The organism is Hoeflea sp. 108 (assembly GCF_000372965.1).
Classification (GTDB): Bacteria; Pseudomonadota; Alphaproteobacteria; order Rhizobiales; family Rhizobiaceae; genus Aminobacter.
This window is the reverse complement of sequence record NZ_KB890027.1, coordinates 1-56,986: the sequence shown is the minus strand read 5'-3', so window position 1 is coordinate 56,986 and position 56,986 is coordinate 1. Positions and strand designations below refer to the sequence as shown.

Sequence of the window (56,986 nt, the reverse complement as noted above, 5' to 3'; positions counted from 1 at the left end):
CGTCACCGCCGGCTTCTCGGGATCAAAGGGGATCGAGTTCTTGTTGCAGGTCAGCCCGGCGCGCTCCAGCGCGTGCTCGGCGTCGCGACCCCTGACGCCCTTCGGCCTGAGGTCGACCAGCACCATGTGGCAATCAGTGCCGCCCGACACGATGTCGAGCCCGCCGGCCAACAGCGTCTCGCACAGCGCCTTGGCGTTGTTGACGACATTGGCCGCATAGTCGCGGAAATCGGGCTGCAAAGCCTCGCCGAAGGCGACCGCCTTGGCGGCAACGACATGCATCAGCGGCCCGCCCTGATTGCCGGGGAATACCGCCGAATTGAACTTCTTGGCCAGCGCTTCGTCGTTGGTCAGGATCATGCCGCCGCGCGGGCCGCGCAGGGTCTTGTGCGTGGTGGTGGTGACGACATGGGCGTGCGGCAGCGGATCGGGATAGAGGCCTGCGGCGACCAGGCCGGCATAGTGGGCCATGTCGACCATCAGGTAGGCGCCAACCTCATCGGCAATCGACCGGAACGCCGCGAAATCGATGGCACGCGGATAGGCTGAGGCGCCGGCAACGATCAGCTTCGGCTTGGTCGCCAGCGCTTTGGCGCGCAGTTCGTCATAGTCGATCTGCTGGTCGGACTGGCGCACCTCGTAGCTGACGATGTCGAACCATTTGCCCGACATGGTCACCGGCGAGCCATGCGTCAGGTGTCCGCCATGAGCGAGCGACATGCCCATCACGCGGTCGCCGGGAGTAAGCAGGGCCAGGAACACCGCCTGGTTGGCCTGGGCGCCCGAATGCGGCTGGACATTGGCGAACCCCGCGCCGAACAGCTGCTTGGCGCGTTCGATGGCGATGGTCTCGACCTCGTCGACGAACTCGCAGCCGCCATAGTAGCGCTTGCCCGGATAGCCCTCTGCATATTTGTTGGTCAGCACCGAGCCTTGGGCGGCAAGCACGTCAGTGGAGACGATGTTTTCCGAGGCGATCAGTTCGATCTGGTTCTTTTGCCTGTCGAGTTCGCGCTCGATGGCAGCGGCGATTGCTGCGTCGGCAAGCGACGCTTGTGGGCTGGTGTGCTGCATGCTTGCCTCCTTGGGGGTCAGATATCGAGTGCGATTTCGCGGCTGGCCGCCTGAAGAATGCCCCAGGTATGGTCGGCAAACGAACGCCAGACCTCGATGCGAAAGCGGTCTTCTGCTTCGCGGACAAGGATGATCTGCGCCTTGTCGAAGATGGTCCTGCAGCCCGTGCCGACCGGCATCGCCTCGATGTCGAACGCAATGGCCGAGCGCAATGCCAACACGGCAGCAACGCCCTCGACCTCGATGCCGATCTCGCGATGGCTGACATCGACAAGGCTATGCGGCACCGTCGCATAGAGCTTGGCAAACGCCGTTTCGATTGCCTCCTGTTCCGTCAGCGGAACGACCAGGTGCCACTCGTCCGGCCCGAGGCACACGGCCAGCCTGCCGTTGGAAACGGTGATGTCGCCGATCTTGCCCGGCAATGGCGAACCGAATGCCTTCGCAGCTCGCGCCGCTTGTGCCGGATCTATCCTCAGGGCGAAGCGGGCTCCGTCGGCGGCGACGCGGATGTTTAGCGGCGTCACCTTGCGAACGGCAATCTCGCGGCCGATCAGCGGATGATGTTCATGCAGCATGACCGTCCTCCTATGCGCTCAGGCGCTTGTTTTCGGGGTCGAAGAAGACCGTCCCGACCACCTTTGCCGTGTGGGTCTTGCCGGGCATCGGCACGTGAATGGTCTCGCCTTCGCGCGCCTTGCCACCTTCGACCACCGCCATGGCGATCGAGCGTCCGAGAGCAACACTCCAGTAGGACGAGGTGACGTGGCCGACCATCTTCATCGGCAAGGTCTGGCTCGGATCGAGCACGATCTGTGCCCCCTCCTCCAGCACCGTGTTTGGATCGGAAGTGAGCAGGCCGACGAGCTGCTTGCGATCGGTCTTGAGCATGTCCGTACGCGTCAGCGAACGCTTTCCGACGAAGTCTGGCTTGGCCTTGCCGATCGCCCAGCCGAGACCGGCGTCGTCAGGCGTCACGGTGCCGTCGGTGTCCTGTCCGACGATGATGTAGCCCTTCTCGGCGCGCAACACGTGCATCGTTTCGGTGCCATAAGGGGTGATGCCATATTGCTGGCCGGCCCGGTAAAGCTCTTCCCAGACCGCCCGGCCGTAGCGCGCCGGCACATTGATCTCGTAGCCGAGTTCTCCAGTGAAGCTGACCCGGAACAGCCGGGTCGGCACACCGCAAATCTTGCCCTCGGCAACCGACATGTGCGGGAGCGCCTCTTCGGAAAGGTCGATGCCCTCGACCAGCGGCTCGATCAGCTTGCGCGCGTTCGGGCCGTTGAGCGCGATCACCGCCCATTGCTCCGTCGTCGAGGTCAGCCATACCTTGAGATCAGGCCACTCGGTCTGGAGATAATCCTCCATCGTGCCCAGCACGCGCGCCGCACCACCGGTGGTGGTGGTCACATGGAAACGGTCGGTGGTCAGGCGGCCGATGACGCCGTCGTCACGGATGAAGCCATCCTCACCGAGCATCAGGCCATAGCGTAGGCGTCCAGGTGCCAACTTCGTCCAGGAGTTGGTGTACATGCGGTTCATGAATTCGGCGGCGTCCGGCCCGACGATCTCGATCTTGCCGAGTGTCGAGGCATCGAACATGCCGAGGGATTCGCGAACAGACTTGCATTCGCGCGCCACGGCGGCGTGCATGGTCTCGCCCTTTTTCGGGAAGTACCAGGCGCGGCGCCACAACGACACCGGTTCGAATTCCGCGCCGTTCTGCTCGGCCCAGCCATCGATCGGCGTCTTACGCGTCACTTCGAACAGTTCGCCCCGATTGTAGCCTGCGAAGGCGCCGAAGGTGGTCGGCGTGTAGGGCGGGCGGAAGGTGGTCAGCCCTACTGCCGGCGCTGGACGCTTGACCGCGTCGGAGGCAATGGCCAGACCGTTGATGTTGGAGGTCTTGCCCTGGTCGGTCGCCATGCCTGTGGTGGTGTAGCGCTTGATGTGCTCGATAGACTTGAAGCCTTCGCGCACCGCAAGCCGGATGTCCTTGGCGGTGACGTCGTTCTGGAAATCGACGAAGGCCTTGGCCTTCGAAGTGTTCTTGTCGGTCGGCAGTTCGCGGTTGTTGGCGCCCGTCAGCATCAGTTCGCCATCGACCTTGTAGGACGCGGCTGTCACGGTGAACCCGGCGTCTGAAGCGGCGGCCGAACCGGCTGCGGCACCCTCGGCAAGTGCTGCCGCAAGGCTGAACGCGCCATTGCCGGCGCCGGCGCAGCGGCTTTCCTCGGTGGCGGCGCCAGGAAGGAACATCTGCCCTTCCTCGTTCCAGTCGAGCTTGCCCTTGGTGTGCGAAAACAGATGCACGCTCGGCGTCCAACCGCCGCTCATCAAAAGCGCGTCGCAGGAAATCGTCCGCGCCGGTCCGACCACGCCGCTGCGGCTCACCGGATTGGCGCGCACGGAGGCGACGCGCAGCCGGCCGCCGGTGCCGGTGACGGTCCAGCCGGTCAGCACCTCGACCCCGAGGGCCGCGGCGCGTTCCATCAGATGGCCCGACACATTGGGCCTGATGTCGATCATGGCTGCCACCTTGACGCCTGCCTCTGCCAGGTCGAATGCGGCGAGCCAGGCTGAATCGTGCGAGGTGACGATGACGGGACGGTTGCCGACCTTGACGCCGTAGCGGTTGAGATAGCTGCGCGCCGAGCCCGCAAGCATGACGCCCGGGCGATCGTTGCCATCGAACACCAGCGGCTTTTCGATCGAGCCCTGGGCCAGAACGACCTGGTTGGCGCGAACCTTCCACAGCCGCTCGCGCGGGGCATCCGCCGGCGGGCTGGTAAGGTGGTCCGTCAGGCGCTGGCAAAGGCCGACAAGGTTCTGGTGATAGTAGCCGATAGCCGTGGTGCGCGTCAGCACCGTGACATTGTTCATCGCGGCCAGCGCGCTGCGCGCTTCTTCGAGCCACTGCCAGCCGCTCTGGCCGTTAATGCCTGCGTCCGTTTCAGACAGCAGCGAACCGCCAAGCTCGGCCTGCTCGTCGACCAGGATCACCTTGGCGCCGCTCTTGCCGGCGTCGAGCGCTGCGGCAAGACCGGCCGGGCCGGAACCGACCACCAGCACATCGCAATGGGCGAAGCGGCTGGCATAGGTGTCGGGGTCGGGGGTGGTCGGCGACTTGCCGAGACCGGCGGCGCCCCGGATGACGGGCTCGTAGACCTTGTTCCAGAACGACTTCGGCCACATGAAGGTCTTGTAGTAGAAGCCGGCGGAAAACAGCATGTAGAGCGCGTCGTTGACAGCGCCGATATCGCGCTTCAGCGACGGCCAGTGGTTCTGGCTGGTCGTGTTCAGCCCGTCGAACACCTCGAGCACGGTTGCGCGGGTGTTGGGTTCGAAGCGACCCGGCCCCCGGTCGGTGCCGACCAGCGCATTGGGTTCTTCCGAGCCGGCTGACAGGAAGCCGCGCGGGCGATGGTACTTGAACGAACGGCCAATGAGATGGACGCCGTTGGCAAGCAGCGCCGAGGCGAGCGTGTCGCCCTCGAAACCGGCATAGCCTGCGCCGTTGAAGGTAAAGCGGACCGGCTTGCGTTGGTTGACGCGGCCTTTTGCTGGGATGCGGTAGCTGGTCATTACCGTGCTTCCTCGAGTTCGGTCTCTGTCGGGCGTGGCTGCCCGGCCTTGTAGGTCCTTGCGAACTTGTCGCTGACGGTGTCGCGAACGGCATTGAAGAAACGCCCGCAGCCATGCTGGTGTCGCCAGCGTTCGAAGTGGGTACCGCGCGGATTGCTGCGAATGAAAAGATGCGTCTTCCATTCGTCGTCACTCAGCTTCGACGGATCAGCGGGGCGAGCGATGTGAGCCTCGCCGGCATAGGAGAATTCGAGCTCAGGACGTTCGGCCTCGCAATAGGGGCAGCGGATGAGCAGCATCTTGGATCTCCTCAGTGCGCGACGGCTGCGGCAGCGGCTTCATCGATCAGCCGGCCGGTGGTGAAGCGTTCGAGCGTGAACGGCGCATTGATCGGATGCGGCTCGTCGCGGGCGATGGTGTGAGCGAAGACATGGGCCGAGCCAGGGGTTGCCTTGAACCCGCCGGTACCCCAGCCACAATTGACGTACAGCCCGGGAACCGGTGTCTTGCCGATGATCGGCGAACGGTCGGGCGTGACGTCGACGACACCAGCCCATTTGCGCAGCATGCGCATGCGGGTGAAGATCGGGAACACCTCGCAGATCGCCGCCACCGTATGCTCGATGAGCGGCAGGCCGCCGCGCTGGCTGTAAGAGACGTACTGGTCGGTGCCGGAGCCGATGACCAACTCGCCCTTATCGGACTGGCTGATGTAGGCGTGGACCGAATTCGACATGACCACGCAAGGGAAGATCGGCTTGACCGGCTCGGAAACCAGCGCCTGCAGCGGGAAGCTTTCCAGCGGCAGCCGCACCCCGGCGGTATCCATGACGACCGAGGTCCCGCCGGCGGCGGAAACCGCAACCTTCTTGGCCTTGATGAAGCCGCGCGGGGTATCGACGCCAATGACCTTGCCGGAAGCGTCGCGGCGGATCGCGGTCACCGGGCAGTTCTGGATGATGTCAACGCCACGCGCCGCTGCACCGCGGGCATAACCCCAGGCTACCGCGTCATGGCGGGCAACGCCGCCACGACGCTGCAAGGCTGCCCCAACCACTGGATAGCGGGCATCCTTTGCGATGTTGAGCGGCGGGCAGTATTCCTTTGCCTGCTCGGGCGTCAGCCACTCATTGTCGATGCCATTGAGCCGGTTCGAATAGATGTGGCGCTTGAAGCTTTGGGTGTCATGCACCGAATGCGCCAGCATCATAACGCCGCGCTGCGAGAACATGACGTTGTAGTTGAGCTCCTGGCTCAACCCTTCCCAGAGCTTCATCGCGTGCTCATAAAGCATCGCGCTTTCGTCATAGAGATAGTTGGAGCGGATGATGGTGGTGTTGCGGCCGGTGTTGCCACCGCCAAGCCAGCCCTTCTCGATGATGGCGACATTGGTGATGCCGTGTTCCTTGGCAAGATAGTAGGCGGCGCCCAGGCCGTGACCGCCAGCGCCGACAATGACGACGTCATACTCGGCCTTTGGCTGGGCATCGGGCCATTGCGGTTCCCAGTTCTTGTTGCCGGTCAAGGCATTGGACAGAAGCGACGAAAACGAAAAGCGGGTCATAACGCACCCCCGGAGTTCAACATGGCGGGAGTATCGCTAACTGGCGCGAAGTTGGACAGAACAGTTGCGTCAGCGTAATGTTACTGGTGCGACAGCATGCACGCTGGAGACCCTATGGAACGCAACGTCAGGCCCAGCCAGCCACAGAGGAAGAATGCGGCGCCTCGTCTTTCGGTGGGCTTCATCCTCGCTCGCCGCTTCACGCTCTGCGCGTTTGCCAATTTCGTCGACGTGCTGCGCCTCGCCGCCGACGAGGGCGACCGCAGCCGGCAGATTCTGTGCGAGTGGACCGTGCTTTCCGATACTATGAGCCCTATGGCCTCGAGCTGCGGCGTGATGGTGCAGCCCAACGAGCGCCTGGGCGATCCCAGGAAATACGACTACATCGTCGTGGTCGGCGGGCTGATCGACGAAATTCCCAATCTCAGCCCGGACTATACGCGCTATCTGCAGAAGGCCGCGGCATCGAAGGTGCCGCTTGTCGGCGTCTGCACCGGCGCGTTCATCCTGCACCGTGCCGGACTGATGGACGGCTACCGCTGCTGCGTCAGCTGGTTCCACCATACCGATTTCCTGGAGCAGTTCGATGGACTGAAACCGGTGTCCGACCAGATCTTCATCGTCGACCGCGACCGGCTGACCTGCTCGGGCGGGGCGAGTTCGGCGCATCTGGCGGCCCATCTGGTGGAAAAGCATGTCGGCCGCGCCCAGGCGCGCAAAAGCCTGCACATCATGATCATCGACGACGCGCTGCGCGCCGAAAAGCCCCAACCGGGCATTCCGCTGGATCTGGCGACCGACGACGGACTGGTGAAGAAGGCGCTGCTGTTGATGCAGCAAAACATCGACGCTCCGCTGTCGGCGGCAGACGTCGCGCGTCGGCTCGGCGCCAACCGGCGCCAGCTCGAACGCCACTTCCAGCGCGCGGTCGGCATGCCCCCGACGCTGGCCTACAAGATCATGCGGCTCGAATATGCGGAGTTCCTGCTTCGCCACACCGAAAACTCGGTGACCGAAGTCGCAACTTCGACCGGCTTTTGCGATTCATCGCATTTCATCCGTGCGTTCCGCGAGCGGCGGGGCGTAACGCCTGCGGCCTTTCGCGGGGCGGCATGAAGTCAGACGCAGCAACGCAGGCGACGATGGCCGCCTGCGTTGCGTCTTGTATTTTTAGTCTGCCAGCGGCTTTCCGGCAGTCTCTTTGGCTGCCAGCATTGCGATGAGGGCAACAAGCGCGGCGGCGACCAGATACCAGGCCGGCGCAAGCTTGCTGCCGGTCGCCGAAATCAGCCAGGTCGCCACAAAAGGTGCGGTGCCGCCGAACAGGGCGTTGGCCGCGTTGAAGGAGAAGGCAAAGCCGCTGTAGCGTACCTTGGTCGGGAATATCTCCGACAAGAAGCACGGCAATGTGCCGTCATTGATCGTCAGCAGCGCGCCGAAAGCGACCTGGATCGCAACAATCGTCCAGAAAGTAGCGCCATCGAGCATCGAAAACAGCGGCACCGTCAGCGCCATGAACAGCACCGAGGCGGCGATCAGAGCGGTCTTGCGGCCGAAGCGATCGGACAGGCTCCCCATCAGAAAAATGAAGAAGATGTAGGCCACAAGCGAAATGCTGACAGCGATGAAGGACTCCGTCTGGCCCATGCCCATCTCGGTGATGAGGTAAGTCGGCATATAGCTGAGGATCAGGTAGAAGCCGACTGCGTTGAGACATGTCGCGCCGAAGGCAATGGCGATCTGGCGCCGATAGGTGGTGAACAGCTCACGCACCGGGGTCGCCTCGACGTGGTGCGACTTTTCAAGCTCGCGGAACTTGGGCGTGTCTTCGAGTTTCAGGCGGATGTACAGGCCGACCACGCCCAGTGGTGCGGCGAGCAGGAATGGCAGCCGCCAACCGTATGACTGCATTTGTTCCGGGCTCAGAATGTAAAACAAACCAGCCGACATCAGGGATCCGGCGAGAAGCCCAGCAGCCGTGCTCGCCGGCACCATGCTGGTGTAGAAGCCACGCTTCGATATAGGCGAATATTCGGCGATGAAGGAGGTCGCCCCGGCATATTCGCCTGAAGCCGAAAAACCCTGGACCATGCGCACCACAAGCAGCAGCACCGGAGCCAGTATGCCGACCTGTGCGTATGACGGCAGGACGGCGATCAGCGTTGTCGCGCCCGACATGATCAGGATCGACCACGACAGTGCGGTGCGCCGACCGATCTTGTCGCCGATCGCGCCCCAGACGATGCCGCCGATGGGGCGAACAACGAAGGAAATCGCAAAGACCGCGAATGTCGCAAGCAAAGCGGCAGACGGGGCGATTTCCGGGAAGAACGCAATGGCAATCACCGTTGCGAAATAGCCGTAGGATGCATAGTCGAACCACTCGACGAAGTTGCCGATAAAGCTCGCGGTCAGCACCTTGCGAAGCACCTCGGGCGAGGCCTCCTCGTCCTGTCGTATGCTTGTCACATGGAAATTATGGGCTGATATCGACATTGTTTCAATTTCCTCCCTATAAGCGCCAGCGTCACGCCGGCAGCCGCTATTGTTTCCGTTTCGCTGCTGCGGCCGGGTTGTCTCTCCCAAACTCTACTGCTGCGCCCGCGACCGGGCGCTTGCCCTACTCGCCAGGCAAGATGTGCGTGGCGTCGGGCCGCCATGACACCCAAACCTTGGCGCCTAGCTCAAGGTTGAGATGTTCGAGTTCGTCGTGGCTCTTCTGCGCCTTGATCTCGATCCGGTCGGCGCCTTCGAGATGGATGACTGCAGTCGCGCCGACAAACTCCTCGCCGACCACCTGCGCCTGCAACCCGTTGTAGCCGTCAGCCGGGGGCTGGTTGCTCAGTTGCACCCGATCGTCGGAAACCACGAAAGTTGCGTTGTCGCCCTTGGAAAGCGTTTTGGCTGCGTTGGGCGCGACATCGAACTCGCCCACCGGCGTCGCGATCTTCACCACCTTGCCGTTCACGTTCGAGACCTTGCCGGCAAAGATGTTCGATGATCCCAGGAATTCAGCGACGAACTTCGTCCGTGGCGCGCGGTAAATCTCCTGCGGATTGCCGATCTGCTCGATCCGGCCACGGCTCATGATGACGACGCGGTCGGCCATCGAGAAGGCCTCCGACTGGCTGTGCGTGACATAGACGAAGGTGATGCCGAGCTCGCGCTGCAGGTTCGAAAGCACCGTCTGCATGCGCACCTTGAGATGAGCGTCCAGTGCCGACAGCGGCTCGTCGAGCAGAAGGATTTCCGGTTCCGTCACCAGCGAGCGGGCAAGGGCAACGCGCTGGCGCTGGCCGCCGGACAGATGGGCGACATTGCGATCGGCGAATTCGGTGATCTGCATGCGCTCCAGCCATTTGTCGACACGCTTGCGCCGCTCGGCCTTTTCCACGCCACGCATGCGCAGGGAGAACTCGACATTCTCGCGCACCGTGAGGAACGGAAACAGCGCCAGGCTCTGCCACACCATCGGCGTGTCGCGACGCCAGGTCGGCAGATCGTTGATGCGCTTGCCGGCGAGGCGGATCTCGCCTTCCGTCGGCGCTTCCAGTCCTGCCAGCATACGCAGCGTCGTGGTCTTTCCGCAGCCGCTCGAGCCCATGATGGCGAGGAATTCGCCCTTGTGGATTTCGAGACCCATCCTTTCGACGGCATTGAAGCTGCCGAAGCGTTTGACGACGCCGTCGAAGACGACGAGAGCCTTGTCGGTCATGGCACCTTTACTCCGGTGGTTACCGCGTCAGTCGCAGGCGCGACGCTGCGTTTCATCAAAAGAACCTGGGCCAGCACCACCAGCGTCATCGAAGCGAGGAATACGAAGGTGCCGATGACGTTGATGCGCGGACTGACCTGCCCCTGCAGGAAGCCGAGCACCTTGACCGGCAGCGTCTCGTTCAGGCCCGAGACGAACCAGGCGACGGCGAACTCGTCGAAGGACACGGCCATGGTGATGAACAGGGCGGCAAAGATCGCCGGCTTGCAAAAAGGGATGATGACGTGGCGCATCGCCATCCATTCCGACGCGCCAAGATTCCAGGCCGCAGCCTCCAGCGAGGGATCCATCTGCGACAGCCGCAGCCGCACGATCGCCATGGCGAACGGCGCGCACATCACCACATGGGCGATGATGACCGAATGGATCGCACCCGACAGGTTTATGTTGGACAAAAAGGCAAGCATCGCCAGGCCGAGGATGACGACCGGGATCGTCGGCGGCAGCAAAGCGAGCGCGACATAGAAGGTCTTGCCGAAGAACTTGTAGCGAAAGTCGGTGTAGGCGGCGCCAAACCCGATCGCCGTGGCGAAAACCGATACGATCACACCCGCCACCAGCGTGTTGCGCAGGCCTTGCCAGACCAGCGGGTCAGCGGCGACCGTCTCGTACCAGATCGTCGAGAAGCCGCCGAGCGGAAGCGAGGGGAAGCGGTCGACATTGAACGAAAAGACGAAGCTCGCGGCGATCGGCGCGAAGATGAAAGCGAAAGCCAGCAGGATGTAGAGCTTCAGCGCCCAGTCGATCAGCGGGTTGCGGTTGAAATCGTTCATCGTCCGCGCTCCTTGTAGGCATAGCTCACCGCAGCGAAGGCGACCGCGAGCAGCGTCCCGATCATGGTCAGCGCGATCACCGCCGCACGCGGCCATTGCTGCCCAGACTTGGTGGTGTCGGTGATCAGGATGGAAAGGGTCGGCGGGTCGCCGCCGCCAAGGTAGAGCGGGCTGACGAAGTCGCCGAAGGTCAGGATGAAGCAGAACAGCGCCGCGATCACCAGGCCGACCTTGGCCGCGGGCACGATCACCTCGAATACCGTGCGCAGCCGGCCGCAGCGCAGATTGTGCGCCGCCTCGATCAGCGTCTTGTCGACGAAGATCAGGCTGAACAGCTGCAACAGCACGACCAGCGGAAAGCTCAATGTCAGAAAACCGACCATCATGCCGAAGGTCGAGTTGAGCATGCCGAACGGCCCGAGCCCCACCTTGGCCAGCAACGCGTTGATGATGCCGTTGTCGGACAGGAATATCTGCCAGGAATAGACACGTACCAGGTAGCTGGTGAAGAACGGGATTACCATCAGGAACACCGCCCAGCGCCGTGCTGTTTCGGTGAGCTTGAAGGCGATGGCGTAGGCGCAAGGGAAAGCCAGCGCGCTGGTGATGACGGCGGCGGCGGTGGCAAGCGCGAAGGTGCGCAGGTAGGCATCCCAAAAGACGCCGCGGCCGAGCATCCTGACCCAGTTGACGGTGTCGAAGTTCGGCTCCATGCGGAAATTCTTGACCGTCCAGAAACTCAGCGCGATCAAAAACAGCAGCGGCGCGAGGAAGAACATCGCCTGCCAGATCAGCATCGGCAGGGAGAAGGTCAATCCATAGAGAGTGATCGATTTCCGCATTGCGGCGCTTCCAACCTGAAGACACGACTGCACTGCCAACCGCCGTGCAGAATTGCCGGAATGAATGGGCGGGCGCACTGGCCCGCCGCACGAATATTAGCAGAAAGTCCGAACGCGAGGTCCGCCGACCTTACGAGCCCTTGTATTCGGACCAGAAGTCGTTCCAGTCCTCAAGGCTCTGCTGCACCGGCAACTGCCGATATTTGATGCGCCCGGCCCGGATCATGTCCATGACGTTGCTTTCGGTCAGCAACATGCCCTGGCGCTTGGCTTCTTCAGGGGTTTCCTTGGCAAGCAGTTCCCAACCCTTCTGGTTGGGAATGAGCGCCGGATAGGCGGCCATATTGGCCGACTTCACCTGACCCTTGGCCGAGGTGATGTACTGGATCCACTTCTTGGCGAGGTCGGACTTGGTCGAGCCCTTGCCGATCGAGAAGGACTCGGTCCATTGCAGGCCGCCCTCTTCGGGAATGATGCTGCGCACCTTGGCGCCGTTCTTTTCCAGCGTCCCGGTGATCCAGTCGCCAATGCCGGCCATCGCCAGCATCTGGCCGTTTTGCAGCGACGAGAAGGTGCCGCCATAATCGAAGAAGCCACCGATCTGCGGGCGCAATGTCGTCATCTTCTCCCGCAGCTTGCCCCAGGCAGCCGCGTCGATGTCGTAGGGCGACGCATTACCGTCGAGCAGACTGATCTGACCGAGATTGGGCAGGTGCCAATCGAAATGGCCGACCTTGCCTTTCAGCTTTTCGTTCCAGTAGACGTTGTAGCTGGAAGCCTCCTTTTCGGTGATCGCGTCGGTGTTGTAGGCCACGCCGAGGAAACCGAAACGGGTGAAGACCGAGTACAGCTTGCCGTCTTGCCAGTGGCCCGCGAAATTCTGAAACTCCGGGAAATAGTCGTCGAAGGTGTAGTCCTTGGGGTCGAGTTCCTCGATATAGCCGGCAGCGTTGAGCTGCTGGACGTATTCGGCATCGGACAAAATGACGTCGAAGGTTCCGGCAGGCGACTGGGCGATAAGGCCCAGCATGTTGTCACCGCCGGTGTAGTATTTCGGCTTGAACTTGACGTTGTTCTCTGCCTCGAACTCAGCGACGACATCCGGCTCGGCATGGCCATACCAGGCGAGCATGGTAAGCTCGACCGGCTCGGCGAAGGCAAGCCGGCTGAGATACGGCATCGCCAGGATTCCGCCGCCCAATACGCTTGCACCCTTCAGAATCTCGCGCCGGGTACGGGGTCCCGACAGTGCGTCCTTGATGGTCATCGCATTCCCCTTTTGGTTGTTGTTGCCGCAAGGTTAGGAAGCGCCAATGCATTTGGAAAATTAATTCTTATAATTTGGCCATTTGCACAGCTTATTGACGATCGAGTTCCGCATGGCGCCGCACGGGGTCGCCGGAGACGCCCGCCTCATCCAGCCGGGCGATGATGTGGTTGACCAGCCTGATGCCGGCGTCCGACAGGCGCGGATGCTTGTAAAACAGGCCGACCCGGATTTCGGCCAGCGGCGGAAACCCGTCGTCCTCACCGAGCACACGCATCCCCGGCAACAATGTGTAGCGCGTCAGTGCGCTTACGCCCAGACCGTTGATCACGGCATTCTGCAGGCCTGAGATGCCCGGCCCGGTATAAGCGACGCGCCAGCGCATCTGCGCCGCATCGAGCGCCTGGATCATCCGCGCGCGGTAGGCGCAACCCTCCGGATGAGCAGCGAGCGGAATGCCTGCCGCCGGATCGAACGTAACCTCGTTCCCCGCCGTCCAGATCGGCCGCTCGATCCATGACCGCGACAGGTATTGCGCGCGATCGGTGTTGACCATCGCAATAGCAAGATCGAGTTCGTCCGCCCGCAGGCGATCGAGGATATCGGCGCTCCAGCCGCAATAGATCTCGAGCGAGATTTCAGCATGCTGACGCGTGTATTCAGTAATCACCCCTTGCAGGAACGCCACGGCATAATCGTTGGGCAGGCCGACGCGCAGGACGCCTGATATCTTGGCGCGATTGAAATAGGACGCCGCCTCGTCGTTGAGACGCAGGATTTCGCGCGCGTAGCTCAGCAGCATCTCACCTTCACCGGTGAGCGTCAGCGAACGGCCCGTCTGCTTGATGAGCGGTGCGCCGACCAGTTCCTCGAGCCGGCGCATCTGCAGCGAGATCGCCGGCTGGGTGCGCCCCAGCATGTCGCCGGCCTTGGTGTAGGCGCCGAGATCGATGACCGAGACGAAGGTGCGGAGCAGGTCGGTCTGAAAGTTTACGATGTTGCGCATGGATTTCGTTTCCTCATGCGAGGATGAAGATTATAAATTTCTCATATCACAAGGTTGGGCTCAAATCTTTGCCCCATGAGCCAAAATGGGAGATGACCATGCCTCAACAATCAGTCTTTGCCGCCGAGCTTTCCTGGCCGGACTATGATGCCCGTGTTCGCGATGGGTCTGTTCCGATCCTGTTGCCGATCGGCTCGATGGAGCAGCACGGCCATCACATGCCGATGAATGTCGACGTGCTCTTGCCGGTCGAGTTCGCCCGGCGCGTCGCCGGCCGCATCGACGCGCTGGTCGCGCCGCCTTTCACCTACGGCTACAAGTCGCATCAGAAGTCCGGCGGCGGCAATCACCTGCCGGGCACCACCAGCCTTGACGGCGCAACCCTGGTGGCGGCGCTTCGCGATGTCATCAGGGAATTCGCGCGCCATGGCGTTCGCCGCATCTGCCTGGTCAACGGTCATTTCGAGAACTCGTGGTTCATCATCGAGGGCATCGACCTTGCGCTGCGTGAACTCAAATGGGCTGGTATCGAGGACATGAAGATCGTCGTCCTGTCTTATTGGGACTTCGTCGACAAGGCGACGATCGGCCGGCTCTATCCCGATGGTTTCGCCGGTTGGGACCTGGAACATGGCGGGGTCTTCGAAACCTCCCTGATGCTGGCGCTCTACCCCCATCAGGTCAGCCTTGAGCGTGCGGTTGACCATGCCCCGGCGACCTTCCCGCCCTACGACGTTTATCCGCCGAAACCGGAATGGACGCCCGCCAGCGGCACGCTGTCATCGCCCAAGGATGCGACGGCGGAAAAAGGCGAACTCCTCCTGCAGGTCTGCGCCGACGGCATCGTTCAGGCGCTGGAGAAGGAATTCCCGCGCTGAACTTTCCACCTCCCGGCACAAGAAAGCCGCGGCATCGACCGCGGCTTTTTCGTCGCCAGGCACGAGATCAAAAAGGGCGGCGCGGCGGGGTCAACCGATGGCGCTCGCAAGGCGCGTCGGATATCGGCGCCTTGTCGCCGGCATCGGCAGTCGTGCCCGCGCCCAGACGCTTCACCCAGCGGGCGATATCCCTGGCCAGCAGCGCTGCCGGATGCAAGGCGGTCGCGGCAGACCGGCAATGCCGGTCCACCGCTTCCCGGGGGCAATCGTGGGGGATGTAGAACACCGTCCTCAGTTCCGGATGATGTTGTGCTCGGGACCGAAGGGGAAGCCGGTGATATTTTCGGCGCCGTCTTCGTTGACGATCAGGATGTCGTGCTCGCGGTAGCCGCCGGCACCCGGCATGCCCTCGGGAAGCATGACCATCGGCTCCATCGACACGACCATGCCAGGCTCCAGAACCGTCTCGATGTCCTCGCGCAGTTCCACGCCGGCCTCGCGGCCATAATAATGGCAGAGCACGCCGAACGAGTGGCCGTAGCCGAACGAACGGTACTTGAGCAGGTCCCATTCGCGGTACATTTCGTTGAGCTCGATGGCGATGTCCTTGCAGCGCGCGCCCGGCTTGATCAGTTCGAGGCCGCGACGGTGAACCGCGACGTTCTTCTCCCAGATGTCGAGACTTGCATTGTCGACATGGTCGCAGAACAACGTCCGCTCAAGCGCGGTGTAATAGCCGAAGATCATCGGGAAGGTGTTGAGCGACAGGATATCGCCGGACTGAACCTTGCGGTTGGTCACCGGGTTGTGGGCGCCGTCGGTGTTGATGCCCGACTGGAACCAGGTCCAGGTGTCCATCAGTTCGACAAACGGGAACGAGTTGGCGATTTCGCGAACCATCGCATTGGTGGTGGCGATCGCCACCTCATGCTCGGGAACCCCCGCCTTGATTGCCGCTGCACAGGCCGCGCCGCCGACGTCGCAGACGCGAGCGCCCTCGCGGATCAGCTTCTGCTCTTCCAGCGACTTGATCGAGCGCATCCACATCGACGGCTGCGCGATGTCGACGAACTCGACGCCCGGCAGCGCCTCTTCGAGCTGGCGGCGGAAGTCGAGCGAAACGTGATCGAATTCGATGCCGACGCGCTTGGCGCCCGGGGTCAGCTGACGGACGGCGCTGTAGAAATTGTCACGGCGCCAGTCGGTGTAGGTGATGTTGTCGCCGAAGCTGCGGCGCCATGGCTGGCCGCCATCGATGCCGGCCGAAATGGTCGTGGCGTTGTAGTGGTCAATGACCATGCCGTACTTACGGCCGAAGTAGCAGTAAAGCCATCCGGAATAATAGTTGATGCAGTGGTAGGAGGTGAAGAGCGCTGCATCGACGTTGTTCTTCGCCATCCAGCCGCGTACGTCGTTCTGGCGGCGGGCCATTTCGGCATCGGAGAACGGCGAAAAGTCCTTCTCGCCATTGTGCCACTTCATCACGTGCAACATGTCGTCGGTCATCGGGCTGCTCCTCCTTGAGAACGAGATCTGATGCAGCACAGACTACCTCCGGCGACGACATTACGAAAATTTATTCACCTAATGTTCGAATAACGGATCTTTATGCGGCGCGGGCAAACCGCGCGCTTCGTCGATGAGCCCGGTAGTCCGGGAAGCTACGCAATCGCCGCGCACCCGCATGGCGACCTGGCTGAAGCGGTCCCGGCTCATGCCGGGAGCGTCACGGTTTTGCTTTTTCAGTCCGGGCTGAAGCCGGGGGAGGTCGGTGCGCCGTCATATAGCGGGTCAGGCCCTTGTATTCGTCGAGCTCCACCGGCAGGTCGCGCAGCACGCGATGGAAGCGGCGGGCCCATTTCGGCACCGTCACCAACTCGTCCATCTTGAGCAGGTAGCAGCGGATCGGGAAGACCAGCGCATTGGAGCGCGGCAGCCGCCAGAAGCTCTGCAACTCGACGCGCAGATGCACCTTCTCGCCGACATTCTCGGGCGTCACCGTCAGCCGGTCGCCGCCCCATTTGTGGAAGTTTTCCGGACTGGTATCGAGCCGCGGATTGATCGTCATGGTCCAGTTCAGGCGCCGTGCCGGCTTGCCCTGCTGGATGTTGGTCAGGAACTTCAGGGCGCGGGTGAAGACGCCCGTGGGCCAGCGGCACCGGAGCATGCCATTCGAAGAAGTTCATGCCGGAAGTCGCCCTGGCTCTGGCGGGTGACCACCCGCTCCGGGAACCTCACCGCATGCGCGCGTATCGTGATGTTCAGGGCCTGGGCAATGCGCTCGAAGTTCTCGCGGCTACCCTCGCGCAGCCAAACCTCCCACCACACCCGTTCATCGGCGACTTGAGGAAAGAGGTCGGCGGCGTCGGTGAACAAAGACCTTGCAGTCGCAAGGCGCACGGTTTCTATACGCGAGATAAGCGGTTCGTTCCTCGGCCTGCCCCGATCAGTGTCGACGTCGCGATACGCCTCGACCTTCCTCAGATAGTAGGCTTCCGCACGTTGCGGCACGAACACCGACGCTGTGATTGGAGCGCCGGGCTGAGCCGGCTCTTGCACGGCGACGAGTTCCATGTGCTGCCGACGATCGGCCAATTGATCGAGACCCACTCGCTCCGATGCTGGCAGATCGATCTCGAGGTAGAAGCCGGGGGTGCCCACCGACAGCTGTGCGTTTCGCGCCGCAATCTGCTGCCGCGCACTTTCGACGGCCTGTTCGATCGATTGCATCAAGGCGGCGGCGTGCGCTGCGCGATCGCGCGCCGGCAGCGGCGATGGCTCGATGCGCTGGTTTGGCCGCCGATACGCTTCACGGATGCCGTTATTAAGGAGGTGGATGTGGGGACGGTCGCGCGGAAAGTCGTCTGCCATTATAACCTGTGCTGTCGCTAATCAGACAGCGAGGCCTGCCGGCGTTCCGTCAGCGCGTCTAACAGCGCCTCCGATGTGATCCGCTTCCCGCCCCGCAATATGATGGTTTTTGCTGCGTCGTCCGCCGCGCGGATAATCTCCGCCTGCGACAATCTCTCGGCCTGAGAAATCGCCTTGTTCCAGGCAAGCCCCCTGGTGTCGAAGCGATCAAGTCGAGCCCGAAGCAGCGCCTCGATGAGTGGCTGATCGGGGACGGCGTATTCTATGACGTCGTCGAAACGGCGGAACAAGGCCCTGTCGAGCAGCTCGGGATGGTTCGTTGCCGCGATGATCAGGCTTTGGCTGTCGTCTTGCTCGAGAAATTGCAAGAACGAGTTGAGCACGCGCCGGATCTCGCCTACATCCTGACGTTCCCCGCGACGCGCTCCAATGGCATCGAACTCGTCAAAGAAGTAGACGCCGCGGGTCGACTGCATTGCGTCAAATACAAGCCGCAGCTTGCCCGCCGTCTCACCCATGAACTTGGTGATCAATCCATCGAGGACAATCGTGAAGAGGGGCAGATGAAGCTCGCCGGCCAATGCCGAGGCGGTCATGGTCTTGCCGGATCCGGGCGGACCGACCAGAAGAAGTTTGCTCGCGCAAGCTGGCTTGTTGGCGCTGCTCGCCCAGCACGCGCTGCAGGCGAGCGCGCAGGCTATCCGGCAGAATCATGTCGGTCAGCCGCAGGTCAGGATAGCGCGCATGCAGGAGCCCTGCGAGTTCGCCCTTCGGCTGAACAAGGGGAACCGGGCGGGCGCTTTTCGCAATCCCGGTGTCCCTGCTCTTGGCCGCATCGATCAGGTTCTTGAGGTCCTGAGCAAGCTTGCCATGGCCCTGACGCGCCTCATGCGCAGCAAGCTGCATCGCGGTGGCGAGGAAACGATCCTCATCGCCGGCAATGTGGCTCTTAAGCAGCGTCACGATATGGCGGGCAGTAGTCATAAGCTCTTCTCGGGTCTCCATTCACACGGCAACGCGCATGCGACGTTAACTTTTCAACCGCGATTTGTATCGCGCAATCGTGTTTTTTCCCTTGTCGATGTTCGCACGATTCTTCAGCCGTCGACTTTTACTCCATTGTCTTCATGGTCGCCCTCCCCGCCAGCCAGCCCGGCCGGAATGTCGCCGGCCAACAGCCTCTCTTTCGACAGCAGCCCGGCATCCTCGAGTGCCTCGAAATCCGGCAGGTCGCGTAGCGTGTCGAAGCCGAAGTGGGAGAGGAACGCCTTGGTGGTCACATAAGTATAGGGCGCACCAGGCTGCGGCGAGCGCGGTCCCGACGCGATAAGATCCTGCGAGCGCAGAACCCCGATCAGATCGCGCGATACCTCCTTGCCAAAGAACGACGATAGCTCGCCGCGGGTGATCGGCTGGAAGTAGGCAATGCCCATCAGCACCAGCGCTTCCGATTGAGTCAGCTCTTTTTCGCCCTCGCGGCCTTGCTGGCCGACGGCGGCCTGGATGGCGTCGCCAAAAACCTTTTTGGTCCGATGCTGCCAGCCGCCAGCGACCGACACCAGCTCGTAGGGCCGCCCGGCGAGCTCGGCGCGAATGTCGTCGATGATCAGCTCGATGTTGCAGCTTTTGCCAACCACTCGCGCGAGCACACTACGTGTGACCGGCGTGCTGGCGGCAAAGATTACCGCCTCGACCCGCCCCATCCATTCACGCCAACGCAGTTCCGGCGGCAGGTGCTCGAGCTCGCGGTCGAACAGCCCGAGCTGCTCGTTTTGCCCTTTGCGCCCGGCGAATCCGACCATAGCTACAGCCCATACAGCCGGAAGGAGGAACGACCCGACAGCTCTCGCACCGCCTCGAATGTTTGTAGCCGCTCGAACAGCCGGCGCGCCCCGAACCGCGACAGGGTTTTGGTGGTCAGCGAGCCGGGCACGGCATCGTCATCGAGCAGCTTTTTGATCGCGTCACCAGCCCCTTTGGCGCGCAGTTTTGGCATCACTGCCGCAAGCCGCTCGGCGCGCCGCGACAGCTCACCAGCCAATCCACAAGCCTCGGCTGAGCCCTGGACCAGCGCCAGGCACACCGCCCCTTCAAATCCTTCCCCTCCCGGTCGGATGCGTGTTCCTGCCGCGCGCGCTCCTTGAGTACGAAAGGCGGGGCCAAAAGCCTGCGCCATCAGCAGCGGCACCGGCCGTGGCCAGCGCAGTTTTTGCGCCAGCACCAGATCGGCGCACCACCAGGCCAGCAATTCTGCGCCAGGCGACAGGGCAACAATCTGGCTGGCGATCGCCGCGGCGACAAACGGCGCCGGGCGGCCGGAGCGGACCAGGTCGTTAATCGCCCCCGGGAGATCGGCAAAGCCGTCGTCCCAGCGCAGACCGAGCAGCATGACCACTTCGGCCAGCCGCGCAGTGTCGATCACCGGCGACCGGGCCGCGAGCTGCCGCCACGCGGCCAAAATGGTGCCGGCGGGACCGGGATCACCGGCGGCAGGGCGCAGATACCAGGCGTCACGGAGCGCACTCTCATCTTCGCTCCGACCGGCGAGGCGCACGGCGGCGGCGGCGCATTTCAGCGCCAGCCGCTGGCGCCAGGCGCCGGCCCAGGGCGGTTCGGAACGCACCAGAGTGTCGAGCGACGTCAAGGCGGCACCGGCAAAGAAAGCGGCGTCGGTTTCGTGGTCGACGGTCCCGCCCGGCAACGCCCAAGACGGAACGCGCGGCGGCGGCGGCGAAGCGGCAAGCGATGAGTCGGTTCGAATCATGGTGGATATTGTAAATCGTGCGTGCGCTTTTGACTATATGAACGCCATCAAAACGCACCGCCTGTCGTGCGGCCATAATGACTGATAATCTTGCATTATCGTTCATAAAGTGATCTGCTGCCGAAATGGCCTCTAATGTCGAGCAGAATTGTCGGATGAGCAGAATTGATGAGACTCAAGGGCCTGGGCGGGACTCTCGCGCATGATTATGAGATTCCCCGAGCATGATTATGAGACTGGGTGAATCGGAATTGTGAGACTGGCCGCCTCTTTCCGGCAAAAGGGTCGCGATGCGCGTCATTCTGAGCGTCGCGAAGCCGCCTGAACCGTCCGTAGATACGCCGGCGCAACTTCAGCGGCCACGCCCGCAATGTTTCGCGCAACCGTTCCTCGCCTTCCGGGTCGCTCGCCAGCAACACCGCTGCCGCGTAACCAGCCGGATCGGCGGACAGTCGCCCCAAGCCGACGGCAAGCGCATAGTTCTGCAGGAGAGAGCCGTGCGCCAGCGCGAACAGGCCACGCGGAACCGGCTTGGCCAGGATGGGTGCAACGCGATCATACTCCGGCACGATGACCAGAAGCGCCTGGCGCGCGATCGGACGCGTCAGAAACGCGTGATTGGCCCGACGTGCCTCCAGCGAAAGAACGGGCTGTTCATCGAGCGACGGCGGCGAAGGTTTGCGATGCCGCGTCGTCAGGAAATCCAGCAGCGCCTCGATTGACGGGGCTCCCTCATCCCTCCCCCGTGTCCAGTCCGCCATCCGCAGCGCACTGGCGCGCGCGTAGCGGTCGAGAGCCATCAATTGCGGTTTTGACATCAGGGTCTGCAGACTTCCGCCTCCCTTGAAGCGAAACCGCATTTGATGCTCGCCGCACCACAAATTCCAGGGGAGCGCGGCCGTCTTTCGGTTAACGCCCGCACGACAGTGCGGGCAGACATAGCGATTGCTGGTCGCGATCATCAGCCGTGCATGCGGTCCGATCCCGGCAAAGGTCAGTGCCCGCAAGGCATCCAGACTGATGCCGGTGCGGCGGGCCAGCAAAGCCCCCTCCCCTGCCCCAAGCCGCCATTCCAGCTCGCCGATCCTGCGGCCGCTCAAGCCGCAGTGCTCCAAAAACGCGTCGATCGGCATGGCGTAGAGACGCGCCAGCCGATGCATCCACGAGGACAACCGTTCGTCCTTTTCCGGCCTCGGCACGACCGGCAACCGCGTCAATGTCGGCGCGGTGATCACACCGGTTCTCCCAGCAGTGCAAGAATGTTGCGCTTGTCGGCGACATCATGGGCGACGATCCGCTCTTCGCCGCTTTCGATCGCGGCAGCGGCGAGCATGCCCATCAGCGAGAAGATCCCGGCGGTGATGCCGCCGGTCGTCTCGACCAAGCGCTTCAGCATCGGCTCAGAAATCTCGCTCGGCCGGCGCAGCGGCAAGGTACGCTGCAGGCTGCCGATCAGGCCGCCAAAATCCGCGTCGTTCTGCCAGGGCGGCAGCGCGAAGGCTTCGAAACGGCGCACCAGCTGATCGTCGGTGCGCAGCGCGTTGCGCGCCTGCTGGGTGCCGACGCAGACGAGCGAAATCCTGAGCTCGTTGCCGAGAAAGCGCAGCATGTTCAAAAACCGCGTCTGCTCGCGCACCGAGCCGGCCTGCAGGCTGTGCACCTCGTCGATGACCAGCAGCCCGGGGCGGATTTCTGAAAGCAGGCGCAAGGTCAGGTTTTCCAGGACTGACAGCGTTGCGCGCGGCGGTTCGGGCGCGCCGATCGCCGCCAGCAACCGCTTGTAGAACCGCGCCTCGTCGGGCCCCGACACCATCTGCACGACGATCACCGGCATGTGCATGCATCCGGTCACCGCGTCGAAACTGGAGGGATGATCTCGCGAGAACTTTTCCACGATCATGGTCTTGCCCATGCCGCTGGCGCCGACAATGAGCAGATTAGGCATGCGGGCGCGCTGCGGGAAGACGATCAGCTCCTCGAGTTTTTGCAGCGCCTGTTCGGCGCGCGGATAGTTGATCCAGCGGTCGGCGCGGATCCTGCGGATGCGTTCCTCTGCGCTGAGCGCGGCGACCTGTCGGCTGGCGGGAAACAGATGCTCGAAATCCTCAGTCATCCCATTCCTCCACCGCGAAATAGGGTAGCTGCAGGGGTCTGTCGTCGCCGATCGGGGCGATCTCCGGCGTGATGTCGATCATCGTCGCGGTAAGGTGCTCGCGCCGTGCAAGATCCCTTCGCATCGCCTTGGTCGTGCGCGTCGCTTCGTCGACCAGAGCGCGCTGGGCGAGGATCGTAGAAAAAATGAGATCCTCGTCGAGGGCCTTGCGCCCTTCTGCCCGCAACGCACGACGCGCCGCCTGGTGCTCCCACAAGGCGATCGCCGGACGGGTGCGGTCGGCTGGCCGCACATCCAGATACGCCTCCCCTGTCGCCACGAACACGCAAGACAGGTCGCGTGGATCATATTTGATGGGCAATCGCCGCGGATTTGGGCCCATTAGCCAGCGCAACTCATCCGACCAGTAGCGGATATGGAACAGATGCAGCCCGTCGCGCTGCAGCGTGCGCTCCTCGAACGGCAGGAAATCGATCAGGAATTGCCGTGGATCGGACGGCATCCGCACCGTGTCCTCGACGATCCGGGTTCGCCAGGCCGTTGCCGGCGGCAGATCGAGGGTCTTGTGGATGCGTGCATGGTAGGACCCAACGATTTCCAGCGCGAGGTAGGTTTCAAGTTCGCGCAGCGTCATCACCGCCTCGGCTTCCGGGTTGAGATCGCCGCGTTCGCGAATGTTGGAGAAATGCGAGCCGGGAATGAGATGCACCGCCCCCATCATCGTGCCGATCAACCGTTCGATATGGCCGCCGAAGCGCGGCGTGCCGGGTGGGCGGTAGGTTAGGTCGATGCGGTGCTCGGCGCAGGCGCGCTCGAAGGCCCGCGCATGGAATTCGGCGCCGTTGTCGACATGAATGGTCCTGGGAATGCCATGCGCGGCCCAGTCGGCCGCGATGCCGCGCGAAGCCAGCCAGCCAGTCTTGTCCATCACCGTATGGGTCAGGCACAGCGCCACGACCGTGAGAGACGGCGCTTCCAGCGACAGATAGTACCCCATGACCATCCGAGTGTTGACGTCGATGGCCAGCGTCAGCGTCGGCCTGCCGATCGGCAACCGCGTCACCGGATCGACCACGGTGACGTCGACCTTGGTGTGGTCGATCTGCACGATGTGGAGCGGTGCTGTGGCCTCCAGTCCGCCCGGCGTCGCCAGGAAAACCGGCTCGGATCTTTTGGCACCTTCGCGGCGACGCAGGAGGTCAGCCTGATCATGCATGGCAAGCCAGCGCCCGAGCCGGCGAATGGAGGGCGGTTGCAATCCCGCCATTCGGCAATCCGCCGCCACCTCGCGCTGAAAGCGCGTCCGTGTGGGCTTTCGCCGAGTGGCATAGAGTTTCTGGAAATGCTTTTCGACAATGGCGAGCACTGTCGGCTCCAGCGGCTGCATGCCCGCATCCGGGCCGCGTCGACGCGGCAACAGCGCGCTTGTGCGGTCATCCTTGCGGAACTGCTTCAGCCAGCGAAACAGCGTTGCCCGGCTGATCCCGAGCGCAGCCATCGCATCGCCGACATCCACGTCGCCTGGTCGCGACGGCATTTTCGACAGGATCTCCGCCCGCCGCCGGGCTTCGGCCCATCTCTCGGGATCGGCGTCGTCATGATCCACGGGGCAACCTCGCGTCTGGCCGAAGCTGGTCTGACAAACGCCGACTCACCTTCGAGGTCAGTCTCAATAACCCCGAATCGATTGCAGAATTACGTCATCGACAAGGCAGCTCCGCCGAAGGCTCATGACCCGGAAGCTATCCAGCGCCTATTGCAGGATCTGCAACCCGTGCTTCCGGACAATGGCCAGCAGCTTCAGGGCCATGCCGCTCGGCCGCTTGGCGCCGGTTTCCCACTTCTGCACCGTCGATTCCGACGTGTTCAAATAGCGCGCGAACACCGGCTGGCTTACGTGGTGGCTCTCGCGCAGCGTCTTGATCTCATCGGGTTCGAGGTTCGGCGTCGTCAGACAGCTTTCGTCAAAACTGCGCATCGTCGCCTTGTCGATCGTTCCGACTTTGTACATTGCGTTGGCCGAGCTATGGATAGCCTCGAAGGCATCGCTCTTGAACCTCGGTTTAGTTGCCATAATGACCTCCAATTCTACGACGTTTACATGCCCGGTGTCGGGATCCGTGGACAGCTTCGCCGGTTGGCTGCAATCTGGTCTCACAAATTCCGACTCAGTTTTATCGCCAGTCTCAATAACCCCGATTCAGTCTCACAATGGCGTCACGGACAAACCATTGACAACAAACAATCCGGAGTCTCATGAAACCCGGCAATCCGACACGCGACCCTCCGGACCGTCCCACAGCACGGGCGCGCCGGATGATGTTTCCATGGCGCGGATGTCGGCCGCCACCGCGTCTCATAAAGGCGCGCCTGACGACCTGCCCGACATTGTCGACCTCCTCATGGAAATGGGCCGGGTTCGGGTTCCCGAGGATGCAGCGGCCGACGAGACGGGACCAGCTTCGCCCCCTCCCCTTCCGGTTGTCGCTGGCGGCGAACAACCGCATGTTCCCGGCCATCTCGAACACCTCGCCGATCGGGCGCGATCCTACATCGAGGCGGCAAGCTCGACCAATACGCGCCGGGCATACGCCTCGGACTGGAAGCATTTTGCCAGCTGGTGCCGGCGCCAGGGTGTGGAAACCTTGCCAGCGGACCCGCAAACCGTCGGCCTCTACATCACTGCCTGTGCCTCCGGGACGGTGACGGGCGACAAGAAGCCGAACTCCGTGTCGACGATCGAACGCCGGCTTTCCTCCCTCTCCTGGAACTATTCCCAACGCGGACTAACGCTGGACCGCAAGGATCGTCACGTTGCCACCGTCATGGCCGGCATTCGCAACAAGCACGCTGCCCCGCCGCGGCAGAAAGAAGCGGTGCTGCCCGAGGACCTCATCGCCATGCTGGAAACGCTCGACCGCGGCACCCTGCGCGGTCTGCGGGATCGTGCCATGCTGCTGCTCGGCTTCGCCGGCGGCCTGCGCCGCTCCGAGGTCGTTGGCCTCGACGTCGGTCGTGACCAGACCGAGGATTCTTCTGGCTGGGTGGAGATGCTGGACAAAGGCATCTTGCTGACGTTGCGGGGAAAGACCGGCTGGCGCGAGGTAGAAGTCGGCCGCGGCTCATCCGATGCAACGTGCCCCGTCGTGGCGCTTCAAACCTGGCTGAAGTTTGCGCGTATTCCCCACGGCCCCCTGTTCCGCCGTGTGACGGGTCAGGGCAAGGCTGTCGGATCGGAGCGTCTCAACGACCAGGAGGTCGCACGCCTCGTCAAGCGCACCGCGCTGGCGGCCGGCGTCCGCGGCGACCTGCCCGAGGGTCAGCGCGGCAAGCTGTTCGCCGGACACTCGCTTCGGTCTGGCCTCGCCTCCTCGGCCGAGGTCGATGAGCGCTATGTCCAGAAGCAGCTTGGCCACGCCAGCGCTGAGATGACGCGCAAATACCAACGCCGTCGTGACAGGTTCCGCGTCAACCTCACCAAGGCGTCGGGGCTCTGAAAAGCCCCTCTCCTGCCCCTGGTTCGACACGGAGTGCCGACGTGTTAGTCGGTCCGACATCGCGGACGGCGTCGAACTGGTCAGTTAGGAAAGTGCTCGACGTGGGTTTCGGCGGTCCGTCCAAAGTAGACCACCCGGCGACCGAGGAACGAGACGAGATACCCCGCGCATCCTGCTGCCTTCACCCGTTCACAGAAAGCCTTGTAGGAGTAGTCCGGCTCGTTCGCTTGGGCTCACCGCACTAGCTTCTCCACGCCAGCAGCGTCGAAGGTGGCGGCACTTGCGCCTGCTGACGACGGCATATCGAGCATCACGCTGTCACTGTCCGGCAGATAGTAGGTCTGAGTGTCTCGCCGATAGTCGACCATATAGCCCTCGAAGCCGGCGGCGATCAGTTTGCCGACGATTTCGGGGAAGCTCAGACTGCCATCATGGGCGGCGTCGAGACAGGTCTGGGCAATAGCAATCCGTCCCGCATCCATAGCGGTCTCCTTTCACGTGGATACGTCCTGGGGTCGTCGGCAGTTAGTCTACAGGCGTGCTGTCCAGCTTGCTTCTCTCGGCAAGAACCTTGAGAATCCGGTCGAGCGTTTGCTGGTCTTCTTCCGTCAAAACTCCAAAAAACTCGGTGTCGTTCTTGTCCGCGAGCGCGGCCAACATCGGAACCATCCCCCTCCCCTCCTCCGTCAAAGACAGAGTGTGCGTCCGCTTGTCCTCAGTGCTCTCCGTCCGCCCGATCAGCTTCTTCGCGAGCAGCCTGTCTGAAAGCTTGCTGATCGCGCCTCGGGTCATGCCCATATTCGCAGACAGATCCGAAGGTGCCATGGCGTCGACATCGTAGAGCGTGCGCAGAAATGCCCATTCCGCAACGGTCACGTCCTTGGTGGCGATCTTCCGGGCGAACTCGTGCGAGACGGCATTCGACACCATCCGCATCCAATAGCCGGTGTGAGCCACTAACTCCGATACCGACACGGCAACTACCCTCTAGTTGACTTGGAACTACCCGCATTTGGTTTCCTAGTCAACTGTGCGCCTAGAAGTCAAGAGTCGGAAACAACCGATCGTTTATCCGTATCTTCTATGTTTGGAAAACGGAACGACGGGCGGCTCGGAGGCGCTCCAAATGGCTTTTGAGACGCAAAAACAAGCTTCTCGTCGACCACAGGGCCGCCTGATCGGCTATGCGCGCGTGTCTACGGATGAACAAGCGACGGAAGCGCAGGAAATCGAACTGCGCGCCGCCGGCTGCGATGTGATCGTTCAGGAGCATGGCTCGGGGGTATCGCGGGTCCGGCCGGCTCTCAGCAAGCTGCTGCGCGACGTGAGCGCTGGCGACACCCTCCTTGTCGTCCGGATCGACCGGCTGGCGCGCTCCGTCAGCCATTTGCTCGAGGTAATCGAGGGCCTGACGGAAAGAGGGGTGCATTTTCGCTCCCTGCGAGATCCGATCGACACCACGACGCCGCAGGGCATGTTTTCTCTCCAAGTGCTCGGCGCCGTGGCGCAGCTGGAGCGCTCCTTGATTTCCGAACGCACGAGGGCCGGCATAAGGGCGGCGAAGGCGAGGGGAAAGCTCTCCGGCAATCCCGGAATCCGCGAACGCCGGCCGGAGACGCTCGCCATGATGACAGCCGCCCAGAAGGCAGCTTACGGCGCACGCATCCAGGCAACTGCCAACCAGTGGCTTCCGACTGTGAAGCGCATGCGACCGGACCATACTTGGGATGACATTGCACGTGTACTGAAGCAAAGAGGGCACGACTGGACCCCCGAGCGGCTTCGTCGTGCCGTGAGATGGCTGGTTACCGAGCACATGGCAGATCCCGCCCTGCTTCGGAAATCGCCGCCTCGCCTCCCGGAGGACCGGCTGATGACGCTGGTCACAGGTATCCACGCCTCGAACCCGGCTTTGACGCTCCGGGACATTGGTGCGCAGCTCGAGAAACTTCACGAGCGCACACCACGCGGCGGAGCAAAGTGGTCTCCATCGTCGGTGAAAAACCTGCTCGACCGCGCCCGGCGCTCTGGACTGCTGACGAGCGAGCTCCTTGACCTGCCTGGTCGGTGACGGCCATTGCCCTGATCGTGAGAAACACCAAACGAGCGCGTCATGGCAGCGGCTTTAACTTCTGCAGACTTTTCACGAGCGATTCCGAGACCTCAAGTCGCGGTGCTCCGCCGGCGTTGGCCTCGGCTTCTGACTGCCGCCGCTTGCTCTCATCCAGCTTGGCCCGGAGCAGCGCCATGATCATCGGCCAGGTGGAAAACTTCCCTTCCCTCGCCTTGTCTGTCAGGCTGCGCAGGTATCCGCCCGCGCTGTTGATCTGATCCGACCGCTGGTAAATCGCAGCCAATGCGATCGCGGCCTGAACCTCACCCATGACGCCTTGGGCATCCTGCCAGGCGCTCCGACTGATACCGAGCATCGTTCGCCCGAGTTCCGCGGCGGCAAGCAAGTCGCGCCAGTGGCGGATCTCGCCGGATTGAACGATTTCCAGCAGGTTAGGGCAGGCATCCAGCACAATACTCAACGGCAAATCACGCTTCGGCAAGCTCCGCACGTTGTCGGTTTCCGCAGCGTTGCCGCTCGCTTCATTCTTTTCTCGAAAGCCCTGTTCAGATTCAAATTTGGATTCGGGATTTGAATTCTGTATGTGGCGCTCAGAATGAGACTCATTGGCGTTCGAATTTTGTGTTTTTGTGAAGGATTCCAATACGTCACTGATCTCGGCGTGAAGTTCCGCGAGTTGCCCGCAGATGTCCTCGAAAAGTTGCCTTGGTGCGGTGCGCGGAAGCGTTGCGATGATCGTTTGATAGGCTTGAAGCACCCTGCCCCAATTACCTGGCACGCCCTCTTCGATCCCGGTGTCAATCATCTTGACGATATCGCGCCGCAGCAGCGTCAGACGCTCCCTGGCAACGCGAAACGCCTTTTTTTCCTTCTGCACAGTCTCAGCGAGATCACGAAACTCCTCGGCACGGGCGATGATCGGCGACAGGTCGAAGCCATAAGCCTGCTCCACTTCCCCTGCCCTGCTCCTGCGGGCGAAGCGCTTGCCGTTCGGACTGTCGCGCCGAATGATCAATCCGCATTCCACCAGCACAGCCAGATGGCGGCGAAGCGTTGCCGGCGAGATGCCATTGGCCCTGGCCATGAGCTGCTCGTTCGAGGGCCAGACGATGAGTTCCCCCTCGGCCGAGAGCTCCGTTTCCCGGTGGAATGAAAGCAGCGCGTTGAGGATCGCCAGAGAGCGATCGGTCGCTCCGAGCAGCTCGCGCGCTTCACGGATATGCTGGAAGACCAGCCACTTATTGGCGGCTGCCTCCTTGGGCATTGCCTTTGCGGTTGCCTGGCTGGCGATCTGGCCAAGCGTCAGCGCTCGCCGCCCAAAGGGCGTCGTTGAAATATGTGTCTGCATTGTCCTTTACCTATTGCTAGGCAAAAGAAATCTGCTCGCCGAAACGGCGCTATCCCAAAAGGGACTCTTGACTGCGATTCTCGGAAATGCGATTCTCTGTTTGCTTATGACTGAGAAGGGCTTCCGGACGCGGTTTCGGGGGCCTTTTTCTTTTGCGGCCTATACGTTTTACGTTCTGCTTAGTCGGTCTTCTCCTTTTCGCTTTCGAATTGTTGGTAAAGGTCGAGCAGGCGGGCTGCCACGAACTCCCCGAATTCCATTGAGCCCTCGATACCGACCACAACGGCAACCGATTTAGGCGTCCGTTCAACGGTCGCAATCTTTTGGCCGCTCGCCGCAGTCACAACCGATCTCTTGGAGGGGCCAGCTGTCTTCTTCGGGGCGAGAGCGTTGAAAACCCGTACAAAGCGCTGATCCGTGTCCGCCTCCAGAAACTTCGGATCGTTCACCGCAGCATCTATACGGCTTTGATTTTTCTGAGCGGCAAGCCGCTCGGCGAGAGCGTTCCACCGCGGCCGCCCTGCCTTCGGCGCCGGACCGATTGCGGTGATCACACTCCTGGGAATCGACTTGGTGAGCGAGAGAAGTCGCGATAGTTGCGTTTTCTCCATGCTCAAAGCCGACATAATCACGCTTCTGTCAAAACCTTGCTCCTCGAGCGTCAGCGCGAAGAGCCCACGCTCGATGTAGCTGAGATCCTTTCGGGCAGAGTTTTCCTGCCCCTGGATAACGACGAGTTCTTCGTTTGTGAGATTTTGAACCACGGCGCGGACCGGCCGACCGAGCTTTGCGAGAATCTTCGCTCGCCGGTGGCCATACGCGATCTGGTATGTGTCGGGGTTGTCTGGATGAGGCCGAACCAGGATGGGGCTTTTCTGCCCCGACTCCTTTATCGCCTGATAGAGCACCATAAAGTCCGCGCCCTCATCGTCTAGGCGATCTGGGGCGAACGAACCAGCGAGCTTATCAGCCGGTATTTCAACGACAGCGGCACCGGAAGCGACTAACGCTTTCGCGCGCTCTGCCGCAGATGCTATTTGGCCAAGCGACCTTCCCATCGCACCAACCGCGCCCGACTGGACATGCGGAACGGGATGCGGCGGCTGTGGCGTGAGTGGAGTTGGCTCCGAGTTGCCATGTGGCAACTCCTCCGATCGGCGTGTCAGCATCGCCTTGAGGGTGTCCTTCCGGCTCACGTCGCCCTCCCCCATGCCTGTTGCATCAACCGGTCGATTTCGTCATTCACGGAATCGAGAGACTCCATCGCCCGATCATAGGTTTGCTTGGCAAAGTTCTCTTTTCCAACTTCATAGAGGGTCTGCTTCGAAAGGCCCGCGTCGGAAATAGCGGTGGATTTGACCATCGTGCTATTCAACACTCGCTCTCGAAAAAGTGACCTCATGAATGCCACCATCTGAGTCTGCGGCGCATCCGCCGGCTCGAAGCGCGTCACTATGTAGCGTATGAAGTCGTACTCGAGATCACCGCCCGAACCCTGCACCACACGGAGTATGTCGGCTGCCATCAAGAGAAACTGGCACATCGACATTACATCCAGCATTTGCGGATGGACCGTGATGAGAAGTCCGGTCGCGGCGCAGAGGGCGCCAAGTGTGAGAAAACCCAACTGCGGAGGGCAATCAAGGATCATGACGTCGTAGTCATCAGCGACAGTGCCCAAAGCCGTAGCCACCCGTCCGAAAAAGGGCTCGGCATCGCGCTCCGCAAGAGCGCGCGGCGTGTCGTGCTCGTACTCCATGAGCTCGAGATTTCCGGGGATTATATCAAGCCCTGGAATGTAGGTCTTGCGAATGACTTCCCTGAGAGGGCGGCGTTCGTCATCATATCGCACGGCTGCGTACATCGTCTCGTTCGGCTGAATATCGTATTCGGGTTGATAGCCATGCAGCGCCGTGAACGAGGCTTGCGGATCAAGGTCGACCGCGAGTACCCGGTACCCTTGTAATGCGAGATATTGAGCAAGGTGCGCGGCCGTTGTCGTCTTCCCGGATCCGCCCTTAAAATTTACCACTGCCATTACCTGGCAGTGCTCTTCACCCTTTCGGTGCGGTACATACCGCTTTCCCTTTGAGCCCTCCTCAAGGACCGCTCGCAGTTCATTGATCTGGTCAAGGGTATACGACCGGCGACCGCCTGCGCCGATCGACGGCTGCGGGCCCTTTCCGCCAATCGAAAGTTGACGCAAATATGCATCAGCGATGCCAATGAGCTTCGCGGTCTCTACGGACGAAAAAGAGCGAAGCGTCTTCTTCGATACTGGTGGAAAGAGAGCCTCACGCATCGCCAGCAACTCGGCTGACAATGCGGCGCCATCGCCGGCAATGACGTCCGTCATCAGCGGCTTTGTTCCCTGAGCGAGGGTTTTTGTGCTACGAGCTTTTTCCATAACTACGGGGTCTGTTCCAACTACGCCGATTTTTCGTAGGTAGAATTGCCCCGAGTCGGGTAAATATGCAAGGAGTTTAAGGTTAATGGAAATTTACGTCTATGACATCGCCTGCCGTTGCCACATGGCAATTCGGATTGCGACCTGTCCTACGACCTGCTCACGCTAATCAGTGCGGAGCTAGAGGTTGGCACGGTCATTCGCTCGGTGCCGGACAATTCTTTCAACCGTCTTCCCGCTCGCGGCCTTCTCCGTCGCCTCAATTTCAAGCAGCCCGGCGGCGACTCCTTTGCTCTTGTCTGCCACCAGATGGACTGCAGCCCAGGCTAAGCTCCGACAAGCGTTCCATCGAGAAGCCCGGCGCACGATAGCTTAACCCGAGAGAAAACGCACCGGTCGGCTTCAACCTCCTTGACCAACGTGAAGGATGCAAATCACGCAGTTGCCACATGGCAACTCTGCCACTCACCATCCGCTCCGTCGGCTCGCGGTCATCGTTGCGGAGCCAAGGGATTGTAGGTGCCATAGGCGCGACGCCAGTCGGCAGGTTTCATGAATTCGCTTGACCAAATACCCACACCTGCGGCCTTCGCCCTCGCTTCCAACTCCGGGTAGCCCGCAGGTGGCTGCTCGCCTTGTGGCACCGCCACGACGTACATCCCCTCCTCCAGGCCCAAAGCTGCTATATCCAATCCATTGACGTAGCACTGGGCATGGTACCCTCCTCCTCGAATAACACGGGTTGGCCGGCACTCGACATCCTTGGCCAATGTCCGGGATGCGAGCCACGCGGTTCCCACTGCGCCACATGGCCAGTCCACATTTCCAAGGCGCGCTTTCTGCCGGAGCTCGCAGGAATCGACCGCTTCCAGGCGGATTCGGGTTGCCATGCGATACCGCCCACCGTCCTGAATTAAGTCGAATGTGACGCCGTCGTAGATTTGCACTTTGCCTGTAAGCGTCTCCGGCAGCCCATGCGCAACACCCACACCGGCGGCTAACAAGCGCAAAGCAAAGCCAATGGCATAGATCGCCGGGGGAGAGCGGCGGGCTCGGCTCTCCACGTATCTCGTCGGCGCCTTCATCAGCGCCTCCGCCACTTCTTGCAGAATCCGATAAATGCCTTCTCGATGCTCGGTTGGGCGAGATCGATATTTCCCTTGCGGCACCAGGACCGGAAGGCATCCGCCACGCTCTCGACATCAGGCGTCGGTTTAGGCGCATGCTCACGCACCAAGTCCGCCCAGCCGGACCAGTTGATGCGTTCCAAAGGAAAGCCGCGATAGGGAGCTACAGGACCCGAGGAATGATTTGGAACGCCGCCGCCCCTGGCGCCGGCAAGCGCAAACAAAGACCTGCTAATTCGTAACTGCCCGCTTCTGCCTCGCTGAATGAGTCTCCGGAGGTACGCGCCGGGGTTGGCGACCTGACCATCGTCTGCACGCTGCACAGTGACAGCAAGCGCGGCGATCGCCGCGTCCGGTCCGAGATAGTTTTCCGCCTCGGTCCATACCTGGGCATTGATTGTCGCGGCGGCGCACAGCCGGCGGCCTGATGACCGCAGCGCTGTCCAACTGTCGAAGACCTCGGGGACGTGCTTTTGAAGGGCAGGGCAGGCGGCTCGCACCAGTCCGAGCGATACATTGCCGATGTCGTCAACCGGGCTCAGCGCCGGCCTGCCATCCGTTCCAGCGGCCGCTAGCGCATCTGCCAGTCTTCTTCCGGAAGTCAGTGGGGTGGGGCGGGGTGGGGCGCCTGAAATAAGTCTGTCCGTTACGGCGGGGGGGGGGGTTTTACTTTCTTCTACACAGGGAAGATCCGCTGTAGTTTGTACCTGACGAAAACTCGTCACCGCGGTGTCTAAATTTGAGCGTTGCGACGCGCTTCGGTACGCCTCTTCAACCTGCTCACGGAGAACGGTCAACTCTTCGATCAACTCGCGGAATTGGCCCAGGTCACCCGGCACGCATTCCCGCAGCCTATCCAGCCTCGCGTGGAAGTGTTGCCAGTTGCCCACGAGCCCATCGCGTTCCGCCGCCACCAGGACAGCCTCGATCTCTCTGCGGATCTGTGTACGCTGATAGGAGAGCGTCCTGCGCTCGCGTCCTTCCTGCTCATAGGCAAGGGCGATCTCGAGAAGTTCGTCATAACGCATGATGATCGGCGATAGGTCGATCCCAAACGCCTCCACGATCTTGCCTTGGTCGTCCCGAACACCACGACGCTGGTAGGTGGGGTGCGATGCATGCGCGATAAGTCCTGCCGCGGCCAGCCCGCGCAGATGATGTCGGGCCGTAGAGATGGATAAGCCGAGTTGCCGCGCGAGGGCCTCGTTAGAGGGCCAGACGATCGGGCTGGCGTCCTTGCAGGTCCAGTCGGCCGCGGGCGAATAGCCGAACAGTTTGTCTATCATCGCAATCTTCGCCGCCTTCAGTCCCAACGCGGCGGCCGCGCGCTTAGCCAACTGCAATGCCTCAATCCGCTTTACGGCCAGTGTCCGATCGCCAGCATAGTCCCGAGCTGCCCGGTGCGCGGCCAGGCCGGCGGGCGTGATCCGACGAACACCGGCCACTGGGTTCAATCCTTCGGCCGATGCAAATTCTTCAGTAGTGCTCATTNCGGTACCTCCCGAAACGGCAAGCAGGATCGTTCGCCGAAGTGGCGTTTTGCCTTGACACAAATTTGGGCTTTTGCGACTATTCGTCCCGTCACAGGTTGCGGTTCTCGCCAAAGAGCCCCAGCAAAGAATTTCGATCTTCAGTGAACCGGCCTTGGAAGCGTCAACTTCCGGGGCCGTTCCTTTTTTGCCGTATAGCTTCTCCATCACACGGTTTGTCTACGCGAAACGAATCAGTCTGCGCGTGAGAGCAGGTGAGTCGTTGCGCGAAGTATGCTAGCGCGCTTATGCGCAAGCAATACTGTGCGTTTTCATCATGTAATGGAAGTCTTTTTAAGACGACTTTTCAAACGACTGAGGATCACGTAGCGCGGTTTAGGAGCCGTAAACGCCCTGAAGCCTCTCGAAGATTTCCGGCGCGATCTCGTACTGCCGGGCCTTGCCACGCCCGATTGACGTGCGCCCCCAGGACTCTTTCAAAAGCCCTCGCACGACCAGCGGATCAATGGCTTCCTGCGCTGCTTTCCTTGTCATTCCAGTGACTTCCGTCACGTTCGTTATGGTCAGCGCCGTATCTGCCTTTTGCAGCGTGTACAGGAGATTCATCATGCCGAGCTGGCGCAGACGCGAATTCGGCGTCTCGTCGGGCAGGGGCTTTGACATGATCTCGTGCGTAGCCAAGGTCGCAAAAACCGTGTTGTGCCAGCGTTGGTTTAATGGGCTTGGCATCTTCTTATCTATTCGTTAACGTGCAGTATGACAAGGTGGTGAAGCCTCACGGACGGCGAGCCAGTGGAGAGACAAACGGGAGTTTGGGCATGAAAAATGCGGTCATTCGGGCACTTTCTGCCTTTTTACTCTGCGTTCCATTGTACACGTTTTCGTCTTCCATTGCGCGGGCAGATGATTGGGGTTGCCAGGTTCTCCTATGCCTTTCGAATCCCGGTGGCGCAACGCAGTACGCCGAGTGCCGCCCCCCGATTGAGCGGTTGTGGTCGCATCTGGCGAAGGGCCGTTCCTTCCCGATTTGCAGCGGTGTCGGCTTCACAGCGACGAAGCCCCGTTACGAGCCGTACTATTGCGATGCCGGGTTCCGTCTCGTCACGCGTTCGGGGGATCGTCGGAATGAAGTCGGTTGCGTCTCCACCGAACCCAAAGTCGTTAGCAGCGCCATGTGCAGTTATCGTGACAATGGGGGCGCCTCGGGACGCTGGCATTTCGAGGACGGCAAGCGGGTTTGCAAGGCACTGGTCACCCAACATCCTTATGTGCGCGAGCAGCCGAGGTACGTCGACGTTACCATCGATGGCGCCGGCCGCCAGCGCGTGTGGTTCTAAACTATGCCGGTTGCCTTCCTCGATCTCGCTCAAAACTGCGCGCCGCAGATCGCCACGGAAACAATCGCGGCTGTCGTGAGCGTCGAGAGCGGCTTCCAACCCTTTGCCGTCCGCATCAACACAGATCGTCCGCTCGCCGAGCAGCCCAAAACCAGAGCCGAGGCAATCGAAACCGCGACAACCCTGATTGCCGAGGGCCACGATATTGACCTCGGACTTGCCGGGATCAATTCCGGCAATCTCGGCCGGCTCGGCCTTTCCGTCAGCGATACCTTCGACTTCTGCCTCAACATCAAGGCCAGCGCGTCGCTCCTTGAGCATTACTACCAAATAGCGCTCCAAGGCGGCGCGACGACGGCGCAGGCCGAAGCCGTCATGCTGCGAAGCTATTTCGGCAATGGCGACCCCTCAGTCGGCGAAATGGTGCGCTACGACAAAAAAGTGCTGGCCGAGCGCGCGCGACTGTCCAACCAACTCGACAGTATCGAGATTGTCGAAGCGAAGGCGCAGGCGTTGCCCGCACGCGAGAGGGCAGGGGAGTCGTCTGCCGCGACGGCCGAAGGCGATCAGGCCGAGAAGAGCCAGCAGAGGTCGCAGGCTTCAGTGCCGCGATGGGACGTCTATAACGCGGGGCGGCAATCCTCCGTCCTCGTCTTTTCCAACGAGCAAAAGGAGTGATGAGCCCATGAACCTATCGGCTCGCATAAGGCCATTCGCGGCGACCGCGACGATGGCGGCGGTATTTTCCCTGTCCTTGGTCGAGCCGAGCTTCGCCCAGGCGGGCGGCATCGAAAGTGTGCTGCAGAATATCGTCAACATGCTCACCGGCAATGTCGCCAGACTGCTGGCCATCATCGCCGTGATCATTGTCGGGATCGCATGGATGTTCGGCTACCTCGATCTTCGCAAGGCGGCGTTTGTCGTGCTTGGCATCGGAATCATCTTCGGTGCGACCGAGATCGTCAACATGATCTCAGGAGGCTAGTGCGTGACCGAACGGATTGCCCTTGAGGAAGACACGCTGTTTCTCGCCTGCACCAGGCCGGCGATGATTGGCGGCGTGACGATGGAGGCGATGGGGATCAACATGATCTTCACGACGATCCTCTTCATAGTCGCGGGATCCGTGGCCTACGCGCTCGTGGGCCTGGTGTTCCACGTCATCTTCAAGGCCATCGTCAAGCACGACCACAATATGTTCCGCGTGCTGCTCGGTTGGATCGAGACGCGGGGCAGAACCCGCAACAGCGGGTTCTGGGGCGGATCGAGTCTCACTCCGATGAAGCTCGTTCGGCGCTATGACGAAAGGGATCTCGGCCTTGCCTAGTACCGCGACCGTCAGGAGCCGTGAGCTCGAACCCGAGACCTTCATCCCCTACGTCCGCCACATCGATGAACGGGTGATCGCGCTTGACTCCCGTGCCCTGATGGTGGTCATCGCGCTCGAAGGCGTGTCGTTCGAGACGGCCGACACGCTGGACCTCAATGCGCTGCACCGGGACCTCAACACGCTCTACCGCAACATCGCGGATGAGCGGCTGGCGCTGTGGACGCATGTCGTTCGGCGACGCGACAACGAGTATCCTGACGGCGAATTCGCGAACGCCTTCTCGCGCACGCTGAACGACAAGTACCGCAACCGCATGATCGGCGAGGACTTGTTCCGCAACGATCTGTATCTCAGCCTCGTATGGCACCCGGGCAAGGATGCAGCCGAGCGGGTGGCAGCGTTCCTGTCGAGATTGCGCAAGGCGCGGCGACGCGGGGTGGAGCTTGATGTGGATGCCCTCAAGCGTCTCGACGACACCATCGTCGACGTTACAGCCGGCCTGAAGCGTTTCGGCCCGCGCGTTCTCACCCTTCAAGAGCGCGACGGCCTTGTCTTCTCGGAGCCGAGCGAAGTGCTGCACCAACTGGTGGGCGGCCGCCGTGAAGCCGTGCCGCTGACCGAGGGCCGCGTTTCATCGGCAATTTATTCCGACCGCGTCATTGTCGGACGCGAGACGGTCGAGATCCGTCACGAAGGATCGAGCCGTTATGCAGGCATGTTCGGTTTCAAGGAATATCCGGCCCGCACGCGGCCCGGCATGTTCGATGGCTTGTTGACCGTCCCCTATGAACTGATCCTGACCCAGAGCTTCTCATTCCTGTCGAAGTCAGATGCGAAGACGGTGATGGGACGCAAGCAGAACCAGATGGTCAGCGCCGGCGACAAGGCCGGGTCGCAGCTCGAGGAGCTCGATGATGCGCTGGACGATTTGGAATCCAACCGCTTCGTGCTGGGTAACCATCACTTGACGCTTACGGTCTTCGCCGGAACGGTGAGGGAATTAACGGACAATCTGGCGAAGAGCCGAACCCATCTGACCAACGGCGGCGCGGTCGTTGCGCGCGAGGATCTCGGGCTGGAAGCGGCCTGGTGGGCGCAGCTTCCCGGCAACTTCCGCTATCGCGTCCGCTCCGGCGCGATCACCTCGAAGAATTTCGCGGCCTTTTCGCCGTTTCATTCCTATCCGGTCGGTCAGCGCGACGGCAACGAATGGGGACCTGCCGTTGCCATGCTGAAGACGGCGTCGGGATCTCCGCTCTATTTCAATCTTCACTATGGCGATCTCGGCAACACCTTCATCGGCGGACCTTCCGGCTCTGGCAAGACGGTGCTGCTCAACTTCATCCTGTCGCAGGGCGAGAAGTTTGATGCCAATATTGTGTTTTTCGACAAGGACCGCGGCGCCGATCTTTTCGTGCGCGCCGCCGGCGGCACATACCTGCCGCTAAAAAATGGCCGGCCGACCGGCTGTGCCCCGCTGAAGGGCATGGAACTGACGCCGGAGAACAAAGTGTTTCTGGCGCAATGGGTGACCAAGCTTGTCGGCTCGAAAACGCGAGAACTCTCCGTCGCGGAAACCCGCGACATCGCCAATGCCATCGATGGGCTCGCCGATCTGCCGGTAGAGCGGCGCACGATCGGCGCGCTGCGCACCTTTCTCAACAACACCGATCCCGAAGGCATCGCATCTCGATTGCGCCGCTGGGAGAGGGGAGGGCCGCTCGGTTGGGTATTCGATAACGTCATTGAGGACATTGGCCTTGGAGACTTCGGTGTTGGCGGCAAGTTCGTCGGCTATGACATGACCGACTTCCTCGACAATGAGGAAATCCGCACGCCGCTGATGGCCTATCTCTTCCACCGGGTCGAGCAGCTGATCGACGGCCGCCGCATCATCATCGTGATCGATGAGTTCTGGAAGGCGCTTGCCGACGAAGGCTTTCGCGATCTCGCCCAGAACAAGCTCAAGACCATCCGCAAACAGAATGGGCTCATGCTGTTCGCCACGCAAAGCCCGCGCGATGCGATCAACTCTCCGATTGCGCACACCATCATCGAGCAGTGCCCCACCCAGGTCTTCATGCCCAACTCGCGTGGCAGTCGAGCCGACTACGTCGACGGCTTCAAGCTCACCGAGCGGGAATATGAGCTGATCGCACGGGAGCTCTCCAACGAGAGCCGCCGCTTCATCGTCAAGCAGGGTCATAACAGCGTCGTCGCCGAGCTCAATCTCGGCGGCTTCGACGACGAACTCGCCGTGCTCTCCGGTCGCACCGCCAACGTCGAACTTGCCGATACGATCCGGGCGGAGACCGGCGACGATCCGGAAGCATGGCTTCCTCTCTTCCAGCAGCAAAGGAGTGCAGGCTGATGCGTATGCGCAAATCGATGATGGCTGCCGCCATCCTTGTCCTGTCGGCCAGCGGCGCCGGCGCGCAAGGGATTCCCGTGATCGACCAGACGGCGATCCTGAAGCACATTGAGAGCATCACCCAGCTCAAGTCGCAGCTTGACGCGCTCAATCAGCAAATCACCCAAGCCGAGCAATTGTTCGGATCGCTGAACAAGCTGACGAACATGGCCGATGTTGTTTCCCTCCTGAACCAGCCGGAAATCCGCAAAGCCTTACCGCAAGACTTTGCGGCGATCGAAAGCCTGCTCAGCGGCAACGGCTCGGGTGCGTTCGGCGATGCCGCCTCGAAATTCCTCGGCGAGAACTCGACCTACCAGACCTCGGCCAACGATTTCTACGCCCAGGAACTGGCGCGCGTTCAGAACCGCAATGCCGGCCAAATGAGCCTTGGCCAGCAGATTTACGATGCCGCCACCAAGCGCATCGATGGGATCGATCAGTTGCGCCAGCAGATATCGTCGGCAAGCGATGCCAAGGACATCGCCGATCTCCAGGCGCGCATTCAGGCCGAAAGTGCCTTCCTGCAGACCGATCTCCTTAGGATGCAGGGGCTGCAGATGGTCCAGCAGGCGCAGGCCCAGGTCGAGGATCAGCGCAAGGCGGAAGACTGGCGCAAGCGCATCGACACGATGAACACGGCGCTGTCGCAATGAAGCATGTCGCGGCTCTCGTCATGATGGCATTGCTGGCGGCGTGTTCGGAACCGCCTCCGGCTACGGTCATCACCGTCAGCGAATTTCTCGCCGACGAGAGCCTGCGCGCTGATCATATCGGAAAGTGCCGCGAGAACCCCGGTGAACTCGGGGAGACGCCCAATTGCCGCAATGCCGAAGAGGCGGAAGGCAAGGCCCGGCTCGAGCGCATGAACAGGGCGCTGGGGGGATAGCGCCATGTACACCGTCTTCGACTTCCTCGATCGCCAGTTCACGACGCCGCTCCAGAACTTCATCAGTTCCGGTACAAGCGGGATCAGCGCGTGGGTGACGGGGCCGTTGACAGCAGCGCTGACACTCTACGTGATCCTTTACGGTTTCCTGATCCTGCGCGGATCGGTGCAGGAACCGATCATGGAGTTTGCCTTCCGGGCGATAAAGCTCGCCATCATACTGATGCTGGTGAGGAACGCCGGCGAATATCAGACCTATGTGACTAACGTCTTTTTCGAGATTCTGCCCAGGGAAGTTTCCGAAGCACTGAATACCGGCGGCGCGCCGAGCGCTACGACCTTCGACAGTCTGCTCGACAAGGGTCAGAAATCCGCCAATGATATTTGGGCACAGGCCTCATGGCCGGTCGATCCGCTGACCGGTTTTGCCGGTCTTGTCGTCGTGTTTGTGACTTTTGTCGTGGCCTCGATCGGCTATGTTGTTTCACTCTATGCGCGGGTCGCCCTTGCGATCGTTCTCGCGATCGGACCGATCTTCATCGCACTGGCCATGTTCCAGTCGACACGCCGCTTCACCGAGGCGTGGATCGGGCAGCTCGCCAACTTCGTCATTCTGCAGGTTCTGGTTGTCGCGGTCGGCTCGCTGCTGGTCACCAGCTTCGCGACCATGTTTACGACTGTCGAGGCTTACAGCGACGTCCTGATGCGCCCGATCGCCGTCGGCGCCATCGGGCTTGCGTCACTGTACGTCTTTTATCAGCTGCCAGGTATTGCCTCGGCGCTCGCCTCCGGCGGTGCCTCGCTGACCTATGGCTATACCGCGGCGCGCGATGGGCACAACAACACCGTAGTGCGCGCGATCGGTTGGAGTTGGCGCAGGCTGACCGGCAGAGGAGCCTGACGCCATTACCATGAGGGGTATTTCAGCGTGCATATAGTTCGAGTTGTAACAATGATGGGGCTGCTGGCGGCGGTCTCCGGCTGCGCGACGCTAAGTTACCCGCTGCCTAAATGCGACGGTTACGCGAAGCGTCCGCTCAATCGTTCGATGTGGGATTGGGATGCCGGGAAAGCACAGGGCAATCCGCAACAGCAATCCTCGCGCGCTGGTGGCGACGCGTTAGCCTTGGCGTTCGCCGAGCATGAACCAACCGTCGCGACCGTAGCCTTCGCCGGATTCGACGAAGCCGGCTCTCACGCCGCTTGCCGGGCAGGGTAGGGGGCATGGTGACGACAGACAGTCTCAAGGAATATTTCGACAAGGCGCGCCGCTTCGATCAGGACCGGATGGTCTCCGCCGAGCGCTCAAAACGACTCGCCTGGTTCGTCGCCATCGTCGCCAGCGTGCTGGCCTGCGTCTCGGTTGCCGCCGTGGTCGCGCTGACGCCGCTCAAGACGGTCGAACCCTTTGTCATCCGCGTCGACAATTCGACCGGCATCGTCGACGTCGTGTCAGCCATGGCGTCGACCGCCGGCAACTATGACGAGGAGGTCACCAAATATTTCGCCGCCCGTTACGTCCGGGCACGCGAAGGCTATGTCTGGTCGGAAGCGGAAGAGAATTTCCGGACCGCATCGCTGATGTCGAACGCGGCTGAGCAGCAGCGCTTTGCGGCCGCGTATCGCGGCGGCAATCCGGAATCTCCGCAGAATGTCTATGGGCGCTCGGCGACGTCCCGTATCGGGATCAAGTCAATCTCACTCATCAACAGCAATGTCGTTTCAGTCCGCTACACGCGGACAATCACACGCGGCGAAGATGTCCGCACAACCCATTGGGTGGCAACGATCACCTATTCCTATGCCAATGCCCCAATATCCTCCAGCGACCGGTTGGTGAACCCGCTTGGGTTCGTGGTGAGCAGCGAGCGGCCGGCCGCGGAGGCCTTCTAGTGTTGAAAACAATCGTTCCTTGCCGTCACCGTCATCGCGGCGGCACTGGCAGCATTTCCTGTTCAGGCCCTGGAGATTCCGACCAGCGCGCAGCAGGACAATCGCGTGCGTTTCGTCAGCTACCAACCCTACAATATCACCCGCATCGTCGGCACGATCCGTTCTTCGGTCCAGGTGGAGTTCGCGCCAGACGAGGAAATCGCTCATGTGGCACTCGGCAATACCGTTGCCTGGGAAGTCGCACCTGCCGGCCACATCCTGTTCCTCAAACCACGCGAGAACCAACCCGCCACCAACATCTCGGTTGTGACGACACGGCGCGACGGCTCCAAGCGCAGCTATCAGATGGAATTGGTCGTTCGAGACGGGTCGGTCGATGCCGGGCAAAATACCTATTTCTACTATGAGTACCGTTATCCAGCCGATGAAGCAGAGCGGCGACGCCTCGAGGATGAGGCGAAGAAGCGTGCGGCCGAGGCTGGTTATGCCGATCAGGTCCTCGGCATCCATGATGAATACGGCCCCCCCAACAACTGTTGTTCGGCGCAACAAGGCGCCGCAATAAACCCGCAGGCGGCCTACGATAATGGTGAGGAGGCGACCTTTGCCTCCTGCGGCGGTAAGGAGATGCCCGCGGCGTACATAGAGAATTCCGACGGGACGGAAAGCCCTGGTGCCGAAGAAGACGGTTCAGGGCGATCTCGTTCTCGTCCACGCTATCAGCCGAAAGTTCATCCTGCGGCGTGGATCGGACACGCTCTGCATCTTCAACGAGGCCTATTCGCCGGTCGGCGTCGACCCGGGAACCAATACCACCTCGCCCTCGGTCGAACGAGTGGTGAAGGTTCCGGCCGCCGGACAATAAGGGAGCCGCCATGACAGATACGCCAGAAACATCGATCCCCGGCGAACGCGGTCAGACCTCGGCGGCACGCAAGGGCGACAGCAATCCCTTGCTCAAGCGAGGCGCGCGGTCGTGCTGGCGGTCGTCGCCTTCATGGGGTTTCGCCATGTGGTCAATGCGCCAGGGGCCGAAGGAGGACGTCGAGCAGCCGGGATCGGGGGTGATCCGTCAGACGACGGAGTTCGAACCGGCCCGGGCCGAACCCGAGCCCGTGGCCCTGCCAGTTCCCGAGATCAAACTACCGACGCCGGCCGTCGAGACGGCGGAGACGCCCCCGGTCGATGAACTGCTCGATGCGGCAAGACGGGCGCCGGTGATGGCCTTTGGCGGCGGTCAGTCCGGCAACAATGCCAGGCCTTCCAATACGGGCGACCGCGACGACCCGATCCAAACTTCGTCCCGGTTGACGGCCTCCTGGGGGAGGAGGGGGGCAGGGCGCGAGAACGAGGATCAGGCGCTTCAACCGGATGCTGAAGCCAACTGTCCCTGGAAGGATCGAAGGCCGGACATCTCGCGGCAACCGGAACTTCATCGTGGCGATGGGGACCTCGATCCCCTGCGCGCTCGAAACCGCGCTGTCATCCGATCAGCCGGGATTCACCAGTTGCGTGATTACCCGAGATATTCTCTCCGACAACGGCCGGGTCGTGCTGATGGAGAAAGGCACCCAGGTCGTGGGCGAATATCGTGGCGGACTGCGCCGCGGCCAAAGCCGGTTGTTCGTGCTCTGGAACCGAGCCAAGACGCCCACAGGCGTCATCATCACATTGGCCTCGCCGGCAACCGATGCGATCGGCCGGGCTGGCTTTGATGGTTACGTCGATACGCATTGGTGGGAGCGCTTCGGAAGCGCGCTACTTCTGTCGGTGGTCGGCGATATTGCCACCTATGCCGGTCAGGAACTACAGCGCAGTGATGTGCAGGCGCAGGGCACGACAAGCGCCGGCAAAGACGCCGCCGCGATCGCCGTCGAGCAGTCCATCAACATTCCGCCAACGCTCATGAAGCACCAGGGGTCACTCGTTTCGATCTTCGTGGCGCGCGATCTCGATTTCTCAAGCATCTATGGTCTGCGGGTCACCGAGCCGCGCAACACGATCTACGACCGCGCCGTGATAGGCGACTTCTATCCAAAATCCGATTTGGTCACGAAATAGGGCAGGGGATGGCGGAAAACTCCGATGCTGGCGTCGTCCGCCAACTGCTTCTGCCGCTCGATCGCTTCTTGAAAGACGAGAGCCTCTACGAGGTCGTCATCAATCGACCCGGCGAAGTGCTGACGGAAGGAACGGCTGGCTGGAAACGCCACGAGCTGCCGGACCTGTCGTTTGACAAGCTGATGCGGCTGGCCCGCGCGGTGGCAAGTTACTCAAATCAGGGCATCGACGAGACGCGCCCGCTTCTCTCTGCCACCCTTCCGGACGACGAACGCATCCAGATTGTGATCCCGCCGGCGACGACACGCGACACCGTTTCCATCACCATCCGCAAGCCCTCATCTGTTGCGCTGTCCACGGCTGATCTGGAGGAGGGCGGCTTGTTCGAGAATGTCGTTGCGAGCGCCGATCAGACCTCTCGTGAAGATCCGTTGTTAGCGAGCTACCGCAGCGGACAGTATCGCGTCTTTCTCGAAGGTGCGGTTCTTGCGCGCAAGAACATCATCATCTCCGGCGCCACGGGATCCGGCAAGACCACGATCTCGAAGGCGCTGATCCAGCACATTCCAGACGACGAACGGCTCATCAGCATCGAAGACACACCGGAGTTGACGATCCCGCAGCCGAACCATGTCCGGCTGTTCTATTCCAAGGGCGGGCAGGGGCTGGCAAAGCTCGGCGCGAAGGATCTGCTTGAATCGTGCCTGCGCATGCGCCCGGATCGGGTCCTCCTGCAGGAGCTGCGTGACGGCACTGCGTTCTACTACATCCGAAACATCAATTCCGGGCACCCCGGCTCGATCACCACCGTTCACGCGGATTCACCAAGCCTGGCGTTCGAGCAACTGACGCTCCTGGTCAAGGAATCCGACGGGGGGCAAGACCTCGACCGGGACGATATCCGCAATCTGCTGAAGATTTCGATCGACGTGATCGTCCAGTGCAAGAGGGTCGGTGGCCGTTTCCGTGTGACCGAGATTTACTTCGCTGACGCCATTGCCCCGACCGCCCGCATCTCTTCAGCTGGAGGGGTCGCGCCATAATCCATAGCGTGCGGGCTAGGCAAGATCCGCATTTTAGAAAGTTGGACCATCTTATGAAAACAGCGCGCCGTCGGCGATCCGCCAGTCTCCCCGTACATTTTGCGACAAACTTATCCTGCGGTACCGCAAGGTCTGCAGAAAGGTGTCTTCGTATGCGCACCTCGAACGAAGCATGTCTGACCGTCTCCGAAGGGGAGCATCTCGCTCAATCCATCAATTTGGCTCTCGCGTGTTACTGTAGAGAACAAATGAGAGAGGGTGACGATCTTATTCTCGAGCTCAACTCTTCCCGTGCCATCATCCGGCCCGTTCCGGGAATGCTGTGGCTACGCGTTGACGCGTCCGATTTGCTGACCTGCATTGGAACGAAGATGTTACTCGAGTCTGCCCTGAGAGCGTCTCGAGAGGATGCGCCGAGACATGTTCTGTGGGTGCAGGCGGAGCACGAGCCCTTTGCGGCCGTCCGGGCAGTCATCCAGTCCGGCCAGATCACCGCCTACTAGAGCCGCGCGCTCGCCGTGGCGATGAGGCGATGAGGCGATGAGGCGACGCGATAGCATGATCTGATTTCCTGATCCCAGCGATTCCAGTGGTGGCCGGGACCCCGCCAGGCAAGCTTATCGCTTTATCGAGATCCCAGCATTGCGGCCGCGTTCCAATTGCTGTCGCTGCAGCTGGGTCTGACCATGCACCGCCTGCACCTGAGACTGCACGCGCGCGAGCGTGGCGACACGCTCATGAGGGACAGCGAGGTTTCGTGACAGTCGATCGAGATCCCCTGATTTCAAGGCATTTCGGTCAGAGGGCGTCAACCGCCGATTGATTGACGAAGCGATGCCGTCCAGCTCCCGTCGCAACTGCGGGGCGGCGTGCAGCCTCGCGGCCTGCTCGTGCGCCGGCGCCTGCAGGATTGCCGTCAATCCCACCGATGGCGCTCGGATTTCCTGACGCTGGCGATGTTGCTCCTCACGATGCTTCGTCTCGATCTGATGCCGCTCGAAATCGACCGTGCGGCCATAATCCTCCATTGCGGCGGCAAGCTGCGGCAGATGTGCCTTCGCGGTCTGGCGTTCCGGGCTTTCGGCACGCAGGAACCGACCGCCCTCGCCTGCCATGGGTCCAAGCTTTCCAGCCCGGATATCCTGTCCAGCGACGGAGCCCGCCATGGCGCCATCGATGCTCTCGACCGTCGCCGATGTAGCAGCGGCGTTTCCATAGACCAGTTGGGATAGCCGTTCGATTTCAGAACGCTTTTGCTCCAGCCGTGAGGATTGCCGCAGCTTGGTGCCGATCTCGGCCTCGCTCAGATCGGGCACGTCCCGCCCGGGAATGAGGACCTCTCCCGGTCGAACCTGCCGCTCCGGTTTCTCTTCCTCACGATCACGGACCAGGGGACGCGCCAGAGGGTCTTCGCCGCCTGGAATGATGGGACTCCGGTCGATGCCGATCCGCTGCTTGACCTCCCGGGCGGTCTTCATGGCATCGTCATCATCCGAGCGACGCCGATCCGCCAGAAACCAGGCGAGGTCTTCGCGTGAGTGGGCCTTGACTTCATCGAGCAGGGACGCCGGCGCGCTACGAGCCTCCATACGATCCACGACCTTGGCCCAGACAAGCGCGAAGGCGTCGATTTCCTCGCGGGATAATGGACGGCTTCGCGTTTCCTCAAGCACCTGTCGCGCCCTGGCTGCCGCCAGCCACTGTCCGTTGGATAGAACATTGTCATAGACCGCCTCGCCATCGGTCCGTTGAATCAGGAGACGATCTGCGAGCTTGCGGCGCTCGATGCGCTCCAGGCTTTCTGCGAGGCCGGTGACGGCGGCATCATGGACGGCGCGCGGCGGGATCCGCGCCGCTGCGCCGGCATGATGCAATTCCTCGAAGCGGTAGTGGCAACCCTGCCAACTGACTCGCGAACTGACGGCCAGCACGCGCGCTTCGATGCGATAGCCGGCCGATCGTCCGGCCGTCATGACCTTCTCGACATTGTCGGGGGTCCTCATCGTGGTTTCGAACACGACGTGGACACCGCGTTCGGTGGCAGCCGTCAGCAACTTCTCGCTCCAGATGCCGGCATCGGCCTGCGTGAAGCGCGACGCCGTCATCGGATCGGCGTTCTGGTGAGCGACAAAACCCGGATGATAGGATCGCAGATCATCGCCGACGACGCGGATGGCGGGACCCGTTTCCTCCAGCTCCGTAAGGCTCGCCGTCAGCAGAGCTGTTTTGCCGGAACCAGGCTGGCCGCCGAGCACGATCAGGGTCGGCCGGTCCGCTTTGCCGATATCGTCGGGGAGATAGTCGGGCAGGATTTCCGTGCGAAAGATGTGTTCGTTCTGGGCCTCCGACAGCCGGCCGAGGGTAGCTTCGTCCGCCATGGATCAGAGCTCCCGCCAGAACGCGGCCGCGTCTTTGACCCGCGGCCCCCATTCCGCGATCACGGCTTCGATGTGCTCACGATCGCCGACGCGGATGCGATTCTGCACCGCAAGCAACTGACGCCGCTTCGCGCGTAGCGCCTCGGCGCCGGCCGGATCATTCGCCTCGATGGCGGCAACGCGTTCCGATACCAGCCCGCGCGCCTGGTTCATGATCTCGATGGCGAGCTCGGCCCGCACAATCGCGTCGAGCGTTGTTATCTGTCCGGCCATTGTCTTGTCCCTTCTGCTATCTCGTGATGCCTTTGGTCTGGTTGAGTGCCCGCATCTGGCGCTCGGCGATGATGTCCTGGGCCTTGTCGGCGCGAACGGCATTCTGCAGCACCTTGAGGCGGGGCTGCATGGCCTCGAAGACCTTGCGCTGCGCCGCCGGCACCCGATCGATGACGTTTGCCTGCGCACGTCCAATCGCGTTCGGCCCGAACCTCTTGTCGAGCGCATTGCTGACGGCTGCGAACTCCGCTCTCACCTTTGCATCCAGAGAACGGACGAGCCGGGTTATGTCCTTGGGAGACTTCTCGGCTGTGGCCGTCACGCGGGCCAGCTCGGATACCGCCCGTGGTGACAGTCCGGGCACCGGTACGCTCATTCGCTCCCGATCTGCGGCAATGGCCGCCTTCTCGGCGTCGAACGCGCCCTGCCAGGCCTTGCCCGTTGCAACGACGCTGGCGGCTGCGCTCGCCACGGCTTCGACCGCAGCCTTGCGTTCCCGCCCGGTGGCCATGAGCCGATCCACAACGCGGTCGGAACCGCGCAGTGCGCCATAAGCCGCGGGGTCGTTCGCGACGGCACGCGCGATGCGCTCGGGCTCGACGCCCTTGACGACCAGAGCCTCAATCGTCGCAAGGGCCGCCGCAGGATCGCGCCAGACGCGCTGCGCGGCCTCAGCAAGTGCTGCGCGCTGTTGCCTATAGCGGGGAACCTCCAGCGCACGCTTTTTGGCTTCATCATCGACAGTTGCCGCGAACTCGGTGACCGCCGCGAGCATCGGCAACGCGGGTGGCCTGGACATCTCTGGAGCCGTGGCCGGATCGTAGGCCGCTGGCGCCACGATCCGCGACGGATCGCGCCTCTCGGCCAGATGCTGCAGTTCGTTGAAGCGGCGCACGGCCGCAAACAACGTCGTCAGCTCTTGCCGTTTTGCCTCTGGCACTCCCTCAGGCATGCGCGCGACCATCTGCTTTTCGGCATACTGGTCGGCCTTTTCGGTAAAGGCGCTCCAGCCGAAGCGGGCGGTCAGCGCTTCGCCGAGGGCCTTCATCTCCTGCACCAGCGAGCGCTCTGACGCTGCATAGGCAAAGGCCGTCTTGTAGGCGCCTTCGCCGCCCTTCTCGCGAACCGCCTCGACTTCATTGAGCCGCGCCACCGCATGCGGGGACAGTGCCGGGACCGAAAGCGCCATGGCGGCGCGGCGCGCATGCTCACGGTTCTCAAAATTGGCCCGGTCATGCTTGAAGTTTTCGGCGTGACTGCGCGCCAGGGGGCCGAGCTCTGCGACAGCGGCGACGGCCTCAGCCCGTTCCTTCCGCGCTATCTGGCCGTCGACCAGGCTGTCGCTGCCACGCATGGCCCCAAGCATCGAGGGACTGCGAGCAAGCTTTTCACCGAGCTGCCGTGGCTCGACTTCAAAGGCCGACGCCTCCGCGTTCAGACGATCGAGGGCAGCGGCAGGATTGCGATAGATACGCTCGAGCACGGGCAGCAGGATCGCCTCTCGCTCTTTCCACCGTGCCGAGGCAAGATGCTCGATCCGCGCGTCTTCGTCCAGCGAGCGGATAAAACTCGCCTGTGGCGCGAGCAGATATCGCGTCTGTTCGGCAGCCGCCCCAATCTGCGCGGGCGCAATTCCAGATACACCGACATATGCCGGATCCACCGTTTGCGTCCGAACCGCCCTATCGTCGTAGGAGACGCTGCGCTCCTTCTCGATCGCAAAGCCGAGTGCGACGCTGGCGCGCTCCCAAAGCCGCGCCACGCGATCACGTTGTGCACCAATCCACGACAGGCGCCGCTCCATCCCCTGCTCCATTCCGGCAGCAAGCTCGATGGCATGATCCATGTTGCGGCGGCGGGCGAAGTCGACAATCTGTGCCTGGTAGCCCGCTTCGGATTCGTAATCGAGCGTCGTCGTCTTGGCGCCGGAGCGGGACAGGCGCTCGACCAATGACTTAAACAGTTCCGGACGATGACTTTCCTGCGCGAGACGTTCTTGGCGTACATCCGCGGTCTCGGCCCGCTCTGCGGTCCAGACATTGCGTTCGACCTCACGCTCCTCGAAGGTCTTTTTGCCGGTTTCGGGATCCACGACCGGTATCTTCACCGTGACGTGCTCAACTCCGTCCTTGCGCAAGGTGACGGTGTCGCCGATCTCGACGCTGCCTTTCTCAATAGCCTTCGGAAGGCTGACACCCCAGACGCGATGGACCACGCCGTCGTCGGTTTTGACGTCGGCATATGGGCTCTCTTTTGCATCTTCGTCGTTTGGACGGAATTTCGCTTCGCCGGTTTCGACCAGTTGACCGGTGACGCCGGCGGCGTGATCGACGCGCTGCGCCCTGCCCCATTTCTCGCGCGGCGCAAAATCCTCGTGCGCCATATAGAGATCGGCCCGATCGCGATGTCGCGACATCGCAACATAGGCGAGATGCTGATCCATCATGCCGGTGGCCAGAACCAACGTCCTGTCCACGGTCGCGCCTTGAGATTTGTGCACGGTGGCCGCATAGCCGTGGTCGACATTGCGATAGGTGTCCTGGCCGAAGGTTACCTCCCGCCCCGCATCAAGCTTTACCGTGAGCAGCGTCTCGCCCCGCTCGTTCGTCGTGCGAACGACGGTTCCGAGCATGCCGTTCTTCACTTGCTGAACAGCGAGATGCTCGGCGCGCTTCTCAAAGAAGCGGGCGTTTTCGAGGAAGATCAGTCGGTCGCCAATCGCGAACTGCCGCGCGCCCCGCTCGGTCTGGTACGCGCGGTCTTCGCCAAGCGCTTCCTGACGACGCATCACGGTGCGGATCGCATGATTGAGCTTTCCGACATCATCATTGGTTTGCGCCAGAACCAGCAGTTCCGAACCGGTGAGAACGCGGCTTTCCGATTCCGCCTTCTTCCGGTAATCCGCCCGCGCCTGCCCCCAATCCTCGACGATCCGCTCGATCACCGCATCGCGGGTTTCAAGCTGGACGATGCGGTCATGTTGCGCATAAGCGTCGAGCGCCTCCTCGACCTTCCCGCGCGCGAACAGGCGGGAGGCACCGCGCGCCCACTGCTCGCGCTGGCGACGAACACCGGTCAATTCGGCAAAGCCGATGCGCTCGACAATCGCCCGGAACGCCGCGCCCGCCTGGATCGGCTGGAGCTGCATCGGATCCCCGACCAGCACCGCTTTTGCTCCAGCGTCCTCGACAATCTTCAAGACACGCGCCAACTGTTCCGACGACACCATGCCGGCCTCGTCGATAACCAGCACATCGCCCTTTTGCAGCGTGTCCCGACCGTCCGCCCAGCCCAGTTCCCATGAGGCGAGCGTGCGTGATTTGATCCCGGAACTCTCTTCAAGACCCTCGGCGGCCTTACCGGCAAGGGCCGCTCCGACGACGCGACGGTCGTCCGCCTCCCAGGCAATGCGCGCCGCATCGAGCAAGGTGGATTTGCCCGCACCGGCCAACCCTACGACGGCGGATATAGCGCTATCGCCGGTGACGTGCCGGACGGCGTCGACCTGTTCGGCGTCGAGCCTGAACGGCTTCTCCGGATCGCGGCTCTCCACCAGGCGAATGGCGTTACCGACTTTTTCGGACGTCACCGTGAAGCCCGATCGACGCGACAGCTCCCGCGCCGACTGCGCCATATCGTATTCGGTGCGCAGCATGGCGCGTGTGGTGAACACGGCGACGTCGGCAACCTTTCCTGTGTCCGAATCAATCTGCTGCGGCTTCAGCGTCACCAGATCCGACGACGCCATCAGTTGCGCATGGATATTGGCGAAGACCGCCGGATCGTCGACATAGCGATGCAGTGCTTTGGCGATTTCCCGCTCGTCGAATGTCGAACGTTCCCGGCTGAGCTGCTTCAGCAAAAGGCCGGGTTCATCGGCAAGGCGGTCGGCCATTTCCTGCCGCTTCGCCAGGGCGGCTGGTGCGAAGTACATCTCCCTGCCCTTTCGGGCCAAGGCCGCTTTTGCCGGACCGAGATGGCTTTGGGCGATGCCGTCGAGGCCCTGCTCGGCATAGCTGCGCCCATCCAGGCGGATATCGTGACCGGCAAGCGCAAGATGCTTGTTGGCCGTTTCCGCCCAGCCGATTTTCCACGCCTTCATCGTGTCCTTGTCACCAGCCCACAGCCGATAGACGATCTTGCCCTTCGGCCGATCCGGGGTGACGACACGCAGTGGCTTGCCGTCATCGCCGAGAACCGCGACCTTCTTGTTGCCAAAACCATCATCGGTCAGAGGCCGCAAGGTGGTCATCAGGTGGATATGCGGATTGCCGTCCTTGTCGTGATAGACCCAGTCGGCGACCATGCCCTTTGATGTCAGATGGTCGCGGACGAATTCGCGCACCAGGGCAATGTTCTCCGCCTTCGACAGCTCCTCCGGCAGCGCGAAGATCATCTCGCGGGCAAGCTGCGCGTCCACCCGCTTCTCAAAGGTATCGACGGCATTCCACAACACCTCGCTGGCGCCGGCGATCGTCCTCCCATCGATCATGGTGCGGAGCCATGCCGGCGTCTGATCCGGCAGCGCCAGCTCTTCATGCACGAGCTCGGCCTTGCCGCCCTCATACCGGAAGCTCATCCCCGTCTGCTCTTCGTCCATCCTCGTACGATGGCGATAGGCCGCGGCCGAGACGACACTGCGTCCCGCTCCCCGGCTGATCACCTGTGCCCGTACGAACATGATCGCCATGCGATCAGACCCTCTCCCAAGCATGTCGCGTTCCGCGACGTATATTGCGCCCTCGAACAGATCGGGCCGCAGGACCGATGCCGCTTCTCGGGATGCGCCCTTGCGGGCGCAGACCAAAAGTGAGCCTCACGGCTCGGCGCAAACTAGCATCTTTTACTATGCGTTTCTACACGGTATAATCGCCGTGCAAAGGAAGGCTTCCGGAAAGGATAAGGTAGAAAATGCGCGCTAAATCATCGATTTCAGAGATTGACGCCCAGATAGATAAACTACGCGAAAAACGCCGTGGAATCCTCGCCAAGGCCAATGAGCGCTTCGCGCGCGCGGCGGCCAAGGCAGGACTGGCCGAGATGGATATTCCCGACAATGAGCTCGACGCTGTCTTCGAGGAGATCGCCGCGCGATTTCGCAAAAGCGCCAAGGGGCCTTCAGGCGCATCTGCTTAAGCGCCTCGATCGGCGGATTGTGGCCCTGGAACGAAAGCGGCGGCAGACGATGACAGAGGATCGCAAGAAAGACGCGCGCGAGAAGATCACGCTCGGCGGATTGGTGGTGAAGGCCGGGCTGCGACAGGCCGACCGGGCGTTCCTGCTCGGTGTCCTGTTGGAAGCCGCGACCGTACGCGTCGGATCGCCCGAGCATCATCGGCTGAAAGCAAAAGGCGGCATGGCGTTCCAACGCGACCGCATGAAGGACGCCGAAGCGGCGGATGCGGGATCGCCCGTCTCCGACGATTCCGAGAAGGCCAACGGCGACTAAGCGCCAGCAAGAGGAAGCCGGTCATGGCGGGAAAGACGAAACTGAAGCCGGCGCTGTTATGGGCAATCGTGCCTGCCGTCGTGACAGCGATGACCCTGGCGATCACATCGTACAGATGGCAGGCAATGGCGGGCGGGTTCTCGCCTGCCAATGCCTATTGGTTCTTACGCTCAGCACCCGTTCCCAATCTGCTCTTCGGTCCGATCGCGGGATTGATCACTGTCTTCGCGCTGCCGATGCACCGCCGCCGGCCGGTGGCGATGGTCAGCCTGATCTGCTTTCTCGGGGTCGCCGGCTTTTACGCTTTGCGCGAATATGCGCGGCTGTCCCCATCCGTCGAGAGCGGCTCGGTGACCTGGGACGAGGTGCTGTCCTATCTCGACTTCTTCGCCGTCATTGCTGCGGCCGTCGGTTTCGTCATCGTCGCGATATCGGCGCGGATATCGGTCGTCGTGTCCGATCCGGTGAAGCGCGCCAAGCGCGGAACCTTCGGTGATGCCGATTGGCTCACCATGTCGGCCGCCGCAAAGCTGTTTCCGCCAGACGGCGAGATCGTCGTCGGCGAACGTTACCGCGTCGACAAGGAAACGATCCGCGACGTGCCGTTCGATCCGGCCGACCGCGAGACATGGGGAAGCGGCGGCACCGCGCCGCTGCTCACCTATAAGCAGGATTTCGATTCCACCCATATGCTGTTCTTCGCCGGCTCAGGCGGATTCAAGACCACCAGCAATGTGGTGCCGACGGCGTTGCGCTATACCGGCCCCCTGATCTGCCTCGATCCCTCGACCGAGGTCGCACCGATGGTTGTCGAGCACCGCACCCAAAAGCTCGGGCGCGAATGCATGGTTCTCGATCCGACAAATCCGGTGACGGGTTTCAACGTGCTCGACTGGATCGAAACGTCAAAACACAAGGAGGAGGATATCGTCGCGGTAGCCCACATGCTGCTGTCGGAAAGCGCGCGCTTCGAATCCTCGACCGGTAGCTATTTCCAGAACCAGGCGCACAACCTTCTGACGGGGTTGCTGGCCCATGTGGTGCTCTCTCCGGAATATGCCGGCCGACGGAACCTGCGCAGTTTGCGCCAGATCGTCTCCGAGCCGGAACCCTCGGTGCTCGCCATGCTGCGCGATATTCAGGAGACATCGGCGTCTGCGTTCATCCGCGAAACGCTCGGCGTCTTCACCAACATGACCGAGCAGACATTCTCCGGCGTGTACTCCACGGCGTCGAAGGATACGCAGTGGCTGTCGCTCGACGATTACGCCGCACTGGTCTGCGGGCGAACGTTCAAATCGAGCGATATCGTCTCAGGCAAAAAGGACGTGTTCCTGAACATCCCGGCGGCGATCCTGCGGTCTTATCCCGGCATCGGCAGGGTGATCATCGGCTCACTGATCAATGCCATGACGCAAGCCGACGGCGCGTTCGAACGCCGCGCCCTCTTCATGTTGGATGAGGTGGACTTGCTCGGCTATATGCGCGTTCTCGAAGAGGCGCGTGATCGCGGCCGCAAATATGGCATCACCCTGATGCTCATGTACCAATCGGTTGGTCAGCTCGAACGGCATTTCGGGAAAGATGGCGCGACGTCATGGATTGATGGCTGCGCCTTCGCCTCCTATGCCGCGATCAAAGCACTCGACACGGCGCGCAACGTCTCCGCCCAATGCGGTGAGATGACCGTTGAGGTTCAGGGGAAATCTCGCAATGTCGGGTGGAGCAATTCGAACGGCGGAATGCGGAAGTCGGAAAGCCTGAACCTGCAACGCCGACCGCTGATCATGCCCCACGAAATCACGCAACAGATGCGCAAGGACGAGCAGATCATCATCGTGCAGGGCCATGATCCGATCCGCTGCGGGCGGGCGATCTACTTCCGGAGAAAGGACATGGATGCGCAGGCTGGTCCAAACAGGTTCGTCAAGGCGAGTTGACCGACTCTTCGCTGCCCTGATCAAGCGCGTCGTATTCCGCGTTGCTCGGCCAGTCGGTGCTTCGCATGACAGACAACGCCGCCTCAATGGCTTTCTGCGCTTCGACCAAATCCGAGCGACGCATGGAGGGGTCGGAATAGATGCCGTATCCGTTGACAATCCGGCCGTTGAACCCGTGCTGAAGTCGATCAATTGCGACGCTGACGTGGTCCTGAATCTGGTCCGTGGCGTTTGCCGCTTTGGTGATACTCGACATGCGGCCATCTCCTTGAATGGTGTTTCTTTGAAGTCTGCCGGTTCTGTCTTCGCGCTATCGGCGCTTGCAGGCCGTTGGCGATGGCCGATACCGGTCGAACGGATCTTCTGCGCCGGGCGGCGCGAACCAGCCGATGAACAGATTGTAGGCGAGCGCGAATACGAACATGCCCACAGCCGCAGACAAGAAGAACCACCACGGCATCGGCGCGGCATCGGGATTGACGAAGACCCCGAGCGATACAGGAAGCATGACGATGCCGGCGAGAACGAGAAAGCCAGTGAAGGCCCGAAACGCGCAGGCGACGAAATAGAGCAGATACCAGGCGGTGTAGAAACCAGCGCGCCCAATGGCCTCGAGCACATTGAAGGGCAATGCGATGAGAACGGACATCGGGGCAGCAGCGCCGGAGGCACCGTTGAGGGGGTTGTGATCGCCGTCTGCGGGATTTCGCATGCGTTGTCCTTTCGCGGTGAGCGTCATTGTACCTGAAACTGGGAGAATGAGAATCGGCAGAGTTCGATTGATGCAAGAAGAACCCCGACGAACAGCAAGTCGGTGAAAACCGCAGGAGCAACCTAACGCAGCCTTACGCGTGAAGAGGAGACTATGCCCATGATGACCGCAGGAACCGAAAAACCATGAGCCGGCATATCCGCATGGGTGGGATTGATGTCGATGTCGCAGATACTGTGTTCGACGACCGGTTGGCGGATGCCTATTCGAATCGGGAACACCCCCTTTGCCTCTGTCAGGCGGGCGGCGTGCCGATGTATATCGCGCGGTTTGAAGACCGCCATATCCTGAAACGGATGCCGGGCACCGGAGCGCAGCACGCGCCCGACTGCGAATCCTACGAGCCGCCATCCGACCTTTCGGGCCTCAGCGCAGTCGAGGGCGAGGCAATCATCGAGAATGTGCAAGACGGCACGACGGCGCTGAAACTCGGGTTTAGCCTGTCGAAGCTCGGCGGCCGGACCGCGCCTGCAATCGGTGACAGCGCTGATCCGGGCGACGTCAGGACCGACGGTGCCCGTTTGTCGTTGAAGGCGATGCTGCATTTTCTATGGGACCGGGCACAGTTCAATCGCTGGCGTCCGGCGATGGCAGGCAGGCGCAATTGGGCGGTGGTCCGCAAATTCCTGATCGAGGCGGCGTCAAGTTCGAGCGCGAAGGGAAAGCCGCTTTCGGCGGTGCTTTACATGCCGGAGATGTTTGACGCGGCGCGCGTGGATGGAATCGTCCAGCGTCGCCAGGAGTTTCTGAGCA

General features: G+C 61.8%; 51 protein-coding genes and 4 pseudogenes (1 of these 55 cut by a window edge). 22 read left to right on the top strand and 33 right to left on the bottom strand.

The window, feature by feature from the left end; all coding sequences use genetic code 11:
• The 5 genes in view from glyA to B015_RS0129775 are tightly spaced (at most 17 nt apart) and all read right to left on the bottom strand, a layout consistent with a single transcriptional unit that may run on beyond the window.
• Nucleotides 1-1,074, bottom strand: partial view of a serine hydroxymethyltransferase gene (gene glyA, locus B015_RS0129795; protein ID WP_018431422.1) — the 5' portion only. The gene continues 195 nt to the left of window position 1, outside the view; only the first 1,074 of its 1,269 coding nucleotides appear in the window; it begins with the start codon at nt 1,072-1,074; the stop codon falls past the left edge of the window.
• Nucleotides 1,075-1,091: 17 nt separating this feature from the next.
• The gene (locus B015_RS0129790; RefSeq protein ID WP_018431421.1) at nt 1,092-1,652 is read right to left on the bottom strand and encodes a sarcosine oxidase subunit gamma family protein; all 561 of its coding nucleotides are present in this window, start codon (nt 1,650-1,652) and stop codon (nt 1,092-1,094) included.
• Nucleotides 1,653-1,662: 10 nt separating this feature from the next.
• A complete protein-coding gene (locus tag B015_RS0129785; protein WP_018431420.1) occupies nt 1,663-4,662 on the bottom strand; it encodes a sarcosine oxidase subunit alpha in 3,000 nt (999 codons plus the stop codon).
• Nucleotides 4,662-4,961, bottom strand: a complete 300-nt coding sequence (locus tag B015_RS0129780; protein ID WP_018431419.1) for a sarcosine oxidase subunit delta — start codon at nt 4,959-4,961, stop codon at nt 4,662-4,664. Before B015_RS0129780 ends, B015_RS0129785 begins: the two co-directional genes overlap by 1 nt.
• A gap of 11 nt (nt 4,962-4,972) precedes the next feature.
• The gene (locus B015_RS0129775; protein ID WP_018431418.1) at nt 4,973-6,226 is read right to left on the bottom strand and encodes a sarcosine oxidase subunit beta family protein; all 1,254 of its coding nucleotides are present in this window, start codon (nt 6,224-6,226) and stop codon (nt 4,973-4,975) included.
• Nucleotides 6,227-6,340: 114 nt separating this feature from the next.
• Here B015_RS0129775 and B015_RS0129770 point away from each other — a divergent pair, with 114 nt between their 5' ends.
• The gene (locus tag B015_RS0129770) at nt 6,341-7,342 is read left to right on the top strand and encodes a GlxA family transcriptional regulator (RefSeq protein WP_018431417.1); all 1,002 of its coding nucleotides are present in this window, start codon (nt 6,341-6,343) and stop codon (nt 7,340-7,342) included.
• Between the two features lie 54 nt (nt 7,343-7,396).
• On the opposite strand, the gene B015_RS0129765 is transcribed toward B015_RS0129770, so the two are convergent.
• From B015_RS0129765 to B015_RS0129740, 6 genes are all read right to left on the bottom strand, one after another.
• Complete coding sequence (locus B015_RS0129765; RefSeq protein ID WP_018431416.1) at nt 7,397-8,722, bottom strand: MFS transporter; 1,326 nt, start codon at nt 8,720-8,722, stop codon at nt 7,397-7,399.
• Between the two features lie 124 nt (nt 8,723-8,846).
• Nucleotides 8,847-9,941 carry an ABC transporter ATP-binding protein gene (locus B015_RS0129760; RefSeq protein WP_018431415.1) on the bottom strand — a complete coding sequence of 365 codons (1,095 nt, stop codon included), beginning with the start codon at nt 9,939-9,941 and terminating at the stop codon, nt 8,847-8,849.
• On the bottom strand, nt 9,938-10,774 hold the full coding sequence (locus tag B015_RS0129755) for an ABC transporter permease (RefSeq protein ID WP_018431414.1): 837 nt from the start codon (nt 10,772-10,774) through the stop codon (nt 9,938-9,940). The genes B015_RS0129760 and B015_RS0129755 overlap by 4 nt, the downstream gene beginning before the upstream one ends.
• Complete coding sequence (locus B015_RS0129750; protein WP_026227904.1) at nt 10,771-11,616, bottom strand: ABC transporter permease; 846 nt, start codon at nt 11,614-11,616, stop codon at nt 10,771-10,773. The genes B015_RS0129755 and B015_RS0129750 overlap by 4 nt, the downstream gene beginning before the upstream one ends.
• 130 nt (nt 11,617-11,746) lie before the next feature.
• Complete coding sequence (locus tag B015_RS0129745; RefSeq protein ID WP_018431412.1) at nt 11,747-12,883, bottom strand: spermidine/putrescine ABC transporter substrate-binding protein; 1,137 nt, start codon at nt 12,881-12,883, stop codon at nt 11,747-11,749.
• Nucleotides 12,884-12,974: 91 nt separating this feature from the next.
• Complete coding sequence (locus B015_RS0129740) at nt 12,975-13,889, bottom strand: LysR substrate-binding domain-containing protein (protein ID WP_018431411.1); 915 nt, start codon at nt 13,887-13,889, stop codon at nt 12,975-12,977.
• Between the two features lie 98 nt (nt 13,890-13,987).
• Here B015_RS0129740 and B015_RS0129735 point away from each other — a divergent pair, with 98 nt between their 5' ends.
• Complete coding sequence (locus B015_RS0129735) at nt 13,988-14,767, top strand: creatininase (RefSeq protein ID WP_026227903.1); 780 nt, start codon at nt 13,988-13,990, stop codon at nt 14,765-14,767.
• 291 nt (nt 14,768-15,058) lie between these two features.
• Here B015_RS0129735 and B015_RS0129725 read toward each other — a convergent pair whose 3' ends face one another.
• Nucleotides 15,059-16,273, bottom strand: a complete 1,215-nt coding sequence (locus B015_RS0129725) for a M24 family metallopeptidase (RefSeq protein WP_018431408.1) — start codon at nt 16,271-16,273, stop codon at nt 15,059-15,061.
• Nucleotides 16,274-16,550: 277 nt separating this feature from the next.
• Nucleotides 16,551-16,956: pseudogene (locus B015_RS0129720) on the bottom strand (heme-dependent oxidative N-demethylase subunit alpha family protein); the annotation flags it as partial.
• Between B015_RS0129720 and B015_RS34015 the strand changes: the two are divergent.
• Entirely contained in the window at nt 16,952-17,659 is a 708-nt protein-coding gene (locus B015_RS34015) for a hypothetical protein (RefSeq protein WP_040457493.1), read from the top strand. The pseudogene B015_RS0129720 and the gene B015_RS34015 overlap by 5 nt on opposite strands.
• Here the strand turns inward: B015_RS34015 and B015_RS32000 are convergent.
• The 7 genes and pseudogenes from B015_RS32000 to B015_RS0129680 all read right to left on the bottom strand — a co-directional run bounded on the left by B015_RS32000 (nt 17,656) and on the right by B015_RS0129680 (nt 24,589).
• Nucleotides 17,656-18,622 (bottom strand): annotated as a pseudogene (locus B015_RS32000) (ATP-binding protein). The gene B015_RS34015 and the pseudogene B015_RS32000 overlap by 4 nt on opposite strands.
• Nucleotides 18,623-18,735: 113 nt before the next feature.
• Nucleotides 18,736-19,440: an SMC-Scp complex subunit ScpB gene (locus tag B015_RS0129705; protein ID WP_018431406.1), complete on the bottom strand. Its 705-nt coding sequence runs from the start codon at nt 19,438-19,440 to the stop codon at nt 18,736-18,738.
• 2 nt (nt 19,441-19,442) lie between these two features.
• Nucleotides 19,443-20,402, bottom strand: coding sequence for a DUF1403 family protein (locus B015_RS0129700; RefSeq protein WP_018431405.1), 960 nt, complete (start codon nt 20,400-20,402; stop codon nt 19,443-19,445).
• Nucleotides 20,403-20,608: 206 nt separating this feature from the next.
• Nucleotides 20,609-21,637 (bottom strand): TniQ family protein, encoded by a 1,029-nt coding sequence (locus B015_RS0129695; protein ID WP_018431028.1) that lies wholly within the window; start codon nt 21,635-21,637, stop codon nt 20,609-20,611.
• On the bottom strand, nt 21,634-22,515 hold the full coding sequence (locus tag B015_RS0129690; protein ID WP_018431027.1) for a TniB family NTP-binding protein: 882 nt from the start codon (nt 22,513-22,515) through the stop codon (nt 21,634-21,636). Before B015_RS0129690 ends, B015_RS0129695 begins: the two co-directional genes overlap by 4 nt.
• Nucleotides 22,508-24,121, bottom strand: coding sequence for a Mu transposase C-terminal domain-containing protein (locus tag B015_RS0129685; protein ID WP_018431026.1), 1,614 nt, complete (start codon nt 24,119-24,121; stop codon nt 22,508-22,510). The genes B015_RS0129690 and B015_RS0129685 overlap by 8 nt, the downstream gene beginning before the upstream one ends.
• 147 nt (nt 24,122-24,268) lie before the next feature.
• Entirely contained in the window at nt 24,269-24,589 is a 321-nt protein-coding gene (locus B015_RS0129680; RefSeq protein WP_026227817.1) for a DNA-binding transcriptional regulator, read from the bottom strand.
• Between the two features lie 253 nt (nt 24,590-24,842).
• Here B015_RS0129680 and B015_RS0129675 point away from each other — a divergent pair, with 253 nt between their 5' ends.
• Complete coding sequence (locus B015_RS0129675; protein ID WP_018431404.1) at nt 24,843-26,012, top strand: site-specific integrase; 1,170 nt, start codon at nt 24,843-24,845, stop codon at nt 26,010-26,012.
• 233 nt (nt 26,013-26,245) lie between these two features.
• Here B015_RS0129675 and B015_RS34195 read toward each other — a convergent pair whose 3' ends face one another.
• Both B015_RS34195 and B015_RS0129665 read right to left on the bottom strand, forming a co-directional pair.
• Nucleotides 26,246-26,494: a hypothetical protein gene (locus B015_RS34195; protein WP_018431403.1), complete on the bottom strand. Its 249-nt coding sequence runs from the start codon at nt 26,492-26,494 to the stop codon at nt 26,246-26,248.
• 43 nt (nt 26,495-26,537) lie between these two features.
• Nucleotides 26,538-26,987: a MarR family transcriptional regulator gene (locus B015_RS0129665; RefSeq protein ID WP_040457492.1), complete on the bottom strand. Its 450-nt coding sequence runs from the start codon at nt 26,985-26,987 to the stop codon at nt 26,538-26,540.
• Between the two features lie 151 nt (nt 26,988-27,138).
• Here B015_RS0129665 and B015_RS31990 point away from each other — a divergent pair, with 151 nt between their 5' ends.
• The gene (locus B015_RS31990) at nt 27,139-28,083 is read left to right on the top strand and encodes a recombinase family protein (protein ID WP_040457499.1); all 945 of its coding nucleotides are present in this window, start codon (nt 27,139-27,141) and stop codon (nt 28,081-28,083) included.
• A gap of 40 nt (nt 28,084-28,123) precedes the next feature.
• Here B015_RS31990 and repC (B015_RS0129650) read toward each other — a convergent pair whose 3' ends face one another.
• The 6 genes from repC (B015_RS0129650) to B015_RS0129620 all read right to left on the bottom strand — a co-directional run bounded on the left by repC (B015_RS0129650) (nt 28,124) and on the right by B015_RS0129620 (nt 35,121).
• The gene (gene repC / locus B015_RS0129650; RefSeq protein WP_018431400.1) at nt 28,124-29,434 is read right to left on the bottom strand and encodes a plasmid replication protein RepC; all 1,311 of its coding nucleotides are present in this window, start codon (nt 29,432-29,434) and stop codon (nt 28,124-28,126) included.
• A gap of 179 nt (nt 29,435-29,613) precedes the next feature.
• Entirely contained in the window at nt 29,614-30,630 is a 1,017-nt protein-coding gene (gene repB, locus B015_RS0129645) for a plasmid partitioning protein RepB (protein WP_198292932.1), read from the bottom strand.
• Entirely contained in the window at nt 30,627-31,790 is a 1,164-nt protein-coding gene (repA, locus tag B015_RS0129640) for a plasmid partitioning protein RepA (RefSeq protein ID WP_157632963.1), read from the bottom strand. The genes repB and repA overlap by 4 nt, the downstream gene beginning before the upstream one ends.
• A 542-nt stretch (nt 31,791-32,332) precedes the next feature.
• A complete protein-coding gene (locus B015_RS0129630) occupies nt 32,333-32,926 on the bottom strand; it encodes a hypothetical protein (RefSeq protein ID WP_040457498.1) in 594 nt (197 codons plus the stop codon).
• Nucleotides 32,926-34,458 carry a plasmid replication protein RepC gene (gene repC / locus B015_RS0129625; protein WP_018431395.1) on the bottom strand — a complete coding sequence of 511 codons (1,533 nt, stop codon included), beginning with the start codon at nt 34,456-34,458 and terminating at the stop codon, nt 32,926-32,928. The genes B015_RS0129630 and repC (B015_RS0129625) overlap by 1 nt, the downstream gene beginning before the upstream one ends.
• Nucleotides 34,459-34,833: 375 nt before the next feature.
• Nucleotides 34,834-35,121, bottom strand: a complete 288-nt coding sequence (locus tag B015_RS0129620; RefSeq protein ID WP_245262446.1) for a MarR family transcriptional regulator — start codon at nt 35,119-35,121, stop codon at nt 34,834-34,836.
• Between the two features lie 155 nt (nt 35,122-35,276).
• On the opposite strand from B015_RS0129620, the gene B015_RS31985 reads away from it, so the two are divergent.
• The 13 genes and pseudogenes from B015_RS31985 to virB11 all read left to right on the top strand — a co-directional run bounded on the left by B015_RS31985 (nt 35,277) and on the right by virB11 (nt 45,421).
• Complete coding sequence (locus B015_RS31985; protein ID WP_011578798.1) at nt 35,277-35,795, top strand: hypothetical protein; 519 nt, start codon at nt 35,277-35,279, stop codon at nt 35,793-35,795.
• Nucleotides 35,796-35,798: 3 nt separating this feature from the next.
• The gene (locus B015_RS0129610; RefSeq protein ID WP_018431393.1) at nt 35,799-36,473 is read left to right on the top strand and encodes a lytic transglycosylase domain-containing protein; all 675 of its coding nucleotides are present in this window, start codon (nt 35,799-35,801) and stop codon (nt 36,471-36,473) included.
• Between the two features lie 7 nt (nt 36,474-36,480).
• The gene (locus tag B015_RS0129605; RefSeq protein WP_011578796.1) at nt 36,481-36,780 is read left to right on the top strand and encodes a TrbC/VirB2 family protein; all 300 of its coding nucleotides are present in this window, start codon (nt 36,481-36,483) and stop codon (nt 36,778-36,780) included.
• A 3-nt stretch (nt 36,781-36,783) separates the two neighbouring features.
• Nucleotides 36,784-37,122 carry a type IV secretion system protein VirB3 gene (locus B015_RS0129600; RefSeq protein ID WP_011578795.1) on the top strand — a complete coding sequence of 113 codons (339 nt, stop codon included), beginning with the start codon at nt 36,784-36,786 and terminating at the stop codon, nt 37,120-37,122.
• Nucleotides 37,115-39,496 (top strand): VirB4 family type IV secretion system protein, encoded by a 2,382-nt coding sequence (locus B015_RS0129595; protein ID WP_011578794.1) that lies wholly within the window; start codon nt 37,115-37,117, stop codon nt 39,494-39,496. The genes B015_RS0129600 and B015_RS0129595 overlap by 8 nt, the downstream gene beginning before the upstream one ends.
• Nucleotides 39,496-40,191 carry a P-type DNA transfer protein VirB5 gene (virB5, locus tag B015_RS0129590; RefSeq protein ID WP_011578793.1) on the top strand — a complete coding sequence of 232 codons (696 nt, stop codon included), beginning with the start codon at nt 39,496-39,498 and terminating at the stop codon, nt 40,189-40,191. The genes B015_RS0129595 and virB5 overlap by 1 nt, the downstream gene beginning before the upstream one ends.
• Nucleotides 40,188-40,424, top strand: a complete 237-nt coding sequence (locus tag B015_RS0129585; protein WP_011578792.1) for an EexN family lipoprotein — start codon at nt 40,188-40,190, stop codon at nt 40,422-40,424. The genes virB5 and B015_RS0129585 overlap by 4 nt, the downstream gene beginning before the upstream one ends.
• Before the next feature lie 4 nt (nt 40,425-40,428).
• Complete coding sequence (locus B015_RS0129580; RefSeq protein ID WP_018431391.1) at nt 40,429-41,325, top strand: type IV secretion system protein; 897 nt, start codon at nt 40,429-40,431, stop codon at nt 41,323-41,325.
• 51 nt (nt 41,326-41,376) lie between these two features.
• Nucleotides 41,377-41,643: a hypothetical protein gene (locus B015_RS0129575; RefSeq protein WP_018431390.1), complete on the top strand. Its 267-nt coding sequence runs from the start codon at nt 41,377-41,379 to the stop codon at nt 41,641-41,643.
• Nucleotides 41,644-41,648: 5 nt separating this feature from the next.
• On the top strand, nt 41,649-42,317 hold the full coding sequence (locus tag B015_RS0129570) for a virB8 family protein (protein WP_018431389.1): 669 nt from the start codon (nt 41,649-41,651) through the stop codon (nt 42,315-42,317).
• A gap of 33 nt (nt 42,318-42,350) precedes the next feature.
• A pseudogene (locus B015_RS31980) lies at nt 42,351-43,182 on the top strand (TrbG/VirB9 family P-type conjugative transfer protein).
• A gap of 10 nt (nt 43,183-43,192) precedes the next feature.
• Nucleotides 43,193-44,378: pseudogene (gene virB10, locus B015_RS31975) on the top strand (type IV secretion system protein VirB10).
• A gap of 8 nt (nt 44,379-44,386) precedes the next feature.
• On the top strand, nt 44,387-45,421 hold the full coding sequence (gene virB11 / locus B015_RS0129555) for a P-type DNA transfer ATPase VirB11 (RefSeq protein ID WP_018431385.1): 1,035 nt from the start codon (nt 44,387-44,389) through the stop codon (nt 45,419-45,421).
• A gap of 617 nt (nt 45,422-46,038) precedes the next feature.
• On the opposite strand, the gene B015_RS32375 is transcribed toward virB11, so the two are convergent.
• The 3 genes from B015_RS32375 to traA are packed head-to-tail and all read right to left on the bottom strand — an operon-like array spanning nt 46,039 to nt 52,762.
• The gene (locus B015_RS32375; protein WP_051092030.1) at nt 46,039-47,799 is read right to left on the bottom strand and encodes a BID domain-containing T4SS effector; all 1,761 of its coding nucleotides are present in this window, start codon (nt 47,797-47,799) and stop codon (nt 46,039-46,041) included.
• 3 nt (nt 47,800-47,802) lie between these two features.
• Complete coding sequence (locus B015_RS0129540; RefSeq protein ID WP_018431383.1) at nt 47,803-48,072, bottom strand: hypothetical protein; 270 nt, start codon at nt 48,070-48,072, stop codon at nt 47,803-47,805.
• Between the two features lie 16 nt (nt 48,073-48,088).
• Nucleotides 48,089-52,762: a Ti-type conjugative transfer relaxase TraA gene (gene traA / locus B015_RS0129535; RefSeq protein WP_018431382.1), complete on the bottom strand. Its 4,674-nt coding sequence runs from the start codon at nt 52,760-52,762 to the stop codon at nt 48,089-48,091.
• Between the two features lie 221 nt (nt 52,763-52,983).
• On the opposite strand from traA, the gene B015_RS0129530 reads away from it, so the two are divergent.
• The 3 genes from B015_RS0129530 to traG are packed head-to-tail and all read left to right on the top strand — an operon-like array spanning nt 52,984 to nt 55,461.
• A complete protein-coding gene (locus B015_RS0129530; RefSeq protein WP_011578781.1) occupies nt 52,984-53,208 on the top strand; it encodes a TraC family protein in 225 nt (74 codons plus the stop codon).
• Nucleotides 53,129-53,521, top strand: coding sequence for a conjugal transfer protein TraD (locus B015_RS0129525; protein ID WP_343123017.1), 393 nt, complete (start codon nt 53,129-53,131; stop codon nt 53,519-53,521). Before B015_RS0129530 ends, B015_RS0129525 begins: the two co-directional genes overlap by 80 nt.
• 23 nt (nt 53,522-53,544) lie before the next feature.
• Nucleotides 53,545-55,461: a Ti-type conjugative transfer system protein TraG gene (traG, locus tag B015_RS0129520; RefSeq protein WP_018431380.1), complete on the top strand. Its 1,917-nt coding sequence runs from the start codon at nt 53,545-53,547 to the stop codon at nt 55,459-55,461.
• Here traG and B015_RS0129515 read toward each other — a convergent pair.
• Nucleotides 55,448-55,717, bottom strand: a complete 270-nt coding sequence (locus tag B015_RS0129515) for a hypothetical protein (RefSeq protein WP_018431379.1) — start codon at nt 55,715-55,717, stop codon at nt 55,448-55,450. The genes traG and B015_RS0129515 overlap by 14 nt on opposite strands.
• A 54-nt stretch (nt 55,718-55,771) precedes the next feature.
• Nucleotides 55,772-56,200: a hypothetical protein gene (locus tag B015_RS32370; RefSeq protein WP_245262445.1), complete on the bottom strand. Its 429-nt coding sequence runs from the start codon at nt 56,198-56,200 to the stop codon at nt 55,772-55,774.
• A gap of 158 nt (nt 56,201-56,358) precedes the next feature.
• Between B015_RS32370 and B015_RS0129505 the strand changes: the two genes are divergently transcribed.
• On the top strand, nt 56,359-56,986 hold a 628-nt coding region (locus B015_RS0129505; RefSeq protein ID WP_026227898.1), incomplete at its 3' end, for a DUF1173 family protein.

What these genes read in the sequence shown, in the direction of transcription:
- repA (WP_157632963.1), bottom strand. Translation starts at nt 31,790, where the DNA reads ATGACGGACGTCATTGCCGGCGATGGCGCCGCATTGTCAGCCGAGTTG.
- B015_RS0129525 (WP_343123017.1), top strand. Translation starts at nt 53,129, where the DNA reads ATGAGCTCGACGCTGTCTTCGAGGAGATCGCCGCGCGATTTCGCAAAA.
- B015_RS0129585 (WP_011578792.1), top strand. Translation starts at nt 40,188, where the DNA reads ATGAAGCATGTCGCGGCTCTCGTCATGATGGCATTGCTGGCGGCGTGT.
- traA (WP_018431382.1), bottom strand. Translation starts at nt 52,762, where the DNA reads ATGGCGATCATGTTCGTACGGGCACAGGTGATCAGCCGGGGAGCGGGA.
- B015_RS0129610 (WP_018431393.1), top strand. Translation starts at nt 35,799, where the DNA reads ATGCCGGTTGCCTTCCTCGATCTCGCTCAAAACTGCGCGCCGCAGATC.
- B015_RS0129735 (WP_026227903.1), top strand. Translation starts at nt 13,988, where the DNA reads ATGCCTCAACAATCAGTCTTTGCCGCCGAGCTTTCCTGGCCGGACTAT.
- repC (WP_018431395.1), bottom strand. Translation starts at nt 34,458, where the DNA reads ATGAGCACTACTGAAGAATTTGCATCGGCCGAAGGATTGAACCCAGTG.
- B015_RS0129750 (WP_026227904.1), bottom strand. Translation starts at nt 11,616, where the DNA reads ATGCGGAAATCGATCACTCTCTATGGATTGACCTTCTCCCTGCCGATG.
- B015_RS0129700 (WP_018431405.1), bottom strand. Translation starts at nt 20,402, where the DNA reads ATGATTCGAACCGACTCATCGCTTGCCGCTTCGCCGCCGCCGCCGCGC.
- B015_RS34015 (WP_040457493.1), top strand. Translation starts at nt 16,952, where the DNA reads ATGCCGGAAGTCGCCCTGGCTCTGGCGGGTGACCACCCGCTCCGGGAA.
- B015_RS0129725 (WP_018431408.1), bottom strand. Translation starts at nt 16,273, where the DNA reads ATGACCGACGACATGTTGCACGTGATGAAGTGGCACAATGGCGAGAAG.
- B015_RS34195 (WP_018431403.1), bottom strand. Translation starts at nt 26,494, where the DNA reads ATGGATGCGGGACGGATTGCTATTGCCCAGACCTGTCTCGACGCCGCC.
- B015_RS0129575 (WP_018431390.1), top strand. Translation starts at nt 41,377, where the DNA reads ATGATGGGGCTGCTGGCGGCGGTCTCCGGCTGCGCGACGCTAAGTTAC.
- B015_RS32375 (WP_051092030.1), bottom strand. Translation starts at nt 47,799, where the DNA reads ATGGCGGACGAAGCTACCCTCGGCCGGCTGTCGGAGGCCCAGAACGAA.
- B015_RS0129620 (WP_245262446.1), bottom strand. Translation starts at nt 35,121, where the DNA reads ATGTCAAAGCCCCTGCCCGACGAGACGCCGAATTCGCGTCTGCGCCAG.
- B015_RS0129765 (WP_018431416.1), bottom strand. Translation starts at nt 8,722, where the DNA reads ATGTCGATATCAGCCCATAATTTCCATGTGACAAGCATACGACAGGAC.
- B015_RS0129580 (WP_018431391.1), top strand. Translation starts at nt 40,429, where the DNA reads ATGTACACCGTCTTCGACTTCCTCGATCGCCAGTTCACGACGCCGCTC.
- B015_RS31990 (WP_040457499.1), top strand. Translation starts at nt 27,139, where the DNA reads ATGGCTTTTGAGACGCAAAAACAAGCTTCTCGTCGACCACAGGGCCGC.
- B015_RS0129785 (WP_018431420.1), bottom strand. Translation starts at nt 4,662, where the DNA reads ATGACCAGCTACCGCATCCCAGCAAAAGGCCGCGTCAACCAACGCAAG.
- B015_RS0129690 (WP_018431027.1), bottom strand. Translation starts at nt 22,515, where the DNA reads ATGACTGAGGATTTCGAGCATCTGTTTCCCGCCAGCCGACAGGTCGCC.
- virB11 (WP_018431385.1), top strand. Translation starts at nt 44,387, where the DNA reads ATGGCGGAAAACTCCGATGCTGGCGTCGTCCGCCAACTGCTTCTGCCG.
- virB5 (WP_011578793.1), top strand. Translation starts at nt 39,496, where the DNA reads ATGCGTATGCGCAAATCGATGATGGCTGCCGCCATCCTTGTCCTGTCG.
- B015_RS0129680 (WP_026227817.1), bottom strand. Translation starts at nt 24,589, where the DNA reads ATGGCAACTAAACCGAGGTTCAAGAGCGATGCCTTCGAGGCTATCCAT.
- B015_RS0129745 (WP_018431412.1), bottom strand. Translation starts at nt 12,883, where the DNA reads ATGACCATCAAGGACGCACTGTCGGGACCCCGTACCCGGCGCGAGATT.
- B015_RS0129770 (WP_018431417.1), top strand. Translation starts at nt 6,341, where the DNA reads ATGGAACGCAACGTCAGGCCCAGCCAGCCACAGAGGAAGAATGCGGCG.
- B015_RS0129790 (WP_018431421.1), bottom strand. Translation starts at nt 1,652, where the DNA reads ATGCTGCATGAACATCATCCGCTGATCGGCCGCGAGATTGCCGTTCGC.
- B015_RS0129760 (WP_018431415.1), bottom strand. Translation starts at nt 9,941, where the DNA reads ATGACCGACAAGGCTCTCGTCGTCTTCGACGGCGTCGTCAAACGCTTC.
- B015_RS31985 (WP_011578798.1), top strand. Translation starts at nt 35,277, where the DNA reads ATGAAAAATGCGGTCATTCGGGCACTTTCTGCCTTTTTACTCTGCGTT.
- B015_RS0129530 (WP_011578781.1), top strand. Translation starts at nt 52,984, where the DNA reads ATGCGCGCTAAATCATCGATTTCAGAGATTGACGCCCAGATAGATAAA.
- B015_RS0129540 (WP_018431383.1), bottom strand. Translation starts at nt 48,072, where the DNA reads ATGGCCGGACAGATAACAACGCTCGACGCGATTGTGCGGGCCGAGCTC.
- B015_RS0129755 (WP_018431414.1), bottom strand. Translation starts at nt 10,774, where the DNA reads ATGAACGATTTCAACCGCAACCCGCTGATCGACTGGGCGCTGAAGCTC.
- B015_RS0129705 (WP_018431406.1), bottom strand. Translation starts at nt 19,440, where the DNA reads ATGGTCGGATTCGCCGGGCGCAAAGGGCAAAACGAGCAGCTCGGGCTG.
- traG (WP_018431380.1), top strand. Translation starts at nt 53,545, where the DNA reads ATGGCGGGAAAGACGAAACTGAAGCCGGCGCTGTTATGGGCAATCGTG.
- B015_RS0129775 (WP_018431418.1), bottom strand. Translation starts at nt 6,226, where the DNA reads ATGACCCGCTTTTCGTTTTCGTCGCTTCTGTCCAATGCCTTGACCGGC.
- B015_RS0129675 (WP_018431404.1), top strand. Translation starts at nt 24,843, where the DNA reads ATGGCGCGGATGTCGGCCGCCACCGCGTCTCATAAAGGCGCGCCTGAC.
- B015_RS32370 (WP_245262445.1), bottom strand. Translation starts at nt 56,200, where the DNA reads ATGACGCTCACCGCGAAAGGACAACGCATGCGAAATCCCGCAGACGGC.
- B015_RS0129605 (WP_011578796.1), top strand. Translation starts at nt 36,481, where the DNA reads ATGAACCTATCGGCTCGCATAAGGCCATTCGCGGCGACCGCGACGATG.
- repC (WP_018431400.1), bottom strand. Translation starts at nt 29,434, where the DNA reads ATGCAGACACATATTTCAACGACGCCCTTTGGGCGGCGAGCGCTGACG.
- B015_RS0129630 (WP_040457498.1), bottom strand. Translation starts at nt 32,926, where the DNA reads ATGAAGGCGCCGACGAGATACGTGGAGAGCCGAGCCCGCCGCTCTCCC.
- B015_RS0129740 (WP_018431411.1), bottom strand. Translation starts at nt 13,889, where the DNA reads ATGCGCAACATCGTAAACTTTCAGACCGACCTGCTCCGCACCTTCGTC.
- B015_RS0129780 (WP_018431419.1), bottom strand. Translation starts at nt 4,961, where the DNA reads ATGCTGCTCATCCGCTGCCCCTATTGCGAGGCCGAACGTCCTGAGCTC.
- B015_RS0129570 (WP_018431389.1), top strand. Translation starts at nt 41,649, where the DNA reads ATGGTGACGACAGACAGTCTCAAGGAATATTTCGACAAGGCGCGCCGC.
- B015_RS0129515 (WP_018431379.1), bottom strand. Translation starts at nt 55,717, where the DNA reads ATGTCGAGTATCACCAAAGCGGCAAACGCCACGGACCAGATTCAGGAC.